The sequence below is a fragment of the Rhizobium sp. AN6A genome (genome assembly GCF_900215635.1).
Classification (GTDB): Bacteria; Pseudomonadota; Alphaproteobacteria; order Rhizobiales; family Rhizobiaceae; genus Agrobacterium; species Agrobacterium tumefaciens.
On sequence record NZ_OCNC01000004.1, the window covers coordinates 2080900 to 2136365 of the forward strand.

The following is a 55466-nucleotide window of genomic DNA, read 5'->3' on the forward strand; positions in this document are numbered from 1 at the left end:
CGCCTCTGCTGGGCAAGCCTTTCGGTGAAAACGAAATCGCCGATTTCGTAACGACGCTCGTTGCTGCGGCGCGCGACACCGTAAAAGAATAACGTTTCGCCGTCAGATCGGTTATGATCAGGCTTGAATCGGAATTCGGACAGATTTCATGCAGTGGCAGGACGAGGCAATCATTCTCGGCGTAAAGCGTCATGGCGAGACCAGCGTCATCGCCGAGGTGATGACCCGTTTGCGCGGCCGCCATCTGGGGATGGTGCGCGCCGGGCGCTCCCGCAGCATGCAGCCGGTGCTGCAGGCGGGAAACCGGGTGGATGTGATCTGGCGGGCGCGGCTTGACGACCATCTCGGCGAATTCCGCATTGAGCCTTTGCAATTGCGGGCGGCGCAACTGATGGAAACGGCAACCGCCGTGTATGGCGTGCAGGCCATGGGCGCGTTGCTGCGGCTTTTGCCGGAGCGTGACCCGCATCCGCATCTCTATCAGGCGCTCGACGTCATTCTCGACAATCTCCATGATCCGGTCGATGCTGGCGAATTGTTCGTTCGTTTCGAGCTGGCGGTGCTGAACGATCTCGGTTTCGGTCTCGATCTCACGGAATGCGCGGCAACGGGCCTGCGCACCGATCTCATCTATGTATCGCCCAAAACGGGCAGGGCGGTCTGTAGTACGGCGGGGGCGCCCTATGCGGCGCGTATGCTTTCGCTTCCCGCTTTCCTGAGCGAAGGTCAGTCGAAGGCCGCCGATCGCGACAGCCTCGCGGCTGCCTTCCGTCTCACCGCCCATTTCCTCAACCGCCATGTCTATGATCCACGCGGCCTCAATGAAAACGCCGCCCGCGACGGTTTCGTGCAGGCGGCGTTGAAGGCACTGGAGCGCAAGGCGGTGCTGCCTGCGCTCGATAAGGCGGTATAGCCTCAGGCCATTGCTGGCCGAGGTGCCGGTCGTTCCTGGATAGGCCAATGCACGATGGCCGCAAAAATACCCATGCCGACGCCGAGCCACCAGACGAGATCGTAGGAGCCGAGCTTGTCGTAAAGGAAGCCGCCCAGCCAGACACCGAGGAACGAGCCGATCTGATGCGACAGGAATACGACGCCACCCAGCATGCCGAGATGGCGCGTGCCGAACATGATCGCCACCAGCGCATTGGTCGGCGGCACGGTGGAAAGCCACAGGATGCCCATCACGGCCGCGAAGATGATGACCGAAAGCGGCGTTTGCGGCAGAAGCAGGAAAGCCGTGACGGCGATTGAGCGGGCGATATAGATATAGGCCAGCAGATAGGGTTTCGAGTAACGCTGGGCAATGACGCCGGCGGCCAGCGATCCGATGATGTTAAAGAAGCCGATCAGCGCCATGGCGATGACCGCATAGCGGGGTTCGATGCCGATATCGCCGAGATAGGCCGGAAAATGCGCGGTGATGAAGGCCACCTGGAAACCGCAGACGAAAAAGCCGGTGGTCAAAAGCAGATAGCTCTTGTGGCCGAGCGCTTCTCTCAGCGCCTCGCCTGCCGTCTGCTTGAATTGCGTCTGCGACTGGCTGCCGGACGAGGAATTGCCGCGCATCGGATAGGCCAGCAGCGGCACCAGCATCATCATCACGGCAAGCCAGACGAGACTGTCCGACCAGCCATAGGTGGAAATCAGGCCCTGGCTGATTGGCGCAAACAGGAACATGCCCGCCGATCCCGCCGCGGTGCCGATGCCGAAGGCAAGCGAGCGTTGCTGCGGCGTAACATGCCGCGCGAAGGCCGAAAGAATGACGCTGAATGAACCAGCGGCAATGCCAAGCCCGACAAGCACGCCACCACCGAAATGCAGCCAGAAGGGCGAAGTGCCGAAGGACATGCAGATGAGGCCAGCCGCATAGAGAAAGCCTGACAGCACGAGTACGCGCCCCGTACCGAATTTATCGGCGATGGCGCCGAAGAAGGGTTGGCCGAGACCCCAGAACAGATTCTGCAACGCCATGGCAAGTCCGAAGGTGGAGCGGTCCCAGCCGGTATCGGCCAGCATGGGTAGCTGGAAAAAGCCCATCGCCGAGCGTGGCCCGAAGGTCATGACCGCGATCAGCGACCCGGCGACGATGATCGCCCAGGGCATGGTTTGGCGTGTGGCTTGCGACATGAAAACTCTCCCGATGCAGCGCCTCGCCCCGTGGGACGCTGTGCCGCAAAATTCCCCTTTGATGAGAGGAATATTATCTTTTGCAAGGCTGGCCCACTAGCAACTTTTCTTGACGGCACTATTCGTGCGATTGATGAGACACTCAGGTGAAATGCCATCGGGCAAGGTGAGGCAACGATGAAGCAGAATATTTACGACGACCCGCAGTTTTTCGAGCGCTACAGCGCCATGCCACGCTCTCTGGAGGGACTGCGTCAGGCGGGCGAATGGCATGAGCTGCGCGCCATGTTGCCAACGCTCAAAGACAAGACCGTTCTTGATCTCGGTTGCGGTTTTGGCTGGCATTGCCGCCATGCCGTAGAGCAGGGCGCGGCGCATGTCATCGGGGTCGATCTGTCGGAAAATATGCTGCGCCGCGCCGCAGAGATAAACGGCGGCCCCGGCATCGAATATCGCCGCGCCGCGATCGAGGACATCGATTTTGCGCCGGAAAGCTTCGATCTGGTACTGAGCTCACTCGCTTTGCACTACGTTCGCGACCTGGATGCGGCATTCGCGAGAGTTTTCTCCGTGTTGAAATCCGGCGGCGACTTCATCTTTTCCATCGAGCATCCCGTGTTCACGGCGCTGGATAAACAGGACTGGTTCTACGGCGAAGATGGCGAAATACTGCACTGGCCGCTCGATAATTATCAGAACGAGGGCGTGCGCCATTCCAACTGGATGGCGGATGATGTCGTCAAATATCACCGCACGGTGTCAGGCATTCTCAACGCCCTGCTGACTTCCGGCTTTGCGATCACGCGGCTCGCGGAACCGAGGCCCGATCCCGCCCTGCTGGCGGAGCGGCCGGAGATGAAACACGAAGACCGCCGCCCGATTTTCCTGATCGTCGGTGCGAAGAAGCCTTGATAGGAGAGCGTGAGATGCATCGCCCAGCGGGTTAGCGCCTTTTGATCGCCCAGCCGTCGGCGCGTTCCTCAACCACCTTTGCCACATCGCCAACAGCTAGCCTGCCTTCGCCGCGCGGCGTGACATTCCAGCCGAAGAGCGGGCCGGGCACCCGCCGGTCGCCGGACATGCGGATGCGGCCCATGGCCTTCATGGGGGAGGGTACATCGCGGGAGCCGGTTATCTGGTCCTGCGTCGTCATGATGCAGCGGGCGCAGGGCTTGACGAGATCGAAACGGATGCCGCCGATCTCGATCGCCGCCCAGCGATCCTCCGCCCACGGCTCGTCCGTTTCCAGCACGATATTGGGCCGGAACCGTTCCATGCCAACGGCGTCCTCTCCATTCGCACGCATATTGTCGTTAAGGGCTGCAAGTGAAGCGGTGGTGGTGACGAGGATCTGGTAACCGTCGGCAAAAGTGACGGGCGTTTCGTTGCCGGTCCATTCAAGGCTCGCGATGCGTTTTGCGATGTCGTCGAAGAACACCAGCTTCACTTCGCGCCCAAGCCACTCAGACAGTGTGTCGTTGGTTTCGCTATCGGCGATATTGGCGCTGACGACCGATTTCCACACCGCCACATCCATGCGCTCGCCGGATGGTCGTGCGAAAATTTCGCCATTCGTTTCCCGCGAAAGCACCATGCCGCCATCCGCGTGCTGTGCCAGAACCGTGGCGATTGCAGGCAATTCGCGCTGGGTGATGAAGTGGCCCGAAGGGTCGGTCAGCATGGCGCGCCGGTCGCCAGGCAGGCCTTCCGCCGAAACATCGCTTTTAGAGAGGACAATGCCGCGCGCGCTTTTCAGCGGGTAGATGTTGAGTTCGGTAACACGCACTGTTTTCTCCTCAGATTTCGTCGAGAAACAGGTCCAGCACCTGTTTCAGCCGCTCATGGCGGGCCTTTGCCAGTTCTCGCCCGGTTTCGGTGCGGAAACCATCAGCAAGCTTGAACAGCTTGGTTTCGAAATGGTCGATGGCAAAGGCGCGATCATCAAGCGGACGGTCCTTTGCCAGCGGATCGGCCGGGTCGTAAAGCGCCGAACCCATGCGCCCGGCAATATAAAAGCAGCGCGCTGCCCCCACCATGCCGATGGCGTCCAGCCGGTCGGCATCCTGAAGGATCTTTGCCTCCAGCGTCTGCGGCTCGATATTGGCGGAAAAACTGTGGGTGGTGATGGCATGCGCGGCAGCGTCAATATCGGCCTGACGCCAGCCAAGCCCGGCCAGAATGCCGGAGGCTTTTTCCGCCGCAAGACGTGAGGCCTGCGCGCGAAGCGGCGAATTCTTCTCCACCGCCACGCAATCATGCAAAAGCACGCTGGCCGCCAGCACCGTGCCATCGCCGCCTTCGCCCGCATGGATGCGCATGGCGTTGCGGAAGACGCGGTGAATATGGGCAAGATCGTGCGAGCCGTCGCCCGCATCGGCGGCATGCGGGATAAGGTCCTGCGCAAGCGCCGCATAGGGCGCAAAAGCCTCAGCCGGGATCATGTCTTCGGCTGCCGGGTGAGGATTTTCTGATAGAACAGACCGATGCCGATCAACACGGCGCCAAGCCCGATGAAGGACAGCGCCCGCAGCACGCCCTCAAGATTGCTCATGTCGATCAGGAATGCCTTGGCGACGGAGATCAGCACGAAGGCGGCGGATGCCAGACGCAGGCTGCGCGCATTGAAGCGCGAACCGACGATGAGCAGCAATACGCCTATCAACAGCCAGACCACCGAGTAGCTATAGGTCTCGCCCTGCAGGAAGCCTTTCCAGTTGGCAATGTTTTCACCCTGCCAGAAGCGGCGGACCGAAAGCGTGGCCCAGGCAAAGCCGAGTGCGGCACCCGCCACGGCCAGCAGGCTGACATAGGCCGCAGGCCGCTTGCCGCGTGCGTAATAGGCAAGGCCCCCATAGGCGAGCGCCGGCAGCAGGTAACCGATCAGCAGCAGGTTGAGGAACGGGATGCGGCCGGTATTTTCGCCGGTGAAATAGGGGTTCAGCGTGAAGAAATGCATCACCAGCACGTTGATGACGGCGATAACGCCTGCAATCATCGAGCCGTAACGGAAGACGGGGCTGGGGCTCTTCAAATCGAGCGTCATCAGAACGCCTGAAAAACCGATGGTCAGCAGCGTGTAGATCGACTGTTCGCCAAGCGTCGGCACGCTTTCGTCCAGTGTGCCGCCATTCATCGCATGGCGGATGAGGATTGCGACCGCCAGCAGGCCCATCAGGCTGGCGATGGCCTGCAGGAAGTTCTTTGCCCGGAAGCCCGGCCAGTCGCGCAGCATCCAGGCGGAGACGATGGCGAGCAGCGCCGGAATGCCGTAACCCGGCAGAAGCGCGTTGAAGACCGGCGTGAGCCCAAGATTTTGCGGCCCGACGATGGTCGGCTCCCAGGCGATGCGGCCAAGAACAGCAACACTTGCCACCGCCATGACCCAGGGCAGCACATCCCAGTTGCGCTGGCGGGTTGCCAGCACATAACCGAAACCGATGACGGAAAGCAGTATGGTTGTCGTAAGCCCCTCAGTCAGCGTGTGTAGGCTAAGCGCGAATGCGGCAAACGAGCCGAGCACGAGGATGTTGAGCGGCTTGCGATAGGCCTCGTTGTTTTGTCGGTGCAGCCATTCGGCAGCGGCGATCAGTACGAAACCGAGGCCGAGGCCATAGGCCGCGTGCAGCCAGTCACGACCGAGATTTCCATATTCGACGAAGCTCGCGGTTCCGAGCCAGACCGGGAAGAGAGCTGCAATCCCCGCCCAGAGCTGGGCGAAATCCGGATCGTCCGCGCCCTTGCGTTTCAGGAAGGAAAAACCGCAGAGCAAAAGAATGGCGCCAAGACCAAGCGCCATGGCGATTTCAGCCATGTAGCCGGTTCGCACCGGCGGCAGCGCAATTGAGGTATCGTTGATGATGCCGATGAAATCGAGCCCGGAGCGAGACATCATCGAGACCGCAGCCTGCGCGCCAAGTGCTGCGATAATGGCGGGCCAGACCGCGTTGCGGCGGGAAGCACCAAGGGCCGCCAACCCTGCGATGAGCGCTGAGACAATCACGGCCGGATGAAGGTCGATGCCGGCGCCGATGACGAGAAAGCTGAATGCCGGCAGGATCACGGCCATTGAGACGGTGAGATTGATGGCAAGCGACGGGCGCAGCAAAAGCCGCATGGCGCGAACGGCGCGCCGCCCGGAAGTTACGGTTTCTCCCGTTTCGGCAGGTGCTGTGTCGAAATAGCGTCCGGGCCAGAGGAAGATCGTACCCGCCAGCATGACGAGCAGCGCAAGGACCGGAGGTGCGGCACTGATCGTGTCGGCGATGGCGACATAGCCGAGCGCCCAAAGGCCGAGACCGGCATTGGCAAGCGAGGGAGCCACGGTCCAGCGCTGCCTGCGCGCAGCAGCTGCTGTCGCCAGCCAGGAGATCGTCAGGAAGATGAACAGCGCCCAGACATCAGGCGTTTCGGTGGCGATCAGCGCAGGCGTCAGCATTGAGCCCAAAAGGCCAAGACCGGCGAGCGCCTGCCCGTGCAGAAGTGAAAGGCCAATGGTGCCGAAGGCGACAAGCCCGAGCAGGATGAAAGCGGTGGTGGGGCTTATGTAGTCGTAAATGCCGTAGGCGGCATAGATAACGCCGAACAGTGTCAGTGCACCCGCTGCCGTCAGCACGCCAGGTATCATGGCGTTGGAATAGGTGGTGGCGATACCAGGTACGGCCCTGCGGCGGATTGCTTCGCCGGCAAGACCGAGACCGAGGCCGAAAATGGCGGCGAGCGAAAGCCGCACGGCCGGGCTCAGGAGCCCAGACTCGATCGAATATTTGATGAGGAAAATGCCGCCGAGCGCCAGCGCCAGCCCACCTGCCCACACTGCCCAGCGTGCACCGAGCAGGCTTTCGAAGCTTTCCTTCGGGGCTGACGCGGATGCGGCCTCAGTGGAAAGCGCACGTGTCTCTTCCGCGCTGGCAAGGTTCTCCGCCGGCGCCATGGCAGCGGCCACTTCGGTTTCGGACGGATATTCCGTTTCGACGAACTCGTCTTCCGGCAAAGCCCGATCTTCTTCTTCCGCCCTGAAATCCGGGTTTTCCGCGGCTGCATCCGCCTCCGCCTGTGCGGCAAGAGGAGAGGCCGCCCCCGTGGCCATCAGCCGCTTCAGGCCGTGAACCTCACGCTCCAGCGACTTGATGCGGCTTGAATTGCGGATGCTTGCGACCAGCGTATAGATGAAGGCTGCGATGACGGCGAGGATGAGAAACGGGATTTCCAAACAGACTCTCCAATTACTAAGCTGTTTTTAAAGCCGTTTTGGCGAATTTATGCAAGGCTTGGTTGAGGGATGCGGGAGGTTGCCGTTTGTTTCTTCTCCCCGCCGGGGAGACGGTGGCCCGAAGGGTCGGATGAGGAGAAAACGTTGCCCAATCTCACGGCCTTTGCCCCTTATCCCGCTGCCGTGGCTTTCTGCCCGGCGGGGGAGAACAAACCACGAGGCAACGCAGTATCGTCAGATGTCACGCCGCAAGCCAGTGCCGTGCCGCTTCGATATCGGCAAACCCAAGATCGTGACCGTCATCAATCATTTGCACTTCTGCCCGCGCGCCGCCGGCCACAAGCCTGCCTTGCACATCTGCCGCTCTGTCGCGATATTTGTCGCGTTCTCCGGCTACGAGCAGGAAGTTGCGTCCGGTAAGATCACTTTCCGGCCATCTATCGAGAATCGGCAACGGGCGGTAAAGCAGCGCATCCCCGGCAAGCTCCGGGTAGAGTGCCGCAAAGGCCGCATAGAAATTTGCGCCGTTGGAATGGCCGATGAAGCGCAGCTTCGAACGATCCAGACCATAGGACCGAATGGCGCCGTCAATGAAGGCGGCAAAGGCTTCCGCTTCCGAGACGATATCCTTCTGGTCGAAGCTGAAATCGGGCAGACGCCGGAACCAGCGGGCGATGTCTTCTTCGGTGCTGCGGCCGCGAACGCCGAGAAGCGTGGCGCCCGGAGCAGCCCGGTGCGCCAGCGGCATCAGGCTGGTTTCACTGCCGCCGGAACCGTGCAGCAGGATGATGGTGCTGCCATCCGGCTTTTCGGGCGTATAGAAGCGGTGCACGAAGGGCAGGTCGCGATAGACGATACGTTCTTCGCCCGGCATCGAAAATTGCGGCAGCGCAACGCGCACATCCGCTTCGTCCTTCATGAAGAGTGGCGGGATGAACAAATTTTCGCCGAGTGCCTCAAGCGGTTCGTCCACGGTCATGCCGGGAGCGTCGGTCGCCATTTCAATCAGCACGCCGCCCGGTTCGCGGACATAAAGCGAGTGGAAATATTTCCGGTCGTGGGCATTCGTGGTGCTGGAATTAAGCGATTTCAGCTCGGCCAGAACCGCGTTCAACTCTTCCAGATCCTTCGCGCGGAAAGCGATGTGGTCAACAGTGCCGGTGCCAGGGGCGCTGGACCAGAAGCCGGTCGCGTCGCGCACGTCGATGATGTCGCCGCTTTGCGCTACGAGCCGGCGGATCGCGCCTGTCTGGCTTTCCTGCCGGTAGCCGAAATATCTTGTGAGGAACGCCACGGTTTCTTCCGGCACCTCGCTCAGCATCGTCGCGCCATAAATCCGGCGAATGGCGTCTTCTGCGGGGATGTCGTTTGTCACATGCGGCGTGGCATCGGCGAAGGCGTTCGTGCCGACCAGCTTGACGATCAGGCCGTCAGGGTCTTTCAACCGGATGACAGGGGTACCGAATTCGTCGGAGGGGCCCTCGGCGCGGATGCCGAATTTCAGCGCGCGCGTCAGCCAGAAACCAATGCTGGCAGGGTCGATCGCCAGTGAAACTTCCAGCGTCTGGCCATAACCCACGCGGCCCTGCCCACCGTCTTCCCAGACGAGGAAGGTCAAAAGCGAGCCGGGCGAGGCGTTTCCGTCGCCGTAAAGCAAGTGAAGCTGCATGGCATCTTCAAAACCGGCAGTGCGTTTGACGAGCCTTAAGCCCAGAAAGCCGGCGTAAAAATCGACATTCGCCTGCACCTTCCGGGTGATCATCGTGATGTGGTGTATGCCCAGTGCAGAATTCATCTTGCCGTCCCCGCCGTTTTGCCTGCTGTTTGTGGCCCTATTTGTCCCACGCTGCGCCTGATCCGCAACCCCGGCAAGTGAGAACGCTGTGTTCGCTGCGTGAACGATATTGTTGTCGCTTCGTTGCATGCGGGATGGGCAAAAATCGGGCTTTTTGCCTGCCGGTTGACCATGGCTGCCTTTAAAATAAGCATACAAAATAACGGCTATTTTGTATGCAATTTTATCTTGCCTTGATGGCTGGAATTGGGTCTTATGCAACCAATCCAACCATAACCATCAGGGGGAACAGATGATATTAACGCGTAGGTTGTTGTCGAGAGCTCTGGCCATTGCTGCAGTCGGTGCCGCTGCCGGGCTGTCGCTGCCGGTAACGAGCGCCCATGCCGAAACGCCGGTAAAATTCACGCTCGACTGGAAATTCGAGGGACCTGCCGCAGGTTTCCTGCTGGCGTTGGACAAGGGATACTTCAAGGCCGAAGGCCTCGACGTGACGATCGACAGCGGCAACGGCTCGGTGGAGGCCATTCCGCGCGTGGCGACCGGCGCTTACCAGATGGGTTTCGGCGACATCAATTCGGTGATTAAGTTCCTCGATGAGGATCCGAGCCAGAAGGTCAAGGCCGTTTACATGGTCTATGAACGCCCGACATTTGCCGTCGTCGGCCGCAAGTCGCTTGGTGTCACTGGCGACCCGAAGTCGCTGGAAGGCAAGAAACTCGGCGCGCCGCCGCCGGATGGCGCTTTTGCGCAATGGCCAGCCTTCAAGCAGGTCGCGGGGCTGGACGACAGCAAGATCAAGATCGAATCGATCGGCTTTCCGGTGCGTGAGCCGATGCTCGCCAAGGGCGATGTCGACGGCGTCTTCGGCTTTGCATTTTCGGTGATCCTCAACCTGAAAAAACAGGGCATTGCCGATGACGATATCTCGACCATCCTGATGGCCGAGCATGGCTTGAATCTTTATGGCAATGCCGTGCTTGTAAACACTGATTTTGCTGAGAAAAACCCTGATGCCGTCAAGGGTTTCCTCAAGGCGCTGGCCAAGGGCTTCGCCGATTCCGTCAAGACCCCTGAAGAGGGTGTGGCGGCCGTGCTCAAGCGTAACGAGACGCTCGACAGCGCGATTGAGCTGGAACGCCTCAACATGGCCAACAGCATGAACATCAAGACACCCTATGTGGTGGAAAATGGCATGGGTGGTGTCGATCCGGCCCGGCTTGCTGCCTCCCTCGAGACCCTGAAAGTTTCCATGGGTCTGAAGGGCAACGTCAAGGCAGAGCAGGTCTTCGACGCGGCTTACCTGCCGCCCAAGGAAGAGCGCATGCTCCCCTGATTGAGGTCACGGCGACCGCCCGGATCGCTTGCCGGTCCGGGCGGTTTGCAATTTTTAAATAGCTTGGGGGGCTGAAAAGGGGACTGCGATGTCACATCTCGTGGAAATAGACAATGTCGACATGCGTTACGGCGGGGCGGCCGGAACGCTGGCTGTATCCGGCCTCAACCTGACGGTCGACAAGGGGGAGTTCGCTGCTGTCGTCGGCCCGTCGGGCTGCGGCAAGTCGACCCTGATGAAGCTGGTAACGGGGCTGCATATCCCGCAAAAGGGCAATGTCATCGTTGCCGGGCGGCAGGTCACGGAACCGGTTTCGATTGTCGGCATGGCGTTTCAGAACCCGACGATGCTGCCCTGGCGCACGACGCTCGAAAATATCCTGCTGCCGCTGGAAATCGTCGAGAAGCACCGCCGGCGTCTGCGCGCGCATAAGGCCGAATATGTCGCCAAAGCCGAACGCCTGCTGGAAATCGTCGGCCTCAAAGGCTTCGGCTCGAAATTCCCCTGGCAGCTTTCCGGTGGCATGCAGCAGCGCGCCAATCTCTGCCGCGCACTGATCCACGAGCCGGATCTTCTGATGCTGGATGAGCCCTTCGGCGCGCTCGACGCCTTCACCCGTGAGGAACTGTGGTGCGTCATTCGTGATCTGCATACGGCGCAGCGGGTTACCATCATTCTGGTGACACACGATCTGCGCGAAGCGACCTTTCTCGCCGACAAGATTTTCGTGATGAGCGCAAGGCCGGGCCGCGTGCTGGCGGAACACCGCGTGCCTTTCGCGCGGCCGCGCCAGCTTGATATCATGTATGACAAGGGTTTCAACGACATGGTGCAGGAACTGCATGGCGAGATAGCGCAGGCGAGGGTGGCGGCATGAGTGCGTTTGTGGAAAGCAGCATGGCAACCGCGCCGTCGAAACCGCTGATCGCCCGGGTCAACTGGGTGAAGGCCGCTCCCTGGCTCTATACGCTGGCGCTGTTTGCAATGTGGGAATTGCTGGTCTACGCGCTGAAAATGCCGCCAACCATTCTGCCGTCGCCGGTGCGTGTGGGGCAGGCCATCGTGCAATATTGGTCGCCTATCTGGAAGAACTCGCTGCAGACGCTCTATACCACCACGCTCGGTTTTGCGATTGCCGTCGCGGCGGGTCTCGCCATCGGCCTCTTTATCGGCTGGTCGAAAACCATCTATGCCGGGCTTTATCCGCTGATGATCGGTTTTAACGCCATCCCCAAAGTGGCGCTGGTGCCGATCCTCGTCATCTGGTTCGGCATCGGCACTGTTCCTGCGGTTCTGACTGCGTTCCTGATTTCCTTCTTCCCCATCGTCGTCAATGTCGCGACCGGCCTGGCCACCATCGAGCCGGAAACGGAGGACGTGCTGCGCGCACTTGGCGCCAGGAAGATGGATATCATGCTGAAGGTCGGCATTCCGCGCTCCATGCCTTACTTCTTCGGCTCGCTGAAAATCGCCATCACGCTCGCCTTCGTCGGCTCGGTCGTATCGGAAACCGTCGCCTCCAATTATGGCCTCGGTAATATGATGAGTTCGGCGCAAAGCCAGTTCAACGTTCCACTGGTCTTTGCCGGTCTGTTGATGCTCGCCGTGGAAGGTATCGTCATGTATGCGATCATGGCCTGGCTCGAAAAGCGCATGACCGGCTGGGCGCATCGCTCGACAATGGGGCAGTGAGCTGGGAAAGGGCCGTATCAACTCGCATTGGTTGCCTTCTCCCCACTGGGGGGAAGGCGAAATCGTGACAAGTCAAGGTTTGACCACAGGCTGCGGAAAACCAGGAAGAGTGCGGTCTTAATGCGCCGCCATTTCCTCGACGATCTCAGGGCCATCCATCTGGAACGGGTAATAGGTTGGCCAATTGGTCACCTCGTCCAGAAGCGCCTTGCGGTCATTGCCCCAGTAGAGGTGGTAATGGCCGGCTTTTTTAGGCTCGATGGTGTGATCGCTGAACTGAATGAATTGCGGTGCATCCGCATCGCCGTCGGTCTTTTTGAAGATGTACCGCACGCCGCGATTACCCTTCTTGTAGGTCAGGATTTCCTGGCCGTCGCTGACATAAGTGCCTTGCGCTGGTTTGCCTTCTTTATAAAAGGCCACGTTGTCGCCCTTGATGGTGATGCGATTGACATCCGTTTTGTAGCCAATTTCGTAATAGGCACGATATTCGGCTGCTGTCTTGTCGCCGTGGGCTGCCTTTTCCGCCATGATCCCATCGAGAGAACCATTCAGCAGATAGGGATAGACTGACTGCCAGTCACCTTCCCAGTCTGAAAGCGTGCGTGGCTTCACCTGCGCATCCTCGAAGTAACCCTTGTAGATCTGTTTCTCGGCTTCGGTCTGACCATGGCTGTGGTCGTGGCTGTGACTATGCGCGGTGGACGTCTTGTCCTTTCCGGCCGCCAGTGCCGGGGCTGTCATCAGCAGCATGGAACCGATTGCAAGCGCGCCGGTGACGCGGGTGATGGTTTTTTGCATTCTTCTGGCCCTTATGTGGTTATAAATCGAAGGGTAAGTTATGTAATAACATTACGAATAGGTCGTATAAACACGTCCTTCGCCAGACGCAAGAGCGCCTGCCGCCACCCTTGCGCGAAAAATGGCGAAAGCCGGCTCAGGGCCGGCTTTCATATGGGAAAAAGTTGTATGGAGAAGGGAGCGGCTGGGACGCTCTCAATTCACGCGGTTTGTGCGGTTAATTCCGCCTTGCGCTCATCGAAAGCGAGCTTCATTGCCTTCGTCACGTCACGCGTGGTTGCGAAGTAATTGTCGCTGCGCGCCCAGTAGCGCAATTTCACCGTGGCGCTGTCGGCGCTGACCGAATCGACGAAGGTAACGGGGGCGGGGTCCAACAGCACCCGGCTTTCCGAGCGCACCACACGCATCAGCATGTCCTGCGCCGCAGCCAGATCCTCGTCGCTCTTAACCGTCAGGCTCAATTCGTGGCGGCGCGATGGGAAGCGGCTGTAATTGGTGATCGGCACGTTCCACAGGGTGGAATTTGGCGCAAGGCGGTAAAGCCCATCGCTGGTTTTAAGCTCGGTAGCAAACAGGCCGATTTCGATCACCGTGCCGCTCACGGCGCCAGTCTCGATATATTCGCCAACCCGGAAGGGACGCAGCACCAGAAGCATGATGCCGGCGGCGATGTTCTGCAATGTGCCCTGAAGCGCCAGACCGATGGCGAGGCCGGCAGCGCCAAGTGCCGCAAGAATGGAGGCCGTCTGAACGCCGAACTGACCAAGCACCATGACCAGCACCAGAATAAGCACTACGTAACGGATGGCACCCGCGAAGAAACCGGCAAGCGTCGCATCGAAGCCGCGGATGCGCGACAAGCCCTGAAAAGCCCAGCGCTGCAGGAAAGTCGCGGCCAGCCAGCCGATGATCAGAAGCAGGAGCGCACCGATGATCGAAAAGGAATATTGCACCGCCAGCGTGCTCGCCTGTCGTACCGCTGCCTGCGATGCGACGATGATATCCGTTGCCTGTTGTTCCATGAATTATCCCGTGATTCTTATTGCTGTTCTACTTTGGTAACGACTGGATGCCGCAGGGGTTCCGCCAAAAACGGAGGCGTCAGTTAGAGAGAGGCAGCACGAAGGGTACGTTGCCGTCCGTATCCGCACCCCTGCCGATCGTCTTGATTGCCGCCACCAGCCTGCCATCCCGCCCAAGCAAGCGGTCACCGATTGCGATGATGCGGGCATTGGGGGTGGCGTAAGGTGAGGCGGTGCGCAGGCTGAGCGCAAGCGCCATCTCGTCCTGATCCGGATAAAGGCTAAGTGCTGCAATGACAGCTGCGGCGGGGGAGCGCGACACGCCCATCCAGCAATGGATGAGAAGCGGTGCGGACTGGTCCCATTCGCGGGCGAAATCGATCAGCCGCAGCACATGCGCATCGTCAGGCGCGATGAGATCGCCGGTGCCCTTGAAGCTGATGTCGTTCATCGCAAGGGTCAAGTGCCTTTCGGCTGAGATCACCGCCGGGCGGTGAAAGGTCTGCTCCTTTGCTATCAGCGTCACCATTTCGCGGGCTTTGTGCTTCACGGCCATTTCCGCGATCCTCGACAACGGCGATACGACGATAGAAGTCATTTCACCCCTCCAGCCGCGTTGCCGGTTTTGACCACGCGCATTGCCTCGATCGCCTCGAAGCGTTCAACGAACCGCTTCTGCGCCTCGGTCGAGGGAAGTGGGATAATGTCGAACATATCGCGGGTGATGCCGCGCGGCAGGCCGAAGAATTTCTGTGCCTCGGCAATGGAAAAACCGGCAAGCTCCGTCGCCTCGAAAAAAGCGGCAACCGTATCGGCTTTCTTGATGCGGTCCTTCAGCTCGCGCGAGGCATGCGGCGGCAGGCCAAAGCGCAGATGCACGGCCGCTTCCAGCCTTTTCTCCACGGTTTTATAACCGCCGCCGACCACGGATTTGAACGGCGAGATCATGTCGCCGATGACATATTCCGGGGCGTCGTGCAAAAGCGCCATCTGCATATCGTCGGGCGTCGCATTCGCGCACATGCGGCAGAAAATGTTTTCGACGATGAGGCTATGCTGGGCGACGGAGAAGGCGTGATCGCCGCGCGTCTGGCCGTTCCAGCGGGCGACGCGGGCAAGACCATGGGCGATATCGGCGATTTCTACGTCGAGCGGTGAGGGGTCGAGCAGGTCGAGCCGCCGTCCAGAAAGCATGCGCTGCCAGGCGCGCGGACTTTTAGCGGGCGCCACGCCTATTCCTCCGCCTGTACCGCAGGATCGACGACGGGGAAGGAGATGCCGCTCCAGGCCGGCAAGGCCATAGTCACGGGAACATTCTCGGCAATGAGCGGCGTGGCGGAGGCGAGCGCATCGGCAACGCGGTCTATCCGCACGATGGCAAGTCCCGTGTTGCCGCAAACGGTTCCAAGCGCCCCGACCGGTTTTCCGTTGGCGGTGATGTCTGTTCCGGTTGCGGGAAGCGCGCTTTCAGCCGAAACGGTGACGACCCGCCGTCTTGCCGTGCCGCGATGTTTCATGCGCGAGACGACTTCCTGGCCGACGAAGCAACCCTTTTTGAACGAGACGCCGTCATTCACATCCATCAGCACATCATGCGGAAAAGCATCCTGCAACGCATAATCGCGGCCGGATTCGGCAATTCCGTGCTCAATGCGCAGGGCATCATATGCCGTTATGTCGCCCGAGGCCGAAGCACCCGGAACGCGGAACAGATTGATGCCGGCCTTGGCGAAACGGCCGTCCTTCGCGCCCGCCTCGGGCACGCTTTCGCTCCAGAAAACGCTGACGCCTTCTATCGGTTCGGCCTTGAGATCGACGGGCGCGCGCAGCTTGTACATGGTCAGGCGGCGCAGCAGCGCATCCTGTTCGGCAGCACCCGATTCGATCAGATAATCCGGGCCATCGCGCGCGATCAGGAAATCGAACAGGATCTTGCCTTGCGGCGTCAGAAGTGCAGAGGCGCGCGCCTCGCCTTGCGGCAGGTTTTCAACAGCGGCCGTGATCAGATTGTTCAGAAACTCTTCGGCACCCGTGCCGGAAACTCTGATCAGGCGGCGGTCGGCAATAAAGGCGGAAGGCATGGCATCACCGTTCGGTTCATCGAAAGCATTTCCGGCCAGGGTCGCTGAGGGCTGCCCGAGGCAATCTGCAAAAATGCTCTCTTTTTGTTTTCGCGCAGTTTCCTTTGCAGAACCGCGACGCGCTTCTGCTGAATTGCTCATGCCGCACAGTTAGGATTTTTGCAAAAGAACGGCAAGCACCGCCGCGCGATCAATCGCCGGCGGTGAAGAACTTCCACTTGCCGTCAGGCGAAATGCCGATGCGGTAAAAGCTGTAATTACCGTATTCCTGCATATCAGCCAGATCGCCCGCCGTGATGATACGCAGCAGCTCGACCTTTTCCGGCGCGGTCAGCGTATTGAGCGGCTTTCCGGCGAAATAGGGGAAAACATAGGCTTCATCCGGGGTGCCGGCGTCGACATGGGCATAACCCGTCGAAAGCAGATCGATGATGATCGCCAGCACTTCCAGACCGTCGGGATCGCCGGAATAGCTTTTCAGCGCTGCGATCGGGTCGTCGCTGTCATTGCCGTCGATACGGAACTGCTTGTCGCTGGCGGCGATGAAAGGCCGCAGTTTTTCGATATCGCCCGAAGAGGCGGCGTCGATGATCTGCTGGCGAAGCTTGCGCACGGCTTCCGGCGCCTTTGAAATATCATGCTCGATAACGACCGACATTTCCGGCGTGTTGCCCGGCTTGGCGGGTTGCTGGGTCGATTGACCGGCGGAACGGTCGACCAGAGGGTCGGGCAGGGGAATGCCGTCCGAATCACCTTCGATCTCGTCGGGCTCGGGAGCCTGGGGCCGTTGCGGCTGTTCGCCACTTTGGGCTTGCGGCTCGCTTTCGGTATTTTGTGCGGGTTTCAGCTCGGAAAGCGCAAAGGCGCGGCTGGGCAAGCCAATGGACCCGGCGGTCAAGGCAGCCAAGATGGACAGCATGGCGGAAGAGCGCAAAAGCCCCTTGCTCAGGCAAGACATGACAGACCCCGACTTTACTGTATCACACGCTGCGGGGAAAATTCGCCTTCAAGCATGCGCTGGCGCAGCGATTCCAGCATTGCTTCAGCACCGGCTTCGCCGTGCATACGGATGGTTTCGCGCATGGCCAGAGCGATTGCGGCATCGGCGATGATCTCCGGCTCGATGCCGTCGGCCATGCCGTCAGCCCATGCCTCGTTCTGGTGTTCCAGAGCGACCTGCATCTTTTCATGCACGATCATGTCGTCGATTTCGTTACGGCTCGTCTGCATTTTTCATCCTCGACAGGGCGGGCAAGTCCTTACCACCCTGTTAACAACACTAGCAGCCTTTTATCAAAACGGCACGGGCTGCGGCGAAAAGAGGTTAACAATCCGCTAATTTCCGAACCTGGACGCAATTTCCTGGGCGAGTGTTGCCCCTTCGTTACGGTAGCCCTCTTCTGCCATGACGGCGGCGCGTGTGCAACTGGTGTGGATGGCCGCAAAGGAACGATATCCACGGTTGAATGCAGCCGTCATGCGCTGGCGCCTTTCCGGTTCGTTGGCCGTATCGGCCGCCAGAAGATCGCTCATCGATTTGCGCCAGTCCTCCGGACCGGAGGAAGGGCACAGGGTTCTCAGATATTGCACCGCCCCCAATATCTCCGACAGCCGTGCCAGCCTGTCGTCATAGGGAGCGGGTTTGGGCGGTTGTGCTTCCGGCGGGCGAACCTCACTGGAAGCAGCCTTCGAAGGCTGCGCATGAGCGACGCCGTCTTGCCCGGCGGGTGCAAGCATGGTCAGGAAAAAAGACAGGAAAATGGTTGGCCGTATCAAAATTTTATTCTGCCCCACACATACTCGTGAACACCCGGCGGGCGGATTGGTCCTAAGGCCATCGCGGTCTTTCAGACCGCTCGGTCAGCTTTAGGTCTATAGCATGTCGTTATCGCAAAACCGCTGCACAGTGTTGCGCGACATCCTCTAGATAATAGCGATTCTGGCTGGCTGGCAATCATGCAAGCAGCCGCTCGGCGCATTCGACGACGCTTTCCGGTGCCGGCAACCGGCGGATTTCCGCCAATGTGAACCAGCCCGCATCCGCCGCGTCGTCGGCCGCCGTCACCGCCGGGTCCGCATCCGTTTCCACGGTAAAGACGGAGAGGAAATAGTGGCTCGTCAGCGCACCCTCGGGGTCGCGCGACGGCAGGTCATAGGTCGCAAACAGCTGCGGTTTACGCGCGACGATGCCGGTTTCCTCCTGAAGTTCGCGCAGCGCCGTCTCGGCTGGCGTTTCACCCTCTTCGCCGCGCCCGCCCGGAAAGGCGAACATGTCCTTCGACGGCGGATTTATACGGCGCACGAGCAGCAGCCGATCTCCATTCCGGACGATGGCGGAGGAGGCGGGGCGGGGCTTGATACGAAGGGTCATGAATGGTTTCGCTTGTTTCAGCCGTCTTGGGCCTGTCTATATTGGTCCGGGAATACCGATGGTATATTTGGGAATCGGATCGATTGTGCACGCAGAAGACGGTGGAATGAAGGTCTATCTTATTTATGCCCTGGCGGCTGTTGCGGAAATCGCCGGTTGCTTTTCCTTCTGGGCCTGGCTGAAGCTTGGCAAGACGGGCTGGATATTGCTGTCAGGCATGCTGGCGCTCGCCGCTTTCGCCTGGGCTTTGACGCTTGTGCCGACCGAGACCGCGGGCAGGGCCTATGCCGCCTATGGCGGGATTTACATTGCCGCATCGCTTCTCTGGCTCTGGGGTGTGGAGGGGCATGTGCCGGATAGATGGGATATCGCTGGCGGTGCCGTCTGCCTCGCGGGCACGGCTATCATTTTATTCGGTCCCCGGGCCTGAGGAGCAGACAATGTGCGGACGTTTCGTGCTCAAAGCGACACCGGAAGAGATTGCCGATTATCTCGACCTGATCGGCCTTGAGGATTTTCCCGCCCGTTTCAACATCGCGCCCACACAGCCGATCCTGATCGTGCTGGAGGGTGAACGGCAGGAGCGCGGCAGTAACCTGCCCAACCGTCGGGCCATGCTGGTGCGCTGGGGTTTTCTGCCCGGCTGGGTCAAGGACCCGAAGGATTTCCCCCTGCTCATCAATGCGCGTTCGGAAACGGCCATCGGCAAGGCATCTTTTCGCGCCGCCATGCGCCATCGCCGCGTGCTGGTGCCTGCCACCGGCTTTTACGAATGGCGGCGCCCGCCGAAGGAGGAGGGCGGCAAGCCGCAGCCCTATTTCATCCGCCCGAAGAACGGCGGCATCGTCGCCTTTGCCGGCCTCATGGAAACCTGGTCCTCTGCCGATGGGTCCGAGGTCGATACCGGCGCCATCCTCACCACCGCTGCCAACGCCGCGATCGGCCGCATTCACGACCGTATGCCAGTGGTAATCGCGCCGGAGGATTTCAGCCGCTGGCTGGATTGCAAGACGCAGGAACCACGCGAGGTGGCCGACCTGATGCGGCCGGTTCAGGATGATTTTTTCGAGATGATCCCGGTGTCGGACAAGGTCAACAAGGTCGCCAATGTCGGCGCTGACCTTATCGAGCCGGTGCCGGAAATCGCGCCGCTCGCGAAAATCAGGCCACCTAAGGATGATGGCCAGATGTCATTGTTCTGATGTGCTTGCTTGCTGGCATTCGAGGCTGGTCATCGCGGATCGACATCCGGTCACTCCACAGTTGCCCATCCTGCGCCCGTCCTACCCGTTCCGACCGATTTTCTGCAGGCCTTCCTGGATCATGATGTCGGAATAGACGCGGTTGCGGCCGTTCGCCTTGGCGAGGTATAGCAGCTGGTCTGCGGCATTGAGCTGATTGTCGAAGGGTTCGCCCTTTTCGATTTCCACAACGCCGAGCGAAATCGTCAGCGCCAGGCTGCTGCCGCTCAGCTGGCGGCCGTTCTTTTCGACGGCGCCGCGCAGCTCCTCGCAGAATTGATAGGCGGCATGCGCATTGAGCCCACGCAGGAACACGGCGAATTCCTCGCCGCCAAGACGCGCGGGAATGTGGCGCTGCTCATGGCACATGTCGTGCAGCAGTTCGGCAAGCTTCTTCAGCGCCCTGTCGCCGGCATCATGCCCCAGCGTGTCGTTGATCTTCTTGAAATGGTCGATGTCGAGAATGGCGACTGCGCCGTTCTCGTCATTGTCGTTGATGACGTCCATCAGCGCCCGCGTACGCTCGAAGAAGGAGCGGCGATTCGGCAGACCGGTCAGATGATCCCGCTCTGCCAGTTCGCGCAGCCGTTTGAGCTGTTTCAGCGTTTCGATATTGTTGTCGATGCGGCACTGCAATTCTTCCGGCACGAACGGGCGGTAGACGAAATCCGATGCCCCGGCCTTGAGGAAGCTTGCCGAAAGCAGCCGGTCCGTGGATGACGAGATGCCGATGACCCGCAGGTCTTCCGAGGAACGGCTGTCGCGGATGCGGCGCGTCAGCTCGTAGCCGTCCATGTCAGGCATATGGTAATCGGTGATGACGAGCTGAATCGATGGATCCTGCGACAGGATTTCCAGCGCCTGCTTGCCCGAATGGGCTTCGCTGACCCTGAAATTCTGCCGTCCGAGGATTTCTACGAGGCCGGAACGCGCCGTCCGCACGTCATCCACCACCAGCACGGAAAACAGTCTGTTGGTCAAAATCCGGTCGACCGTTTTCACCACGGCATCAACGGTGCGATGGCCATCCTTGACGATGTAGTCGATGATCTTCTTTTCGGCGTAGCGCTTGCGCGCCTCTTCATCCACCGTGGCGGTGAAGACGATCGCCGGCACTTTGTGGTCGGCAAGAAGTGCGAGAATTTCACCCTTCGGCGCATCCGGCAGATTGAGACCGGTGAGTGCCAGCGTGAAATCATGGGCGCGCAGCAGAATATCGGCCTGCGCCATGCTGTCACAATGGATCACTTCGGCTGCCGTTTCCTCCGAAAGCCGCGACTTCAGCAGCATGGAAAGAGCAACGGAATCTTCAATCAGAAGGATTTTATCCTGCATACCGTATGAAGCCCCCCATGGCCCGTCTTCGTTGGTTTTCCCGCAACATCCGAATTTGTCCGATACCGCCTGTCAACGGCATCGAAAATCGGCCTTGTTCGCTGTAGCAGGAAGAATCGCTAAAGTAGAAATTTTTTTGATGCTCAGTAGTCGATGCGAGACTATCCGTACAGTCGTCCCGTGGAAGTCGAATACTTTACTTCGTTTTGGTTGCAGCTTCGTTACGGATTGGGAAGTTTTATAAAACAGGCCGGTTATGCGGTTCTCGATGGGGCCGCACAAATGGAGACGGCGCTAATATTAGCGCCGCACATTTATCCGGATGTTTTTTTGGATTGACCGTTGCCATCGCAAAGTATGCCAGGCTCTGGATGGTGTGCTTTAAAGAAAATCTAGTGTTTTCAAGCGGTTTTGGCGGCGGGCTTGCGCTTCAGCATCAGGGCTGCGGCCGCAACGGCCTTCAGTCCGAGCGGTCGGTAGTGGCTATTGAGGTCGGGCTTCGCCTGCGGCTGTGCCTTCGTCTCGTTCGTCATTTCTCTTTCTCCACAATTCACGTCAATCGCCGTTTCGATACGTGTGAGCTACTTCTTTCGTGGGTAATCTTGACGGATTCGAGGCGAAAGAACGCGAAGCCCGCTTTTCGGGCTGCGACATTTTGCGTCATGTCAAACGCCGGTTTGTGGGAGAAAAATAATACCTGCGGTTTCAAATACCGCGATCGAGGCCGTTGCCGCCATTGGCGTCGTCATGCGCGTCTTCCTCAATCGTCAGCGTGCCGTAACGGCGGTGCCACAGGCGGGCGCTGATGGGGATGAAGACGAGATAGGCGGCCACCGTCAGAACCAGTACTTCCCAGGTGAAGCTCATCAGCATCGCGACGTAAAGCACGACGACGAGGATCATCGGCAGCACGAGATCGCGGCGAATGCGGCTGGTACCTGACTTTCCCGACCAGACCGGCAGGCGGCTGATGAGAAGATAACCGATCAACACGGTGTAGGCGGCGGCGATATAGGCGAAGGGCTTGCCCGGCTCGACACCAAGGAAGCCGAGATAAACAGGCAGAAGCACCAGCATGGCGCCCATCGGCGCCGGAACGCCCACGAAAAATTCGTTCTGCCACGGCGCCTTCACCGGGCGCTCGATCATGACGTTAAAGCGCGCCAGACGAAGGCCTGCGGCAATCACGTAGATGAGGGCGGCGATCCAGCCGATCGAACGCGCCTGATCGAGCAGATAGATATAGACGACGAGGGCAGGAGCGACACCGAAATTGACGATATCGGCCAGACTATCCATCTGTTCGCCGAATTTGGATGTCGCCTTCATCATCCGGGCGATGCGCCCGTCGATGCCGTCGAGGAAGGCGGCAAGCAGCACCATGCCCACGGCCAGCTCGAAGCGGCCTTCTATGGCAAGGCGCACGCCGCTCAGGCCCGCGCAGATGGCCAGAACGGTGATGAGGTTGGGTATCACGAGGCGAAAGGGAATTTCCCTCAGGCGCGGCCCACGACCGCTGTCGTTGCGGCCCTCATGTTTTCCGTTCTGTTGCGGCTCCGAGATCGGCGTTTCCATGGCGCATGCCCTTCCTGTTTTCGTCAGCCGCGACGGCTAAGGACCGGACCCTTGGCGGAGCCGAACTCGGCCAGAACCGTTTCGCCGGCAATTGCCGTCTGGCCCACCGAAACGCGCGGCTGAAAACCTTCGGGAAGGAAGATATCGAGGCGCGAACCGAAACGAATAAGACCGAAACGCTCGCCGGCATCAACTGGTTCATTCGGCTTGACCCAGCAGACGATACGGCGGGCGACCATGCCGGCAATCTGCACCACGCCAACCTTGCCATGCGCTGTCTCGATGACGAGGCCGTTGCGCTCATTGTCTTCGGAGGCCTTGTCCACTTCCGCATTGAGGAAGAGGCCGGGGCGGTAGGCGACATTGACGATGCGGCCGCGCACGGGCGCGCGGTTCACATGGCAGTTGAACACGTTCATGAACACCGAAATGCGCACCATCGGCTCCTTGCCGAGTTCCAGCTCCAGCGGCGGAACGACGGTCTGGATGGCGGACACCTTGCCATCGGCAGGGCTGATGATCAGGTCGTCATCCTGCGGCGTCACGCGCTCGGGGTCGCGGAAGAAGTAGGCGCACCAGGCCGTCAGCACCAGACCGACCCAGAACAGCGGTTCCGATATCCAGCCGAGCACCAGCGATGCGACGAAGAAGGCGGCCACGAAGACGTAGCCTTCCTTGTGGATCGGTACGATGGTGTTGCGAATGGTGTCGAACAGATTCATAAGTTTCCTTGCTCCGGTTTCCGCCTGCCGCGTCTGTATATGGTCGTGATACGACATCATCCATACGGGCATGCGACAAAGTTCGCTTAGCTGGTTACAGCCAAACTCCCCGCCCGGCAATGGTCCGGTTGGTGTGCCGCCCTGTTGTCAGGGGTTTATGCCCGTCAATGCGCGGGTTCGCCGCGGTCCACAACGCCAAGATCGTCGGTTTCTCGAACATGGCGCAGCATTTCCTCTGCGCGGATCGCTTCGCGCTGGCGGCTCCACATCGAGGCATAAAGCCCGTTCTGCGCCATCAGCGAGGCGTGGGTTCCACGCTCGGCGATAAGCCCTTCCTTCAGCACGATGATTTCATCGGCACTGATGACGGTGGAGAGCCGGTGGGCGATGACCAGCGTCGTGCGGTTTTTCGAAACGATATCAAGCGCGCTCTGGATTTCCTGTTCCGTATGGGTGTCCAGCGCAGAGGTCGCTTCATCGAGAATGAGGATCGGCGGCGCTTTCAGAATGGTTCGGGCAATCGCCACGCGCTGCTTTTCGCCGCCGGAAAGTTTCAAGCCCCGTTCGCCGACCATGGTGGCGTAACCCTCCGGCAGCTTGCCGATGAAGGCGCTGATCTGGGCCGCATCCGCCGCTGCCGTGACCTCCTCGGTCGTTGCCGAAGGGCGTCCGTAACGGATGTTGTAGGCGAGCGTATCGTTGAACAGCACGGTATCCTGCGGCACCATGCCGATCATCGAGCGCAGGCTCTTTTGCGTCACGTCGCGAATGTCCTGTCCGTCGATGGTGACGGCGCCTTCCTGAATATCGTAGAAACGATAAAGCAACCGCGAGATCGTCGATTTTCCGGCACCCGAAGGACCGACGATCGCCACCGTCTTGCCCGCCGGCACATTGAAGGAAACGCCCTTCAGGATCGGCCTTTCCGGATCGTAGGCGAAATGCACGTCGCGGAAGGAGATGGCACCCGGTCCGGCCACAAGCGGCTTTGCATCCGCCCTGTCGGTAACCTCGGCCTCGACCTCGAGAAGTTCGAACATCTGTTCGATGTCGGTCAATCCCTGGCGAATTTCACGATAGACGAAGCCGATGAAGTTCAGCGGTACCGAAAGCTGTAGCAGAAGCGCGTTGATGAACACGAAATCGCCAATGGTCTGCTCGCCGCGCTGCACCGCAAGCGCCGACATCACCATCATGACCGTGGAGCCGATGCCGAAGATCACGCCCTGGCCGAAGTTCAGCCAGCCGAGCGACGTCCAGATCGAGATCGCCGATTTTTCGTAACGCTCCATGGCGACGTCAAAGCGCTTCGCCTCCATCTCCTCATTGCCGAAATATTTGACGGTTTCGAAGTTCAACAGTGAGTCGATCGCCTTGGTGTTGGCATCGGTGTCGCTGTCGTTCATGGCGCGGCGAATGGAGATGCGCCAGTTGCTGGCCCGCACGGTGAACCAGATATAGGCCCAGACGGTGACAACCGTGACCAGCACATAGGAAAAGCCGTAGGAGGTCCAGAAAATGATCGCCGTCAGCAGGAATTCGATGAAGGTCGGTGCGGTGTTGAGAATGGTGAAACGGACAATGGTTTCGATGCCCTTGGTCCCACGCTCGATAACCCGCGAAAGCCCGCCGGTCTTGCGCTCCAGATGGAAGCGCAGGGAAAGCCTGTGCATGTGCACAAAGGTTCTGTAGGCGAGCTGGCGCACGGCATGCTGGCCGACGCTGGCAAACAGCGAATCGCGCAGCTGGTTGAGCCCGACCTGTATCAGCCGCGTCAGATTATAGGCGATGACAAGCGCGACAGCACCGAGCAGAAAGGCCGGAACCAGCCCGACCATGTCCAGCTTGCCGTTCAGCGCATCCGTTGCCCATTTGAAGAAATAGGGAACGAGGATCAGCACCAGCTTGGCGACAACGAGGAACGCCGTCGCCCAGATCACCCGCATTTTCAGGTCAAGGCGGCCTTCCGGCCACATGTAGGGCCAGAGGTTGATGAGGGTCTGCGTGGGATTGCTGGAATCCGCCGAAATGGTTTTTTTCTTCGTGGCCATCATTTGCTCCGGGCACTGCCGGAAGCCGACAGCAGGGCGGCGGCTTTGGAAAGCCGCCGCGCTTGTCACAGGTAGGGTTGTTGCGGGGTCACCGCAATGTCTTGAACGATCAGGAGCCGCTCTTCAGACGCTTGCGATGAAGTTCTTCCGCATTCGGCAGGGCCTTCTCCGGCACACCGAAAATCTGGCCGGGCTCGATCAGGTCAGGATTTTTGATCTGATCCTCGTTGGCGAGGTAGATCGTGGTGTAACGCACGCCCTGTCCGTAAACGCGGCGGGAAATCTGCCACAGCGTATCGCCGCGGCGGATGATGACGCTGTTCTGGCTTTCGGCAAGCGGCGGCTGCTCGAAGGTCTGCGGACCGGCGGGCGCCTGCGGTGCAGGTGCGGGCGGCGCGATGATGTGGATGTCGGCAAGACGGCTTGCCAGCGTGGCGATGCCCTTGCCGATCCCGGCAACGTCGTTCGGCCACGCCTCTACCGATGTCAGCAACTGACGTGCCTTGGCGGCGATATCGCCGGCAAAGGCGGTAAAGGACGGCTCGGTGCCGGCGGCAGTGCGGAACTCGGAGAGCGACTTGAGGCCGATCACCACGGCGGAGCGGCCCGCAATGGCCTGGTCGAGCGCCGGTGTGGCCTGATCCTTGTAAAGATTGGACAGAATGCCGAAGGCCTTGGCGACATCCGTGCGCAGCTTTTCGAATGCAGCGCGGTCGCTTGCTGTGCTCTGATTTTCAGCGGGTGCGGTCGTCGTGGCGACGGAGGGCGTTGCGGACGGTGCCTGCATGGCGACGGTTGCCTGGTCGGTCTGCGGGCGCTCGAAAGGAACGCGCACGCGCACCTTCACCGTGCCGTCGGCATTCAACTCCTCGACAGTGATGATATGGCTGCCGACGGAAAGATCGACATTGCCCTCGATGACGAAATGGCCGGAGGCCTCCGTGGTGCTTTTGCCGATTTCCTTGTCGTCGACCAGCGCGCGTACGCTCGAAGCGGCAGGCGCGGAACCCGCAACGAAAATCTTCGAGCCTTCGAATTCGACGGCGGTCACCTGAACGGTCGAAGTCAACGGAGCGGCGGCAGCGGACGGAGCCGGGGTACCAGCGGCAGGCGCGGGCGTCGTGGTGGCGGCAGCTGTTGCCGACTGGCCTGGTTGCGCGGCTTGCGGGGGCTGGAGTGCTGAAGGTGCCGCCTCCGGCATTGCCAGCACGCGGCTTGCTTCACCGGGCTTGGACACCATTGCCAAGAGTTCGCCCGCCTTGCCGTTGGGCACGGAAACGGTTGCGACTTCTTCGGATTGCGTTGCCTTGCCGCTGGCGTCGGTCGAGCGCAGCACCAGCTCATGGTCGCCCGGTGGCAGGGGATTATCGAAAACGGCGGCGAAATCGCCCGATCCGTCGATGGTCGTCTGCGCGATCACCTTGCCGTTGCTGAGAATTTCAAGCTTGGAGCCGGGCTGTGCCTTGCCCGCGACCACAGCCGAACCATCAGGTTCTACGCGAAGCACGTCAAAGGTCGGTGCGCCCGATGTGGCCTGCGCTGCATCGGCGGCAGGAGCGGCGGGTTGGGGCTGCTGTGCAGCGCCATCGTCGGTGCCGGTGAAGACACCCGCCAGACGGCGAACCTGTGCTGCCGCCGCCGCTGCACTATCGGGCAGACCGCGCAGGAAAGCGGTGGTGCGTTCGGCCGCAGTGCGCGCCGTGGTGATGAGGCGCGACGTCGTTTCATCCAGCGTCTCGGGAATTTCGATATTGGTCAGTTCCTTGAGCGATGCCTCGACCTTCTTGCGTGCTGCCGCAAAGTCGGCGTCGGACGGAACCTTGCTGTCGGCGAAAAGCGTGGTCAGATCCTTGATCGACTGGGTTGCGGAAGCCGCAAGGCGTCCGACCTTGTCGGCGATATTGGCAGTCTCCTGAGCGGCGTCGGACAGGATGTCGCCCGCCTTGTCGCTGCCCATTTCAACGCTGTTCTTCACCGCGTTGCCCGCTTCGTTGATGGCATCGCCGATCGGTTTGCCGTCATTGGAAATTCTAGGCAGGACGAAAAAGATCATGAGCAGGGACGCGATGCCCAGCACGATCAGTGCCAGCAAACCGGCTTTATTGTTTTTCATCCTGGAATCTCCGGGTATTGTAAGCTTTTTACACGAGTTGAGATTGCTAGCGTCTTACCTTGCCCCAGACAAGCGGCGTGGCCGTAAAAGGCCATATTTGCAAGGGATTTCCCAAATTTTCTTGACGTGTCGCATCCGGCATAGTTCCTTCCCCTCATGACGGACAAAAATACAGCGATTCGATCCATCTGCGTTTATTGCGGCTCCCAGCCCGGACGTGATCCGGCTCACATGGAAGCAGGCCGCGCGCTTGGGAAATCCATTGCCGAAAACGGCATTCGCCTGGTCTATGGCGGTGGCACCAAGGGCATCATGGGCGCGGTCGCCAGCGGCGTTCTTTCCAACGGCGGCGAAGTAACGGGTATCATACCTGAATTTCTGGTCGATATGGAGGCTACACGCCATTCTCTCGGACAATTGAACGAGCTTATCGTCACCAAGGACATGCATGAGCGCAAACATATGATGTTTGAGCGCTCGGATGCTTTCGTAACGCTGCCGGGCGGTGTCGGCACGCTGGAAGAGATCGTCGAAATCATGACCTGGGCGCAGCTCGGTCGTCACGCCAAGCCGATTGTCTTCGCCAATATCAACGGCTTCTGGAACCCGATGCTGGAACTCGTGCAGCATATGCGCGATCAGGGTTTCATCCATCGCGCCCATCTTCTGAACCCGCTGGTCATCGATGAGGTGAAGGACATCGTGCCCGCCATCATCGACCGGGCGCTTGCGCAGCAGAACCCGGAAGGCGACCCCTCGGTAATCTCCCGTCTCTAGGCATCGGATAAATGTTAACGGGCCGCCACGCGGTTCGTTACAATTTTAAGTGTATATTAATAGAGATTTGACTGCGGCATCGCCCCGCCCGCTGTTTTCATGGCTCCGCGCCCGATCCTGTGCCAGCGTCTACAAGGCGTAGGCTGAGCGCGGAATTTGATTTTCGCCGCCATGATAGCGGGGCTCATTGGGGAATGATTGCTTTTTTGGTGCGGCTGAAAAGCCGGACGCATTTTATTATTCAGAGAAGTCCGTTTCAGGGCAGGGATGCGATCCTCGGTTCCGCTGCCCGCCGCCGGGTGGACGCGAAAAAGCGGCTCGGAATATTGATCGCCGTCTTTGCCGTTATCTATGGCGTCGTTGCGGCGCGACTGGTCCAATACGGCCTTGCTGAACCCATTGCGACCGCATGGATCAATACCGGCGCTACCGCAGTCGCGTCCCGTCCCGATATCCTCGACCGCAACGGCACGCTGCTCGCGACTGATCTCAACATGGTGTCGCTTTATGCGGATCCGCGCCGGATCGTGGACGCGGATGAGGTTGTCGAGAAGCTCGCAACCGTCATCCCCAATCTCGACTGGCGCGAGACGCACCGCAGATTGCGCTCGGACACCGGCTTTCAATGGCTGCGGCGCCAGCTGACGCCGCGCCAGCAGGCCGATATTCTCAACCTCGGCATCCCCGGCATCGGTTTCCGTCCGGAGAAACGGCGCTTCTATCCGGGTGGTCCCGCAGCCTCGCATATCATCGGCCACGTCAATGTCGACAATCAGGGCCTTGCGGGGATGGAACGTTATCTCGACCAGCAGGGCCTGGCCGACCTGCGCGCGACCGGCCTTGCCAGCGGTGCACCGCTGGAGCCGGTGAAGTTGTCGATCGATCTGCGGGTGCAGAACATCGTGCGTGAGGTCGTGCTCAAGGCGAAAACCGCCTATCAGGCGGAGGCTGCCGGTTCAGTGATACTGGATGTGGAGACAGGAGAGGTGCTGGCCATGGCGTCGGTGCCGGATTACGACCCGAACGAGCCTTCCCGCACCCTTGCCGATGGTAGCATCGACAGGGAGTATGAAAAGGGCTGGTTCAACCGCATGAGCAATGCGACCTTCGAGATGGGATCCACCTTCAAGAGCTTCACACTTGCCATGGGACTGGATGCAGGGGCCATAACGCTCAACTCGGTGGTTGACGCGTCGCGGCCCATCCGCATGGGAGGCTTCACCATCAAGGATTTCAAGGGCAGGAACCGCCCGCTGTCGATCCCGGAAGTGTTTCAATATTCATCGAATATCGGCACGGCGGCTGTTGCCGACAAGGTCGGGGTCGAAGGCCACCAGCAGTTCCTGACGAAACTGGGGCTTCTCTCCAGAATGGACACGGAAATGCCCGGCGTTGCCACGCCAACCCAGCCGAGGACATGGAAGAAGATCAATTCCGTCACCATTTCCTTCGGCCATGGCGTTGCCACTACGCCTTTGCAGACGGCGGTGGCGGCAGCTGCGCTCATCAATGGCGGCAGCCTTATTTCGCCGACCTTCCTGCCGCGTTCCCGAGAGGATGCGGCTGTGCTTTCCCGCACCGTCATCAACGGAAAGACAAGCGCCGATATGCGTTACCTTTTCAACTGGAACGGTATCAAGGGTTCGGGCAGGGGTGCGCAGGTGGAGGGATTTCACGTTGGCGGCAAGACCGGAACCGCCGATAAGGTCATCAATGGCCGTTATGCCAAGGACATCAACTTCAACGCCTTCGTTGCCGGTTTTCCGATGCACAAGCCGAAATATGTCGTGCTGACGATGATCGACGCCCCCAGGACCGGCGTAAACGGAGGACGCACGGCTGCCTCGACGGCCGCACCCATGACCCGCGAAATCATCACGCAGACGGCTGGACTTCTCGGCGTCAAACCGCGCTTCGGTTATGACGCGACACCGCAATTGCTGGTCGATTATTGAAGACCCACATTTCCGTGACAGATACGGGAATGTGGAGAGGTGGCATGACGCGAAAGGTTATCGCTTCAGCCGCATCAGGCTCGATGCGGTATAGATCGCCAGCGCCACCCAGATCATTGCAAAGGCCGCCATCCGCACCATGTCGAACGGTTCCTTGAAGATGAAGATGGCGATGAGGAAGATCATCGTCGGCGCGATATATTGCATGATGCCGATGGTCGACAGCCGCAGAAGCTTTGCACCATTGCCGTAAAGAATAAGCGGAACGGCGGTGACGATGCCGCTGGCCGCAAGCAGCCAGGTATCGGTCGCATTGCCGGCCATGAAATGCGCCTGTCCGCTAATGGCAAGCCAGGCCAGCACCAGCACGGCCGGAACGGAAAGAAGCATGACTTCAAGCAGGAAGCCCTGTGTGGCGCCGATTGGCAGCGTCTTGCGGAAGAAGGCGTAAAAACCCCAGGACACTGTAAGCGCGATGGAAACCCATGGCAGGCTGCCCGCATGCCAGGTGAGGATCGCAACGGCCAGCCCCACGAGGCCGATGGCGGCGATCTGCGCCGGATAAAGCTTTTCCTTGAGCAGTACGGCGCCAAGGAAGATGCTGAACAGCGGATTGATAAAATAGCCGAGCGCGGCATCGAGTGCGCGGCCCGCGCCGATCGCCCAGATATAGATGCCCCAGTTGATGCTGATGAGCGCGGCTGTGAGGCTTGCCATGGCGAGCATTTTAGGGGTTTTCAGCGCAGTGCGGATTTCCGCCGTGCGACCGAGAGCGATGAGGACGGCGGCGCCGATCGGCACCGACCAGATGACGCGGTGCACGATGACCTCTATCGGCGATATATGCGCAACCGCCTTCATGTAGATGGGAAGGAATCCCCACAGCAGATATGCGGAGAGCGCGAAAGCAAAACCGCGTGCGCTATCGCCGCCCTCTTGGGCCGGAAGCGTTTTATCGAGTGCCATGGGAGTACCGCCAATTATTAGGGATGGCCCTTCATAACGGATCGGCGTAGCGCGGGCCAATTCATTTCCGTGAAGCGTTCATGAGAAAAACTGCATGAATAAAAGGCGATTTGCCCTTGAAACAGGCGACTTTGCGACAGGAGGGATGATCCACGCACGAAAATCTGCGTGAATCGTTATCTCATCAGGTCGCTTCAAGCATCTGAAAGGCCGGCCTATTTCCCCCCGAAACGATCGGTTGCGCGGATCAGCTGGTCAAGAATACCCGGTTCGCTCAGCGCATGCCCGGCTGCCTCGACAATATGGAAATCCGCCTTCGGCCAGGCCTTGGCAAGCTGCCAGGCATATTTCAGCGGGCAGGGCATATCGTAACGCCCGTGCACGATGACGCCCGGAATATCGCGAAGCTTGTTGGTATCGCGCAGCAATTGCCCTTCCTCCAGCCAGCCGCCATTGACGAAGAAGTGGTTCTCGATGCGTGCGAAGGCGATGGCGTATTTATCCTCGCCGAAATCCTCGACGCGCGCCGGATCGGTAACAAGGGCGATGGTTGCGCCTTCCCATTGGCTCCATGCTCGCGCGCATTCGAGTTTCTTGGCTTCGTCCGTACCGGTGAGATAGCGGTTATAGGCCTGCATCATCTCGCCGCGCTCGGTTTCAGGAATTGGCGCGATGAAGTTTTCCCAGCGATCGGGATACATTTCAGAAACGCCGAACTGGTAATACCAGTCCAGTTCCGGCCTGGTAACCGTGTAGATGCCGCGCAGCACCAGGTCGCTCACGCGTTCGGGATGAGTCTCGGCATAGGCAAGCGCCAGCGTCGAGCCCCAGGAGCCGCCGAAAACCAGCCATTTTTCAAAGCCGCACAGCGCACGGAGCCTTTCAATGTCGGCAACCAGATGCCAGGTGGTGTTGGCTTCCAGTTCCGCATGCGGCGTGGAGCGACCGCAGCCGCGCTGATCGAACAGGATGACGTCGTAAAGTGCCGGGTCAAAAACGCGGCGATGCGTGGGGTTTACTCCGCCGCCCGGACCGCCATGCAGGAAAACCGCCGGTTTCGCACCGCGTGTACCAACCCGTTCCCAATAGATGGTGTGCCCATCGCCAACATCGAGCATGCCGCTCTCGAAGGGTTCGATCTCGGGGTAAAAGCTGCGCAATTCTTCGGTCATGTCTTACTTTCCTTCGGGTGGCCATTCGGCCGTGTCACGATCCGGGTGTTGCCGGTTGTTGACCGGTAGCCGGTTTTCATCCGGCGCAGCTTCCGGCTCGACCGGCAAGCCGTCAAGGTCCCCGAACCAATGCATTTTGCTGTCGAGATTTGATTGCGCCTCGGGCTTTATCAGCTCCGGCTCGTCCAGCGAACCAAGCGTGATGTTGATGAAATCGGCGTCCGGCATGTCATAGAAAAGCGGTGTGCCGCACCGTCCGCAAAAACCGCGCCGCACGTGATCGGACGACTGGAACCACGAAGGCTCGCCACGGGTCATTTCAAACTTCGCGCGGGTACTTGCGGCAAGCGGCATGAAATAGTTGCCCGATGCCTTCTGGCACATGCGGCAATGACACAGATGCGGATAACGCAACCCGCCATCGATCCGGTAACGCACGGCGCCACACTGGCATCCGCCGCTGAAGCTTTCTGAACCGTTCATGCGCGGTCGTCTTCCGGCGGCCAGACCTTGGTGTCGTGGTCCGGGTGCTGGAAGGAGGTGATATCAGCCTCATCGACGCTCTGCTCGATTGCAGGTTTGGAAAACAGCTGCTCGATCCAGGGCATGCGCTTGTGGATATTGACCTGCACCTGCGGTTCGATCCGCTCCGGCTGATCGAAAGCGCCGATCGCAATCTCTACGCCGCCAGGATAATGGTAGGTCAGCGGCGTGCCGCATTTGTTGCAGAAGCCGCGATGGATTTTCGCAGATGAACGGAAGAGGGAAGGCTGGCCGCGCGTCCATGTCAGATGCGCCTGATCGGCGGTGACGAGCGCACCGAAGAAATTGCCGAAATGCTTCTGGCACATGCGGCAATGGCAAATGGAGGGGCGACCGATCTTGCCCGCATGAAACCGCACGGCGCCGCACTGGCAGCCGCCGGAAAAGCCTGTTTCGCTCATCGTTTATTCTCCGGGGGCCAGCTCTCGGTGTCGTGGTCGGGGTGCTGGTAGGAAACGAGGTTGGTCAGGTAGTCGACCGAGGTCAGATCGTCTTCCGTTGGGACGGCGGGTAGCGTGTGGATGCTGTCGACGAAATCGATCTTGCGTTCCACACCCCACTGAATGGTGGGCGGCAAGGCGGCGGGATCGTCGAAAGCACCGGCCGCAACCGCCATGCCATCCGGCGCCTCATAGGTCAGCGGCGTGCCGCATTCGGGGCAGAAGCCGCGCTTGACGACGCTGGAGGACTGGAAACGCTTGGGTTCGCCGCGCGTCCATTCGAATTCGACCTCACGCACCGAAACCAGCGGCGCGTAATAGGCCCCGAAAGCCTTCTGGCACATGCGGCAGTGGCAGACGGAACTGTCTTTCAACTCCCCGCTGGCGCGAAAACGGATCGCACCGCACTGGCATCCGCCGGTGTAGGTGGTCATGGTTGGCTCTCCTTCACCGTTCGGATAATGTGGAGACAGACATTGTCGATGTCTCTGAGGATATCCTCGTTCCAGAAACGGAGGACTGTCCAGCCGTCTTCCTGAAGCCGCGCAGTTCTTGCCTGATCATAGCGCAGTGCCGCTTCAGATGTGTGTTGAGAACCGTCGACCTCAACAATCAGACGATGATCCGAACAGGCGAAATCAACGATAAAGCCGGCAATCGGCATTTGTCTGCGAAAACTTATTTGTTCAAGGCGATGAGCGCGAATGGCATTCCAGAGCTTCAGCTCGGCATCCGTCATGACTTTACGCATCTGTTTCGCATATTGGCGATGCATCGGATCTACGTCTGCATGCGGCATGATATGGCTCGCTGTTTAGTGCCTCAACTTAGATTGGTTGAGGTAACTCAAAACCGCAAGCGGATTGTGGTGACCGTCGGCCCCCCTCTGCCCTGCCGGGCATCTCCCCCACAGGTGGGGAGATCAATCGCGGCGACCGCTCGCCCAACTCTGACGCTGCGGATGGAGCGGGGAGTGTGCTTCTAGCCGATCTCCCCACCTATGGGGGAGATGCCCGGCAGGGCAGAGGGGGGTAAGCCCCAAGCCGCAGCAGCAAATTACCGCTTCAACTCCCAGGTCGTCGTCCGTTCCCCGGTTTCCTTGTCCTTGCCATCCTTCAACTGAATGCCCTTTTCAGAAAGCTCGTCGCGCAAACGATCAGCCTCCGCAAAGTTCTTCGCCTTCAGCATTTCAAGGCGCAGCTGCACCAGAGCATCGACGGCTGAAACGATGGCCTCGTCCACTTCCGCCTTCTTCGGCAATACGCCGAGCAGGGCGGCGCTGGCCGCGAAGGCGGGCAGGCGGGCAGGATCGGTGTTGGCGGCATGTGCCAGCGCGTGAAGCGCCTGCACGGCGGCAACCGTGTTCAGGTCGTCGGCAAGCGCATCTAGCACGGTTTCGTCCGGTGCGGCGTCGGAGGCTTCGGCCGCCGGCCACTTGGCGAGCAGACGTTCGGCCTCTTCGAGACGCTTCACCGAAAAATCGATTGGCTCGCGGTAATGCGTCATCAGCATGGCAAGGCGAAGAACCTCGCCCGGCCACTGGCGGCCGCCGAATTTTTCGGTGTGCAGCAATTCATAGATGGTCACGAAGTTGCCCTCGGACTTCGACATCTTGCGGCCTTCCACCTGCACGAAGCCGTTATGCATCCACACATTGGCCATCACCTGCGTGCCATGGGCGCAGCGGGATTGCGCGATTTCGTTCTCGTGATGCGGGAAGATGAGATCGAGCCCGCCGCCGTGAATGTCGAACACTTCGCCGAGGTAGCGACCGGCCATGGCCGAGCATTCGATGTGCCAGCCCGGACGGCCGCGGCCCCAGGGGCTTTCCCAGCCCGGCTCATTATGAGAGGAAAGTTTCCACAGCACGAAATCGCCGGGGGTCTTCTTGTGGGCTTCCACCGCCACGCGCGCGCCGGCCTGCTGTTCGTCCAGCGGACGTTTGGACAGCTGGCCGTAATCGGCCATCGAGCGGGTGTCGAACAGCACTTCGCCGCCCGCCGCATAGGCATGGCCGCGTGCGATCAGCTTCTCGATGATGTCGATCATCTCGGCGATGTAGTCGGTGGCGCGCGGTTCAACGGTCGGCTGCAGGCAGCCGAGTGCTGCCACATCCTCATGGAACTGGTCGGCGGTCTTTTTCGTCACCGCGTGGATGGCGTCGTTCAGCGGCAGATGCGGATAGTCGCGCAGCGCCCTTGCGTTGATCTTGTCGTCGAGATCGGTGATGTTGCGAGCGTAGGTCACATGGCTTTCGCCATAGACGTGGCGCAGCAGCCGGTAAAGAACATCGAAAACGATGACCGGGCGCGCATTGCCGATATGGGCGAAATCGTAAACCGTTGGTCCGCAGACATACATGCGCACATTGTCGGCGTCGATCGGCGCAAATTCCGTCTTTTCGCGTGTCAGGGTGTTGTGGAGTTTCAGGCGCAAGGACATGCGGGCGTTCCCTAAAGGCAGTCAATTGTCCTGGCCGGACCGTTTGTCTGTTGGACCTTGCGGGGAGACGAAAACGATCTGGCCGGTGGTGAACCAGCAAAAATTATTCAGCAGCAGGTGCAGATCGTTGTTTTCATGCCTTGCCTTATGGCGTGCCGGTGTTTCGCGGTCAAGCGTTTCTCGCAGGCGCCAGAACCACCTTAAGAGACCGCCTTGACCAAAAGCCTATTCAGGCTGGCGATAATCCAGGAATTTGCCCTCGCGTACCACGAAGAGCTTGCCGGTTTCGGTAAGCTCAGGCGAAGCGAGTTGAACAATGGCGGCGGCAACTTCAGAAGGGTGCGGCACGTCTGCGGGGTCTTCGCCGGGCATGGCCTGCGCGCGCATGGCGGTACGTGTCGCGCCGGGATTGATGCTGTTGATGCGCAGCGCGGTTTTATCGGTTTCCGCAGCCCAGGTGCGGGCAAGTGCCTCAACGGCGGCCTTGGAGGTGGAATAAACGCCCCAGAAGGGACGACAGCTATGGGCAGCACCCGAAGACAGGATCAACGCGCGCCCGGCATCCGATCGCAGGAGCAACGGTTCGACCGAGCGGATGAGCCGCCATGTAGCGGTGACATTGATGGTCATGACCCTTTCGAAGACTTTCGCCTCGATATGGCCGACCGGCGAGATGACGCCGAGAACACCGGCATTCGCGACCAGAATATCGAGCTTGCCCCAGCGCTCAAAGATATTGGCGCCCAGCGCATCGATAGCGTTCATATCGGCGAGATCGAAGGGAACCAGCGTCGCGGTGCCGCCGACGGCCTTGATGGCGTCGTCCAGATCCTCGAGGCCGCCGACCGTGCGGGCGCAGGCAATGACATGCGCACCGGCCTTGGCAAGTTCCAGCGCCGTGAAATAGCCGATACCGCGCGACGCGCCGGTGACGAGCGCGATCCTGCCCTTGAGATTGATGGTCATTTTGCCCCCTCCGAAATTCATTCCGCTTGTTTTATGAAGCGCCTGACGCCAACCGCAAGCGATCAAAACGCCGCAGCGGGCACGGTTCCAATGGCCCGCCACAAAAAAGCGGCCACCGGAAGCCGGTGGCCGCTTGTTATTTCAAGACTATCAGCCGTTGCTGGCCAGCACGGAAATCTTGCTGCCCATCGCCTCGCCGTTCTGGTCGAGAAGGCGGGTAGGGTAGTCGCCGGTAAAATAATGGTCCGTGAATTGCGGACGCGCATTGTTGCGGTTCTCGCCACCGACGGCGCGGTAAAGCCCGTCGATCGACAGGAAGGCAAGCGAATCGGCGCCAATGAATTTCGCCATGGCGTCCACATCGGCATATTGGTTGGCGAGCAGCTTGTCTGCATCAGGCGTGTCGATGCCGTAGAAATCCGGATGGAAGATCATCGGGCTGGCAACGCGGATATGCACTTCTTTTGCGCCCGCTTCGCGGATCATCTGCACGATCTTCAATGATGTCGTGCCGCGCACGATCGAATCATCCACCAGCACCACGCGCTTGCCTTCAATCATCGCCCGGTTGGCGGAATGCTTGAGCTTGACGCCAAAAGCGCGGATCTGCTGCGTCGGCTCGATGAAGGTACGGCCGACATAATGGTTGCGGATGATGCCGTATTCGAACGGAATACCGCTTTCCTGCGCAAAACCAAGTGCTGCCGGCGTGCCGCCATCGGGCACCGGAACGACAACGTCAGCTTCCAGCGGCGCTTCCTTGGCAAGGTTCATGCCCATGTTCTTGCGCGTCGTATAGACGTTGCGGCCGCCGACGACGGAATCGGGGCGGGCGAAATAGACATATTCGAACAGGCAGAGACGTTCCGGCTGCGGCTTCGAAGGCTTGCGCGCATCGATGGTGATCGAACCATCAGGCTGAATTTCGCAGATGATGACTTCGCCGTTTTCGACGTCACGCACGAATTTCGCGCCGATGATATCGAGAGCGCAGGTCTCCGAGCAGAAGATCGGCTTGCCGTCCAGCTCACCCATGACGAGCGGGCGGATGCCGATCGGGTCGCGGGCTGCGATCAGCTTGGTGCGGGTCATCGCCAGCATCGAATAGCCGCCTTCCATCTGGCGGATGGCGTCGATGAAACGGTCGGCAGTGGAGCTGTGACGCGAACGGGCGATGAGGTGCAGCACGACTTCGGTATCCGATGTCGACTGACAGATGGCGCCGGTGGCGATGATCTGGCGGCGAAGCGTCAGGCCATTGGTGAAATTGCCGTTATGGGCAATCGAAATGCCGCCTTCTTCCAGCTCGGCAAACAGTGGCTGCACGTTGCGCATCGCCACTTCGCCTGTCGTGGAGTAGCGGGTATGGCCAATCGCGATGGAGCCGGGCAGGCGGGCAAGGGTTGCCGGATCGGTATAATGATCGCCGACGAGGCCCATATGGCGTTCCTGATGGAAGCGCTTGCCATCGAAGGAGACGATGCCTGCTGCCTCCTGGCCGCGATGCTGAAGCGCATGCAGGCCGAGTGCAGTCAGAGCGGAGGCATCGGCGTGGCCAAGAATGCCGAACACGCCGCACTCTTCGTGCAGCGTGTCGCCGTCGATCTCTTCATTGAAAGTGGAATGCGAAAGCGGCTCAATCATCCGGCTTGCCCTTGCTCTCTACCGAGAAAAACGAAAGACCTCTCCGGTGAGCTTGTCTCCCGGTCGGCCTGTCTGTGTCGTGCTTGATATTTAGCACAAATAGCGCGCCTTGCATGCATTGCAAGGCGCGACACTGTGTCAATTATTCGTTGCCGGCGCATTTGTCGCCGGTGCATCTTCCGCAGGCGTCTGCGCGGCTGCCGGTTCCTGCGGTTTTCCGAGGATACGGGCGCGGATCTGCGGCTCGATATCGTCAGGCAGGACCGCCTCCAGCTTGCCCACCAGCCCGTCGAGGAAAGGCTTGGACTTGGCCTGTGTTACCCATTGCGGCTGCGTCTTCACATCCACCAGCCAGTTCCAGAAGGCAACCGCGACGACCAGCAGCAGAATGCCGCGCGCTGCGCCGAACAGGAAACCCAGCGTGCGATCCAGCGCACCGATGCGGCTGTCGATGATGAAATCGGCAATGCGCGAGGTGATGAAGGAAATGACGACGAGGGAGATGAGGAAGACGACGCCTGCCGAACCGGCGATGGCGATCTTGTCGTCATCGGTATAGTTGCGTGCATAGGGCAGCAGGATCGGGAAAAGATAATAGGCGGCGGCGACCGAACCGGCCCAGCTCGCGATGGACAGAATCTCGCGGGAAAAACCGCGCACCATCGCGAGAATGGCGGAGAAAAGAACAACGGCGATGACGATGCCGTCGAAAATTGTAATGGGCATATACCAACTCCGGAGGTGCGACGCCCTGTCAGGCGCTGCCTTGCCAATTGTGCGATCCTCTTACACCACTGTTTCCCTTGGCGAAAGGATCAATCTTAGTCGTCCTCAACCTGTTTGAACCGGTTGCCGGAACCGGCGATGCGCGCCACGAGGTCCGGCAGGCTTTCTATTTCCGTCCAGCGCCCCTTGCCCGCTTTCGGCAATTCAGCCGAAGCAGACGGCAGAAGTGCGGCGGAGAAACCGAGTTTTTCAGCTTCTTTCAAACGCTGGCCCGTATGCGAGACGGGCCGTACCGCGCCCGACAGGCTGATCTCGCCGAAATAGACGCAATCGGCGGGCAGGGCAAGACCGGCAAGCGAGGAAACCAGCGCAGAGGCTATCGCCATATCCGCAGCCGGTTCGGAAATGCGGTATCCGCCGGCGACGTTCAGATAAACGTCGTGCTGACCGAGCTTCACGCCGCAATGGGCTTCCAGCACGGCAAGGATCATGGCGAGCCGCGAACTGTCCCAGCCGACCACGGCGCGGCGCGGCGTGCCGAGCGAGGTGGCCGCGACCAGCGCCTGCACCTCGACCAGAATGGGACGGGTGCCCTCCATGCCGGCAAAGACCGCGGCGCCGGGAGATTTCTCATTGCGCTCGCCAAGGAACAGTTCGGACGGGTTTGAGACCTCGCGCAATCCGCGGTCGGACATTTCAAACACGCCGATCTCGTCCGTCGGCCCGAAGCGGTTCTTGACGGTGCGCAGAATGCGGTAATGGTGGCCGCGGTCGCCTTCGAAATAAAGCACGGCGTCGACCATGTGCTCCACCACGCGCGGACCGGCGATCTGGCCTTCCTTGGTCACATGGCCCACCAGCACCATGGTTGCGCCCGTCTGCTTGGCGTAACGGATCATTGCCTGCACGCCGGTGCGCACCTGCGTTACCGTGCCGGGAGCAGAATCGGCCGTGTCGCTCCATAGCGTCTGGATGGAATCGATGATGACGAGATCGGGGCGTTTGCCCTCGGAAATCGTCGCCAGAATATCCTCGACATTGGTTTCTGCCGCCAGCAGCACGTCGGTTTCAGCCGCACCCAGCCGCTGGGCGCGCAGACGCACCTGCGCTACCGCTTCTTCGCCAGAAACATAGATGACGCGATGTCCGCGCCGCGAAAGGGCCGCCGCCGCCTGCATCAGCAGGGTCGATTTGCCGATGCCGGGATCGCCGCCGATCAACACCGCCGAACCGCGCACGAAACCGCCACCGGTTGCCCGGTCCAGTTCGCTGATGCCGGTCGGAATGCGCGGTGCCTCCTCGATCTCGCCCGAAAGCGCCGTGAGCGCGACCGCCCGGCCCTTTTTCGGCGTCTTGCCGGGGCCGGAGCCGATGCCGCCCATCGGGTCTTCTTCGACGATGGTATTCCACTCGCCGCAGCCTTCGCATTTTCCCGCCCAGCGGGTATGAACCGTGCCGCAGTTCTGGCACACGAATTGGGTCTTGGCTTTGGCCATCTATGTCAGTTTTCTTCTTGTTTGAAATCTTTGGCGGAATTGTCCTGGTGGCCGTGCAGCAAGCGCAGAACGGTTAGATCGGCCTCGTCAACACGAAAGAAGATGACGCGCTCGCGAAAGGTAATGCTGCGGAGCCCGGCTCCATACCCGCTTCTTGAGACGCCGGACGAGCCGAGCGTCGCTATCGATTCGATTTTGTTGAAGATATCGAGAACGAGGCGATCCGCTGCAACGGGATTTTCGGTTTCAATATAGGCATGGTCTTCGGTAAGATCGCGCCTTGCCCGCGTGGTCCAGATTGGGGTCCGGATTTTAATGACCGGTCCCCGTTTTTTGCTGCGCGGAAACGCGTTTGATATCGCTCAGGAAGTCGTCTTGTGAGGCATAGCGGTGAACCCGGCCGGCTTCAGCGTCGCTAATGCCCTCCTGTATCAGCAATTTAAGCGCGGCTCTTTTTCCTTCATCGCTGCTCAGCAATTGCAGGCTCGCATGAATAACGGCGTCCGCATCGCTATAGACACCCGCAGCCACCTGCTCTTCGATGAACTTTTTGTCCTGCTCGCTCAAATGGATTTCGGGCATTTCGATCTCCTTTTGTTCTCTTTTAGCACAGGTCGCTTCCGCTTTCCAAGAGCTAAAGACGTGGTTCAGTCGTCAGCCATCAGATATTGCCGCTCGTAGCGCAAACCAAGCCCCGTCAGCATTTCGTAACCGATGGTGCCGGCGGCGCGCGCCACCTCATCGAGCGGCACTTTCGGGCCGAAAAGCTCGATATAATCGCCGGTGCGGACGGCGTTTGCCGGTATGTCCGTGATGTCGAAAATGGTGAGATCCATGGTTACACGACCGGCGACCGGCGCCTCGTGGCCGTTGACTATGCCGTAAGCGCCGCCATGCCCCATTTCGCGCAAGGGAATGCCGGAACCGGAAAGCGACCGCTGGTATCCGTCCGCATAACCAACGGAAGCGATGGCAAGGCGGCTTGCCCGTTTCAGCAAATAGGTGCCGCCATAGCTGACGGTCTGGCCTTCGCCGGCCTCGCGAATCTGGATGATCCGCGCTTCGGCCTTTGCGACGGGCCGCATCGGGTTTGCCACATCGTTGATTGCCTCGCCGCCGTAAAGGGCGATGCCGGGGCGGGTGAGATCGAAATTGTAATCCGGTCCCAGAAAGATTCCGGCAGAGGCGGAAAGGCTTGATTCGATACCTTCGAAAGCGGCGCTAACCTTGTGGAATGATTCGAGCTGAATCCTGTTCATCGGCGAAGACGGCGTGTCGGCGCAGGCGAGGTGGGAGAGCACCAGAACCGGATCGAAACTCGCCGGCCGGGTCACGTCGTCGGCCAGAAACAGCGCGTCGTCCAGCGGCAGGCCAAGCCGGTTGAAGCCGGTATCCACATGCAGCGCGCAGGGGTGTTCGCCGCGTTCGGCAACCGTCGCCATCCAGAAGGAGAGCTGTTCCTCCGAGGCCAGAACCGGCACGAGATCATTGTCGAAGACCTGACGCTCCTGGCCCTGCCAGATGCCTGACAGCACGAAGATGCGCGCTTCCGGTGCATAGGATCGCAAGGTCGCACCTTCGGACATCGTGGCCACGAAGAAGTCGCGTGCGCCGGCATGGTAGAGCGTCGCGCCGCAATCCTCGATACCGAGCCCGTAGGCATCCGCTTTCACGACGGCCGCCGTCCGCGCCTTGCCGGACCGCTTTTTCATGTCGCGCCAATTGTCGGCAAGCGCGCCGAGATCGACGGTCACCCTCAGCGGCGCATGTTCGAAAGCGTCGGTTTCGTGTTCGGGAAATGTGTCTTCGAAGTCGTCTGTCATGCCATGCGTCCGGTTGATTTGGAACCGGTTCGGACCCTAGCACTTTTGTTCAAGACGGTAATGACCGATTGGTTTAAAGTCGTTCTATGCACAATGTTTCGCAGGAACAGGCCATAGACGTCATGCCGGTTGCAGCGACGGAAACGACGCGTTTCTGGCGCGACCCACGTTTTGGCGGCATGGAATGTCTGAGCGCGACGTTTCTGACACATGAATATTCGCCGCACGCGCATGATACCTTCTCGATCGGCGCGATCGAAAGCGGCTCGCAGATTTCCACCATTCAGGGCACCAGGGAACAGACCGGGCCGGGGCATCTCTATCTCATCAATCCGGACGAGATTCACGATGGTGCGCCGGGTGGCGGCGGTTATCGTTATCGGATGATCTATCCCGACGCAGCGCTACTGCGTGATATTATCGAGGATGTGACGGGCAGGGCTTTCCATGGCATGCCGTCCTTTCCACGGTTTCTGCCGCGTGATCCGCAGATGGCGGCCGCTTTTCAGATGGCGCATCGGAGGCTGGAGGCCAAGTCCGGCGCTCTTGAGGCAGATGAGGGCATGTTCTCGGTTCTGGCGGCACTGTTCGGCAGGCATGGCAGCGCCGTTATCCTGGCCGTTGAAACCCGCGAGAAGACGGCGGTCTATACCGCTCGCGACTATCTCTCCGATAATTACGAGACCGATATCGGCCTTGAGGAACTGGCGTCCATCGCCGGTCTCAGCCGCGCGCATCTCATCCGGGCCTTCCGCAAGGAGTTTCATATCACCCCGCACGCCTATCTGACGGATGTGCGCATAAGGCGCGCGCGCCGTCTTCTGCGTTCCGGCGAAACGCCGGCCGAGGTGGCGGCGCTGTGCGGTTTTGCCGATCAGGCGCATTTTACGCGGCATTTCAAGGCACGTACCGGCGTCACACCGGGACAATTCCGGACGGCGTGATTTTGGTGGCCATTCCGAAGCGCAACGTCACTTTCATTCAAGACTGGAAAAACTTGCGGGCGTAATCGCATGTCTCTGAAAAGGAGAATGCAATGTCCGTACTGGAAAAACGTGCAGAGCTTGGCGCAGGACTGAGAGCTGCGGCACCCCTGGTGGTCGCCATGGTGCCGATCGGCGCCGTGTTCGGTGCAGTCGCGGTCGGCAAGGGATTGTCACCGCTGGAAGCCTCGCTGATGTCGATTCTCGTCTTTGCAGGTGGCTCGCAATTCGTCGCCATGGATCTGTGGACGCATCCGGCAAGCTGGAGCGCGCTCGGTTTTGCCGCGCTGCTGGTCAATCTTCGCCATGTGCTGATGAGCGCTTCCATCGCCGGCAAGCTCGATGACTTTACCGGCTGGCGAAAATATGCGGCCATGCTGGTGCTGACGGACGAGTCCTGGGCGCTATCGGAATTCAGGGCAGTTGCCGGCAGGCTGACGGCCGCATTTTTCACCGGTGCTGCGCTTTCGATTTACCTCGTCTGGAACCTCGCCACGCTCACGGGCGCACTTTTAGGCTCGGTGATGGGGGACATGACGGTCATCGGTCTGGACTTCGCTTTTCCGGCCGTCTTCATCGTGCTGCTGATGGGGTTCTGGAAGGGCAGGGAAACGGGCCTGGTGCTGCTGGCAAGCGCTGCCGCCGCGTTTGTCACGCACGCGCTGGTCCCAGGCGCCTGGTACATAGCCGCCGGTGCGCTTGCGGGGCTTTCCGTCGCAGCCTTCGGTCGCGAGGACGAGGTGGAGCAGCCGGCATGACGCTTGATACCAACACCCTGCTGGCGATCCTCGCCATGATGGCGGCCACCGTCGCTACGCGTCTTGGGGGTCTGCTGCTGGTCAATCATTTCACCCTGACGCCGCGTCTGAAAAAAGCGCTCGGCGTGGTTCCGCCTGCCGTCTTGATGGCTGTGGTGACGCCAACGGCATTCTCAAGCGGAATGGCAGAAACAATCGCCTGCGCGGTGACGGCAGTCGCGGCATTCCGCCTCAGCCTGCTCCCAGCCGCAACGCTCGGCGTCGTCACCGTTGCGCTTTTGCGCGGAATCGGATTGTGAGGCAATCCCGCCAAAGTTCTGAAAAGATTCCCCAGTTTCGATTTAGAGCATGCAGGGCGAAACGCTGACCCGGTTTCGCCCTCGGTTCAGATCAATGCTCTTCGTACTGGCTGAAGCTCGGGTCGGCCAGATCCGCAAAGCGGGTGAATTCGGACTGGAAGGCGAGTTTCACCGTGCCGGTCGGTCCGTGACGCTGCTTGGCGATGATGACGTCGGCGGTGCCTTTCACCTTGTCAAACAGGGCTTCCCACTCGGCATATTTCGGATCGGAAATATCGCGCGGCTCCATGTTCTTGACGTAATACTCCTCACGGAACACGAACAGCACCACGTCGGCGTCCTGCTCGATCGAGCCCGATTCACGCAGGTCGGAAAGCTGCGGGCGCTTGTCTTCACGGCTTTCCACAGCACGGGAGAGCTGTGAAAGCGCGATGATGGGAACGTTGAGTTCCTTGCCGAGCGCCTTCAGGCCCGTGGTAATCTGGGTGATTTCCTGCACGCGGTTCTCACCGCTCTTGCCGGCGCCGGTCATCAGCTGAATATAGTCGACCACCAGAACGTCAAGACCACGCTGGCGCTTCAGTCGACGGGCACGGGCGGAAAGCTGGGCGATGGAGATACCACCGGTCTGGTCGATGTAAAGCGGCACCTTCTGCATCATCTGGGAGCAGGCGACGAGCTTCTCGAAATCGGCCTCGGTAATGTCACCGCGGCGGATTTTCGAGGAAGACACTTCCGTCTGCTCTGAAATGATACGGGTTGCCAGCTGTTCGGACGACATTTCGAGCGAATAGAAGCCGACGACGCCGCCGTTTTTCGCCTTGAACGAACCATCAGGCTGAACTTCCTGATCGTAGGTCGCAGCGATGTTATAGGCGATGTTGGTGGCAAGCGAGGTCTTGCCCATACCCGGACGACCGGCAAGTACGATAAGGTCGGAACGCTGCAGGCCGCCCATGCGGGCGTCGAGCGAATGGATGCCGGTGGAAATGCCGGAAAGATTGCCGTCACGCTCGAAGGCGGCGCCCGCCATGTCGATCGCCAGCGCCACAGCGTCGTTGAACGACTGGAAGCCGCCATCGTAGCGACCGGTTTCCGCCAGTTCGAACAGGCGGCGCTCGGTGTCTTCGATCTGCGCCTGCGGCGGCATGTCCAGCGGCGCATCATAGGCGATGTTGACGACATCCTCGCCGATCTGGATCAGCGCGCGGCGCAGCGCCAGATCGTAGATCGCCCGGCCGTAATCTTCCGCATTGATGATCGAAACGGCTTCTGCCGCCAGACGCGCCAGATATTGCGCCACCGTCAGGTCGCCGACCTTGTCGTCTGCGGGCAGGAAGGTCTTGATGGTCACCGGATTGGCGGTCTTGCCCATGCGGATGATGTCGCCCGCCACTTCGAAAATCTTGCGGTGCAGCGGTTCGTAAAGATGCACGGGCTTCAAGAAGTCTGACACGCGGTAATAGGCGTCGTTGTTGACGAGGATGGCGCCCAGCAGCGCCTGTTCGGCCTCGATATTGTTCGGCGCCTCGCGGTAATGCGGTTCCGCCGGTTGCGCGGGGGTGATCTTTCTCACAGCGTCGTTCATGGTTTGCACGATCTCCCTTTGCCTTGCCACTACACTTCGGGTTTGGCTTCCTTGGCCATGGCAGTCAATGATATTGTTGCAACACTCTATGGCAGCCTGACGTCCTGTCTGCGAAGCTGGATCACATCTTCAGTTGTCCCCAGCAATCCACAGGCGGGTGGGGACAAGGGGCGGGAAATTCCCGGCAACGTGATTCGCTGCCATGAGTTTATCGCATGGCAGACCCGACGTGAAAGAAACTTGAAAATCGGCAGGCTTCCAAATAAATAGGCAGAAAATAAGTAGTGTGCTAATTATAAGGCTTGCTGACATGTCCCGCGAAACCGACAAGGAACAGCTTCTGGACGAGGTGTCCGCCTTCACCCGCAAGCTGCGCGCATTTTTTGACGCGCGGGTAGGGGAAAGCGGCCTGACTTTGGCGCGTGCGCGTGCGCTTTTCGCGCTGTCGCGACGCGGGCCGCTGACCCAGACGGAGCTTGCCGAGGAAATGGAAATCGAAACGCCGACGCTGGTGCGCGTGCTTGACGGCATGGAGAAACAGAACCTCATCGAGCGCCGCTCCGACGAAACCGACCGCCGCGCCAAACGCATCCACATGACGGAGGAGGGCGAGAAAACCTCCGAAACGGTGCAGGCGGTGGCAAAATCGCTCCGTTCTGAAATCGCCGCCGATGTTTCCTCGCAGGATCTGGCGATGGCGCTGGATGTCATGCGCAGGCTTTCGGCCAATCTGCAAAATCTGGCAAGCGGGAGGGCGCAATCGTGAGTACCGTGGTGCCGCAAACGGCAGATGAGACCGCCTCTGAAAATGCCGACGTGACGGTAAAGCCGGCGAGCGCGCCGGAATCTGCTGCTGCCGCCGCCGCGCCGCAACCGGTGGAGCGGCCAGTGTGGCTGCGGCTGTGTTTCATCTTTGCGGGCCTGGCGTTCTTCATCACCCAAGGGTTGGGCATGAACCTCGTCATGGCCAATCTCTACCAGTTGCAGGGCGAGTTTTCCGCCACGGTGGCCGAGGTCGCCTGGCTTTCCGCCGCCTATATGGCCCCCTACGCCACGTTTTCCATCGCGCTGTTCAAGGTGCGAACGCAATATGGCCTGCGGCCCTTTGCCGAACTTTCGATCATCGTCTTCGTCGTCGCCTCATGCCTCAACCTGTTCGTGACAGACCTGCATTCGGCGATCGTCATCCGCTTCCTCAGCGGCATGGCGGCGGCACCGCTTTCTTCGCTCGGCTTTCTCTACATTCTGGAAGCCTTTCCGCCAGCGCGGAAATTCTCGCTGGGCTTCAGCATCGCGCTCACCGGAACCTTGCTGTCTGCACCGCTCGCGCGCATCGTCTCGCCTTCCTTGCTGCAAATAGGCGGCTGGAATGCCCTCTACACCATGGAAATGGGCTTCGCGCTGATCTCGCTCGCCTTGATCTACCTGTTGAAAGTCACGCCGCCGCCGCGCGCGAAAGTCATCGAGCGCACGGATATTCTGAGCTACCTTCTGTTCGCGGGTGGCCTTGGCTGTCTTGCGGTCATGCTCACACTTGGCCGGTTTTACTGGTGGTTCGAAACATGGTGGCTGGGCGTGCTTCTGGCCACGTCTATCACGCTTCTCACGCTGATGGTCGTCATCGAGTTGCCTCGCAAGAACCCGCTGCTTGATCTGCGCTGGATTTTTTCGAAAACCAACCTGCATGTCATAGCGGTCCTGCTCATCTACCGTGCGGTTTCCTCCGAGCAATCCTCTACGGCGGTGAGTTTCTACCAGCAGCTTGGCCTTTTGAACGACCAGACGATCACGCTTTATGCTCTGGTGCTTTTGGCGACGGTTCTCGGCGGTGCGGCCTGTGCCTGGCTGATGCTGACGAAATATGTCGATACCGCTCATGTGATTGCGCTTACCCTGATTGCGGCCGGCGCTTTTCTGGACAGCCAGTCCAACAATCTGACGCGGCCAGCGCAGATGTATCTGAGCCAGATGATGATCGCCTTCGGTGCGGCCATGTTCCTGCCGCCCGTGATGGCCAAGGGGTTTGCTGCCGCACTTGCGCGCGGTGCCCCCTATCTGGTGAATTTCATCACCATCTTCCTGTTCACCCAGATTACCGGATCGATGTTGATGACCGGGCTGCTCGGCAGTTTTGTGACGCTGCGCGAAAAATTCCATTCCAATATTCTGGTAGAAAATATCCTGCTCACCAACCCTTTGGTCGCCCAGCGCGTGTCGCAGCTTTCCGGCGCCTACAGCCACGTCATCACCGATCCGGCGCTACTGAAGGCCGAGGGGCTTTCGCTCCTTGGTCAGCAGGTTACCAAGGAAGCCTATGTGCTCGCCTATAACGATACGTTCCTGTTGATTTCCACCGTTGCGGCGCTGGCGCTCATGGCGCTTTTGCTCCACCTTGCATGGCTGCGCATCCGTCCCCGCTTTTTCCGGGACAATGTCGATGCCGCGCCGGCGCCACAGTCTTGAACCTCCAAGAGTGATAATATGCTGAAGAAGATTTTTACCCCCGTTTCCATTCTCGTTCTGCTGGGCGGCCTCGCCGGCGTCGCGCTCGTGCTTTATGCATGGCGCCTGCCGCCATTCCTCTCAACCGTCGAAATGACCGACAACGCCTTCGTGCGTGGTTACGTGACGACGATGAGCCCGCAGGTGAGCGGTTATGTCGTGGATGTGCCGGTGAAGGACTATCAGGAGGTCAAACAGGGCACATTGCTGGCGAAGATCGACGACCGAATCTACCGCCAGAAGCAGGCGCAGGCGGGAGCCGCGCTGGATACGCAAAAGGCGGCACTGGACAATTCCCGCCAGCAGGAAAACGCCGCCAATGCCAATATCCGTTCCAGCGAGGCGGCTGTCGATAGCGCGCAGGCATCTCTGAAACAGGCGCAGCTGGCATCAGACCGTCAGGACAACCTCATCAAAAGCGGTGTCGGCACCTCCAGCCTGCAGGAAGAGGCGCATGCCGCGCTTGAAAAGGCGAGGGCATCGCTCTCGCAGGCGAAAGCGGCACTTGAGGTCTCGCGGCAAGATTTGCAGACGATCATCGTTAACCGCAGTTCCCTGCAGGCCGCTGTAGCCAATGCCGAGGCTGCGGTCGAACTCGCCAGGATCGATCTCGACAATACCGAAATTCACGCGCCGGTGGACGGCAGGCTCGGCGAAATCGGCGTGCGCACCGGTCAGTATGTGACGGCCGGAACGCAGTTGATGGCGGTTGTGCCGCATGATGTCTGGGTCATCGCCAATTTCAAGGAAACCCAGCTCGCGGGCATGCAGGTCGGCCAGCCGGTTACGATCTCGGTGGATGCCCTGCATCGCCGCAAGCTCAACGGCCGTGTCGAGCGGTTCTCGCCCGCCACGGGTTCGGAATTCGCCGTCATCAAGCCCGACAATGCCACCGGCAATTTCGTGAAGATCGCCCAGCGTCTCGGCGTGCGCATCGCAATCGACGCCGATCAGCCGCTGGCAGCGGATCTGTCGCCGGGCATGTCGGTGGTTGTGCATGTGGACAAGAGTACGTCGCCTGAGGGGGCGGAGACGGCGGCGAGGTAGTCTGGCTATTGAGTATGCCGAGAGGCACCCCCCTCTGTCCTGCCGGACATCTCCCCCACAAGGGGGGAGATCGAATTGTGGCTTGCGCTCGACAACCTCAACGTTGCGGCTATCAGCGATGTGGGATCGCCCTGCTGATCTCCCTCCTTGTGGGGGAGATGCCCGGCAGGGCAGAGGGGGGTAACCTCTCCGCACACTCCACGCCACCGTCAAAAACCAAAAAAACCCCGGATGTCGCCATCCGGGCTTTTCTTATGGCCGCTAAGCCAAATCTTATTCGTCGTCGTCGTCGTCGTTGCCGTCAGCTTCCGGATCGAAGAAGTCTTCCGGACGCAGGGCGTCTTCGTCAACGCCGTAGATGGCGTCGGCGGAGGTGAGGCTTTCGCCCTTGGACTGACGCTCGGCTTCTTCGGCAGAACGGGCAACGTTCAGCTCGACCTGAAGCTCGACTTCGGCGTGCAGGTGCAGGGTAACGTTGTGCAGGCCGATGGTCTTGATCGGCGTGTTCAGTTCAACCTGGTTGCGGCCGATGTTGAAGCCTTCAGCGCCGAGGATTTCAACGACGTCGCGCGCAGCAACAGAACCGTAAAGCTGACCGGTTTCGCCAGCCGAGCGAACGACGATGAAGGACTTGCCTTCGAGTGCTTCGGCAACCTTCTGGGCTTCCGACTTGCGCTCGAGGTTACGGGCTTCAAGCGTTGCGCGCTCGGTTTCGAAACGGGTCTTGTTGGCGGCGTTGGCGCGCAGCGCCTTGCCCTGCGGCAGCAGGAAGTTACGTGCGTAACCGTCGCGAACCTTTACGGTTTCGCCCATCTGGCCGAGCTTGTTGATGCGTTCGAGAAGAATGACGTCCATCTTCTTGATCCTTTCTATGTGTTGGTTTCGTTCGTATTGTCAGTTTTCCGCGTCGGGGTGAGGGAGATCGTGCTGCGCACGTCGCTCAATCCCAACACGAGAATGATAAGCAGCGGGAAGACAAAGACCGCCGAGAGATAGGCGAGGATGAGAACCGGCAGTCGCCAGTCCTTTCCACGCGCGCGCTTGTGCAGCGAGGCGTAACCCGCCATCAGGAAGCCCGCGCAGAAGGTGCCGCAGACGACTGCGCCGACCATGGCGGCGACGCCCCCGAAGAACATGGCGACGATGCCGCAGAGAAAAACGAAGATGGCGTTGCGGTGCATGCGAAGTGCGGAAGGAATGTCCTCGCGCGGGCGAAGACCCTTGCCGAAGGAACCGACCAGCCGGGCCGCGAAATAATAGGCCGCAAACAAAAGGATGACCCACAGGCCGCCCTGAACGATCGGCAGCATCAGAACCAGCAGCGACTTCGTCTGCGCCAGTGCCTCGACATTGGGTTCGAACAGCGGTTCGCGGCTCTGCACGGAGGTCATCATCAGATCGACCATGCGCGCGACGAGATCGGGACCGTAACCGATCATCCAGCCGAGAATGACGACGGCGACCGAAACCAGAAGGCAGAGATGCAGGACGATGCCTGACAGCGGATACCAGGCAAGCAGGTCATCCGGGCCGCCGAGTTCCGAGGCCGGGCGAGCCAGATTGGCAAGATGCGAAAGCCAGCCCGCCGGGATCAGCGTGAAGATCGCGATGGTCAGCGAGAAAAGCGGCGATATGACGAGTGCGCCGATGATAGCCGTGGTGATGATCGCAACGACGGCTGCGCGGTTGCCCCAGCCCATGCCGGCGATGAAGATGGGCATGGCGGAACCGGCGTAAAGCAGGAAGGAAAAGGACGACTGTGCCGTTGCGCCAAGCGTTAGAAACGCGGCGCATATGCCGGCGAGAACGCCGGTGATCAGCACTGTCTGGTTCAACTTTTGCACTTCGCTGTCCTGCTGGAAACTTGAGCAGTTAGAGGACCGGTCCAATCAGGATCGTCGTCCCCAACATGGGTTTTATGGTATCGATCCGCGCCCAACGCGGAAGGATTTGAACTCGCAACCTACTGATTAAAAGTCAGTTGCATCGTGGAAGACGAGGCCGCGCCAAAGCGCGGCCTCGTTTCAAATCATTATGCTACGACGTAAGGCAGCAGGCCGAGGAAACGGGCGCGCTTGATCGCCTGGGCGAGTTCGCGCTGCTTCTTCTGGGAAACGGCCGTGATGCGGGAAGGAACGATCTTGCCGCGCTCGGAAATGTAGCGCTGCAGGAGACGAACGTCCTTGTAGTCGATCTTCGGAGCGTTTGCGCCGGAGAAGGGGCACGTCTTGCGACGGCGGTGGAACGGGCGGCGTGCCTGGGAAGAGGATGTATCAGCCATTGGTCAATTCTCCTTATGCACGGTCTTCGCGCGGACGGCGCGGACGGTCTTCGCGGTCGCCGAAGCCACCTTCGCGCGGTGCGCGGGGACCACGATCTTCACGCGGGCCACGATCCGGACGGTCGCCATCGCGGCGCGGACGGTCGTCACGGTCGCGCTTCTGCATCATCGCGGACGGGCCTTCTTCGTGGGCTTCGACGGCGATGGTCATGTAGCGAAGAACGTCTTCGTTGATGCGCATCTGGCGCTCGATTTCGTGGATCGCAGGCGCTGGAGCGTCGATGTCCATGAGAGCGTAGTGAGCCTTGCGGTTCTTCTTGATGCGGTAGGTGAGGGACTTCAGACCCCAGTTCTCGACGCGTCCGACTTTACCGCCGAACGATTCGATAACGCCCTTGTACTGCTCGACAAGTGCGTCGACCTGCTGGGCAGAAATATCCTGCCGGGCAAGGAAGATGTGTTCGTAAAGAGCCATTTAAGCTTTGCCTTTCTTGCGTTTCGTCCTTCACCCGGCAACGGCGCTAAGCCTCAACGACTGCTCCTGGTTAGGCTGCGAAGCCTTAAAGCAAGAAAAGCGTTGTTCGAGACGGTCGAGAGCGGAGACACGGGAGGCCGGAAAAACCTTATGGTTCCTGCTGTTTCGTTACCGAAACCAGCCCTCCGTTCAGCCACCAGCCAATTGGACCGGGTGTTGTGAACAGCGCGCTTATACCCATTTTTGCCCGGAATGCAAGGACCGGAGGCGAAAAAGCGCGCTGCGCTGTCGTCAGATCGGCATCGGATATTGCCGATGGATCGCCGCGATGCCTTTCAGGACGTCGTGGGACAAGGTGACATCGGCTGCTGCGATATCCACCTTCAGCTGATCCATAGTCGTTGCGCCGATGATGGCGGAGGCCATGAAGGGGCGTGTCATGCAGAACGCGATGGCGAGCTGGGCCGGATCGAGGCCGTGTTGTGCGGCAAGCTCCAGATAGGCCTTGACCGGTGCTTCCTGATGCGGCTGCAGGCGACCGCCGAGGTCCTTGTTGATGGTGCCGCGCGAGCCCGCAGGGCGTGCGCCGTTCTGATACTTGCCGGTGAGCAGCCCCGCCGCCAGCGGCGAGTAGGCCAGCAGGCCGACATCTTCGTGATGGGCGACTTCCGCCATGTCGAGATCGAAGCTGCGATAGAGCAGGTTATATTCGTTCTGGATGGTTGCGACGCGCGGCAGGCCACGGGCCTCGGCAATATCGATATATTTCTGCGTACCCCAGGCGCTTTCGTTGGAAAGGCCGATAGCGCGGATCTTGCCGGCCTTTACGAGCTCGCCGAGCGTGTCGAGCTTTTCGGTGATCTCGGAAAGCGTGCGCTCCTTTTCCTGACCAGAAGCATCAAAGCTCCAGGCGCCGCGGAAGTGATAGGTGCCGCGGTTCGGCCAGTGGATCTGATAGAGGTCGATGTAATCCGTCTTCAGGCGCGTGAGGCTGGTATCTACCGCCTCGCGGATGGCGCTCGCATCGATATCGCGCCCGCCGCGAATATAGTCACGCCCGGAACCGGCGACCTTGGTGGCGAGCACAACCTGGTCACGCTTGCCGGTCTTTTCGAACCATGTGCCGATATAGTCTTCCGTCCGTCCCTGCGTTTCGGCGGAAACGGGGGTGGTGGGGTAAAGCTCGGCCGTATCGAAGAAATTGACGCCGTTCTCCAGCGCGTAATCCATCTGCGCATGCGCTTCGGCTTCAGTGTTCTGCGTGCCCCACGTCATTGTGCCAAGGCAAATTTCGGACACGGAAATGCCCGTGCGGCCCAATAGTCTCTTTTTCATGGAAATGTCCCGGTGCTTGGCCAGATATTTTGAAAGGTGGCATGAAAGTAATCGGGAATTGCCGCAGTGCAAGAAAAAATATGATGAAAAGAAAGGGGAAAATAGATCGGCAAAACCGCGTCGATGGGGTGCCGAAGGGCTTCAAGCCTTGACTCCGCAGGCCGGAATGTGAATGGAAGTCGAAAAGAATAAAGGCAAGGCCAGACAAGAAGGACCACATCCCATGGGTATTGCATTCACATTTCCCGGTCAGGGAAGCCAGGCCGTCGGCATGGGCAAGGAACTCGCCGACACCTATCCGGAAGCACGGGCTGTGTTCCAGGAGGTCGATGACGCGCTCGGCCAGAAGCTCTCCGACATCATGTGGAATGGCCCGGAAGAAACGCTGACGCTGACGGCCAACGCTCAGCCGGCGCTCATGGCGGTGTCCATGGCAGTCATGCGGGTTCTGGAAGCGCGCGGTCTGAAGCTCTCCGATGCCGTTTCTTATGTCGCTGGCCATTCGCTCGGTGAATATTCGGCGCTCTGTGCTGCCGGCACCTTCTCGATTGCCGATACCGCACGGCTTCTCCGCATTCGCGGCAACGCCATGCAGGCTGCCGTGCCGGTGGGCGAGGGCGCGATGGCCGCGATCATCGGGCTGGAGCACGATGCTGTTTCGGCAATCTGTGAAGAGGCTTCCATTCTCGGCGTCTGCCAGATCGCCAACGACAATGGCGGCGGCCAGCTGGTCATCTCCGGCGGCAAGGCGGCTGTCGAGAAGGCGGCTGCGATCGCTTCCGAAAAGGGCGCCAAGCGCGCCATCATGCTGCCGGTTTCCGCGCCCTTCCACTCCGCGCTGATGGCGCCGGCGGCGGAAGCCATGCGCGAGGCGCTGGCGGCTGTCGAAAAGAATAACCCGGTCGTGCCTGTTATCGCCAATGTGCGTGCCGCCCCCGTTTCCGACGCCAATGAGATCGCCGCTTTGCTGGTCGAGCAGGTGACGGGCCAGGTGCGCTGGCGCGAGACGGTGGAATGGTTCGCCGCCAACAATGTGATGCAGCTTTACGAGATCGGCTCCGGCAAGGTGCTGACCGGTCTTGCCCGTCGCATCGACAAGACGGTGAACGGCGTTGCCGTCAACGGCGCTGCCGATATCGACCAGCTTCTCGCCACTCTTATCGGCTGAGACGGGCTTCGCCCCGCATCGGCTTTTTGTTTTACGGTAATTCCCGATGCAATTCCGCTAAAAGGCTTTTTGCGGAATTGCTCTAAAGAAGGAACGGAACATGTTTGATCTGACAGGCCGCAAGGCTCTCGTAACCGGCGCGACCGGCGGCATTGGCGAGGAAATCGCCCGCCTTCTGCACAGCCAGGGCGCAACCGTCGGCCTGCACGGCACGCGCGTTGAAAAGCTCGAAGCCCTGGCTGCGGAACTTGGCGACCGCATCAAGATTTTCCCGGCCAACCTTGCCGATCGCGCCGAGGTCAAGGCGCTGGGCGAAAAGGCCGAGGCCGAGCTGGAAGGCGTCGACATTCTCGTCAACAATGCCGGCATCACCAAGGACGGCCTGTTCGTGCGCATGAGCGACGAGGACTGGGACAACGTCATCGAGGTGAACCTGACCGCGATGTTCCGCCTGACGCGTGAACTGACGCATCCGATGATGCGCCGCCGTTTCGGCCGCATCATCAACATCACCTCCATCGTCGGCGTCACCGGCAATCCCGGTCAGGCGAACTACTGTGCCTCCAAGGCCGGCATGATCGGTTTTTCGAAGTCGCTGGCACAGGA

58 protein-coding genes (2 of these 58 only partly in view) are annotated in these 55466 nt (G+C 60.0%); 18 read left to right on the plus strand and 40 right to left on the minus strand.

Annotated features, from left to right (window positions below; all coding sequences use genetic code 11):
• Together CRO62_RS22805 and recO are read left to right on the plus strand one after the other, a co-directional pair.
• A protein-coding gene (locus CRO62_RS22805; RefSeq protein WP_025592901.1) for a response regulator crosses the window boundary here: on the plus strand, positions 1 to 92 show its 3' end. Its footprint begins 286 nt before the window's first position; the window shows 92 of its 378 coding nt (coding positions 287–378); its start codon lies beyond the left edge, outside the window; its stop codon occupies positions 90 to 92.
• A 56-nt stretch (positions 93 to 148) separates the two neighbouring features.
• A complete protein-coding gene (gene recO / locus CRO62_RS22810; protein ID WP_097102061.1) occupies positions 149 to 913 on the plus strand; it encodes a DNA repair protein RecO in 765 nt (254 codons plus the stop codon).
• Positions 914 to 915: 2 nt separating this feature from the next.
• Here the strand turns inward: recO and CRO62_RS22815 are convergent, their stop codons facing one another.
• Positions 916 to 2130 carry an MFS transporter gene (locus CRO62_RS22815; RefSeq protein WP_065704828.1) on the minus strand — a complete coding sequence of 405 codons (1215 nt, stop codon included), beginning with the start codon at positions 2128 to 2130 and terminating at the stop codon, positions 916 to 918.
• A 177-nt stretch (positions 2131 to 2307) separates the two neighbouring features.
• Here CRO62_RS22815 and CRO62_RS22820 point away from each other — a divergent pair, with 177 nt between their 5' ends.
• Entirely contained in the window at positions 2308 to 3042 is a 735-nt protein-coding gene (locus CRO62_RS22820) for a class I SAM-dependent methyltransferase (protein ID WP_097102063.1), read from the plus strand.
• Positions 3043 to 3073: 31 nt separating this feature from the next.
• Here the strand turns inward: CRO62_RS22820 and CRO62_RS22825 are convergent, their stop codons facing one another.
• From CRO62_RS22825 to CRO62_RS22840, 4 genes are all read right to left on the minus strand, one after another.
• Positions 3074 to 3916, minus strand: a complete 843-nt coding sequence (locus CRO62_RS22825) for an MOSC domain-containing protein (protein WP_097102066.1) — start codon at positions 3914 to 3916, stop codon at positions 3074 to 3076.
• A 10-nt stretch (positions 3917 to 3926) separates the two neighbouring features.
• Entirely contained in the window at positions 3927 to 4571 is a 645-nt protein-coding gene (locus tag CRO62_RS22830) for an HD domain-containing protein (protein WP_097102068.1), read from the minus strand.
• A complete protein-coding gene (locus CRO62_RS22835) occupies positions 4568 to 7339 on the minus strand; it encodes a DUF2339 domain-containing protein (protein WP_179784603.1) in 2772 nt (923 codons plus the stop codon). Before CRO62_RS22835 ends, CRO62_RS22830 begins: the two co-directional genes overlap by 4 nt.
• A 241-nt stretch (positions 7340 to 7580) precedes the next feature.
• Entirely contained in the window at positions 7581 to 9134 is a 1554-nt protein-coding gene (locus tag CRO62_RS22840; protein WP_097103238.1) for a VOC family protein, read from the minus strand.
• 292 nt (positions 9135 to 9426) lie between these two features.
• Between CRO62_RS22840 and CRO62_RS22845 the strand changes: the two genes are divergently transcribed.
• The 3 genes from CRO62_RS22845 (at position 9427) to CRO62_RS22855 (ending at position 12162) form a co-directional block, all read left to right on the plus strand.
• Positions 9427 to 10470: an ABC transporter substrate-binding protein gene (locus tag CRO62_RS22845; protein ID WP_065704825.1), complete on the plus strand. Its 1044-nt coding sequence runs from the start codon at positions 9427 to 9429 to the stop codon at positions 10468 to 10470.
• Between the two features lie 88 nt (positions 10471 to 10558).
• Positions 10559 to 11347, plus strand: coding sequence for an ABC transporter ATP-binding protein (locus tag CRO62_RS22850; RefSeq protein ID WP_003512279.1), 789 nt, complete (start codon positions 10559 to 10561; stop codon positions 11345 to 11347).
• On the plus strand, positions 11344 to 12162 hold the full coding sequence (locus CRO62_RS22855; RefSeq protein WP_003512280.1) for an ABC transporter permease: 819 nt from the start codon (positions 11344 to 11346) through the stop codon (positions 12160 to 12162). Before CRO62_RS22850 ends, CRO62_RS22855 begins: the two co-directional genes overlap by 4 nt.
• A 117-nt stretch (positions 12163 to 12279) precedes the next feature.
• Here CRO62_RS22855 and CRO62_RS22860 read toward each other — a convergent pair whose 3' ends face one another.
• The 9 genes from CRO62_RS22860 to CRO62_RS22900 form a co-directional block, all read right to left on the minus strand.
• Positions 12280 to 12963 carry a metal-binding protein ZinT gene (locus tag CRO62_RS22860; protein WP_097102070.1) on the minus strand — a complete coding sequence of 228 codons (684 nt, stop codon included), beginning with the start codon at positions 12961 to 12963 and terminating at the stop codon, positions 12280 to 12282.
• 200 nt (positions 12964 to 13163) lie between these two features.
• Positions 13164 to 13985 carry a mechanosensitive ion channel family protein gene (locus CRO62_RS22865; protein ID WP_019565366.1) on the minus strand — a complete coding sequence of 274 codons (822 nt, stop codon included), beginning with the start codon at positions 13983 to 13985 and terminating at the stop codon, positions 13164 to 13166.
• Between the two features lie 79 nt (positions 13986 to 14064).
• Positions 14065 to 14583, minus strand: coding sequence for a tyrosine phosphatase family protein (locus tag CRO62_RS22870; protein ID WP_019565367.1), 519 nt, complete (start codon positions 14581 to 14583; stop codon positions 14065 to 14067).
• Positions 14580 to 15215: a YfbR-like 5'-deoxynucleotidase gene (locus CRO62_RS22875; RefSeq protein ID WP_179784604.1), complete on the minus strand. Its 636-nt coding sequence runs from the start codon at positions 15213 to 15215 to the stop codon at positions 14580 to 14582. The genes CRO62_RS22870 and CRO62_RS22875 overlap by 4 nt, the downstream gene beginning before the upstream one ends.
• A gap of 2 nt (positions 15216 to 15217) precedes the next feature.
• On the minus strand, positions 15218 to 16066 hold the full coding sequence (locus tag CRO62_RS22880; RefSeq protein ID WP_097103243.1) for a YgfZ/GcvT domain-containing protein: 849 nt from the start codon (positions 16064 to 16066) through the stop codon (positions 15218 to 15220).
• A 190-nt stretch (positions 16067 to 16256) separates the two neighbouring features.
• The gene (locus CRO62_RS22885; RefSeq protein WP_097102073.1) at positions 16257 to 17024 is read right to left on the minus strand and encodes a hypothetical protein; all 768 of its coding nucleotides are present in this window, start codon (positions 17022 to 17024) and stop codon (positions 16257 to 16259) included.
• Positions 17025 to 17038: 14 nt separating this feature from the next.
• Positions 17039 to 17296 carry a hypothetical protein gene (locus CRO62_RS22890; RefSeq protein ID WP_003496894.1) on the minus strand — a complete coding sequence of 86 codons (258 nt, stop codon included), beginning with the start codon at positions 17294 to 17296 and terminating at the stop codon, positions 17039 to 17041.
• Positions 17297 to 17401: 105 nt separating this feature from the next.
• Complete coding sequence (locus CRO62_RS22895) at positions 17402 to 17842, minus strand: TIGR02301 family protein (RefSeq protein WP_097102076.1); 441 nt, start codon at positions 17840 to 17842, stop codon at positions 17402 to 17404.
• Positions 17843 to 18020: 178 nt separating this feature from the next.
• Positions 18021 to 18437: an NUDIX hydrolase gene (locus CRO62_RS22900; RefSeq protein ID WP_097102078.1), complete on the minus strand. Its 417-nt coding sequence runs from the start codon at positions 18435 to 18437 to the stop codon at positions 18021 to 18023.
• Positions 18438 to 18543: 106 nt separating this feature from the next.
• Between CRO62_RS22900 and CRO62_RS22905 the strand changes: the two genes are divergently transcribed.
• Both CRO62_RS22905 and CRO62_RS22910 read left to right on the plus strand, forming a co-directional pair.
• The gene (locus CRO62_RS22905) at positions 18544 to 18867 is read left to right on the plus strand and encodes a YnfA family protein (RefSeq protein WP_097103245.1); all 324 of its coding nucleotides are present in this window, start codon (positions 18544 to 18546) and stop codon (positions 18865 to 18867) included.
• Between the two features lie 10 nt (positions 18868 to 18877).
• On the plus strand, positions 18878 to 19639 hold the full coding sequence (locus tag CRO62_RS22910) for an SOS response-associated peptidase (RefSeq protein WP_097102080.1): 762 nt from the start codon (positions 18878 to 18880) through the stop codon (positions 19637 to 19639).
• A gap of 81 nt (positions 19640 to 19720) precedes the next feature.
• On the opposite strand, the gene CRO62_RS22915 is transcribed toward CRO62_RS22910, so the two are convergent.
• From CRO62_RS22915 to CRO62_RS22935, 6 genes are all read right to left on the minus strand, one after another.
• Entirely contained in the window at positions 19721 to 21013 is a 1293-nt protein-coding gene (locus CRO62_RS22915) for a response regulator (RefSeq protein ID WP_097102083.1), read from the minus strand.
• Between the two features lie 401 nt (positions 21014 to 21414).
• A complete protein-coding gene (locus CRO62_RS27710; protein ID WP_003496883.1) occupies positions 21415 to 21546 on the minus strand; it encodes a hypothetical protein in 132 nt (43 codons plus the stop codon).
• A 172-nt stretch (positions 21547 to 21718) separates the two neighbouring features.
• Positions 21719 to 22588, minus strand: coding sequence for a CDP-diacylglycerol--serine O-phosphatidyltransferase (gene pssA / locus CRO62_RS22920; protein WP_097102085.1), 870 nt, complete (start codon positions 22586 to 22588; stop codon positions 21719 to 21721).
• Positions 22589 to 22611: 23 nt separating this feature from the next.
• On the minus strand, positions 22612 to 23310 hold the full coding sequence (locus CRO62_RS22925; protein ID WP_003512305.1) for a phosphatidylserine decarboxylase: 699 nt from the start codon (positions 23308 to 23310) through the stop codon (positions 22612 to 22614).
• Between the two features lie 164 nt (positions 23311 to 23474).
• Positions 23475 to 25361 carry an ABCB family ABC transporter ATP-binding protein/permease gene (locus tag CRO62_RS22930; protein WP_097102088.1) on the minus strand — a complete coding sequence of 629 codons (1887 nt, stop codon included), beginning with the start codon at positions 25359 to 25361 and terminating at the stop codon, positions 23475 to 23477.
• 109 nt (positions 25362 to 25470) lie between these two features.
• On the minus strand, positions 25471 to 27474 hold the full coding sequence (locus CRO62_RS22935; protein WP_097102090.1) for a LysM peptidoglycan-binding domain-containing protein: 2004 nt from the start codon (positions 27472 to 27474) through the stop codon (positions 25471 to 25473).
• A 156-nt stretch (positions 27475 to 27630) separates the two neighbouring features.
• On the opposite strand from CRO62_RS22935, the gene CRO62_RS22940 reads away from it, so the two are divergent.
• Positions 27631 to 28251 (plus strand): TIGR00730 family Rossman fold protein, encoded by a 621-nt coding sequence (locus tag CRO62_RS22940; protein WP_003512311.1) that lies wholly within the window; start codon positions 27631 to 27633, stop codon positions 28249 to 28251.
• A gap of 194 nt (positions 28252 to 28445) precedes the next feature.
• Positions 28446 to 30206 (plus strand): peptidoglycan D,D-transpeptidase FtsI family protein, encoded by a 1761-nt coding sequence (locus CRO62_RS22945; RefSeq protein WP_097102092.1) that lies wholly within the window; start codon positions 28446 to 28448, stop codon positions 30204 to 30206.
• Positions 30207 to 30263: 57 nt separating this feature from the next.
• Here the strand turns inward: CRO62_RS22945 and rarD are convergent, their stop codons facing one another.
• The 14 genes from rarD to alr form a co-directional block, all read right to left on the minus strand.
• Positions 30264 to 31172: an EamA family transporter RarD gene (gene rarD, locus CRO62_RS22950; protein ID WP_003512314.1), complete on the minus strand. Its 909-nt coding sequence runs from the start codon at positions 31170 to 31172 to the stop codon at positions 30264 to 30266.
• Between the two features lie 215 nt (positions 31173 to 31387).
• Entirely contained in the window at positions 31388 to 32344 is a 957-nt protein-coding gene (gene pip / locus CRO62_RS22955; protein WP_097102094.1) for a prolyl aminopeptidase, read from the minus strand.
• A gap of 3 nt (positions 32345 to 32347) precedes the next feature.
• Complete coding sequence (locus CRO62_RS22960) at positions 32348 to 32827, minus strand: GFA family protein (RefSeq protein WP_097102097.1); 480 nt, start codon at positions 32825 to 32827, stop codon at positions 32348 to 32350.
• Positions 32824 to 33288, minus strand: a complete 465-nt coding sequence (locus CRO62_RS22965) for a GFA family protein (RefSeq protein WP_097102099.1) — start codon at positions 33286 to 33288, stop codon at positions 32824 to 32826. Before CRO62_RS22965 ends, CRO62_RS22960 begins: the two co-directional genes overlap by 4 nt.
• Positions 33285 to 33761, minus strand: a complete 477-nt coding sequence (locus CRO62_RS22970) for a GFA family protein (RefSeq protein WP_097102102.1) — start codon at positions 33759 to 33761, stop codon at positions 33285 to 33287. Before CRO62_RS22970 ends, CRO62_RS22965 begins: the two co-directional genes overlap by 4 nt.
• Positions 33758 to 34126: an endonuclease domain-containing protein gene (locus tag CRO62_RS22975; RefSeq protein WP_097102104.1), complete on the minus strand. Its 369-nt coding sequence runs from the start codon at positions 34124 to 34126 to the stop codon at positions 33758 to 33760. The genes CRO62_RS22970 and CRO62_RS22975 overlap by 4 nt, the downstream gene beginning before the upstream one ends.
• A gap of 257 nt (positions 34127 to 34383) precedes the next feature.
• Positions 34384 to 35769, minus strand: a complete 1386-nt coding sequence (gene cysS / locus CRO62_RS22980) for a cysteine--tRNA ligase (RefSeq protein ID WP_097102106.1) — start codon at positions 35767 to 35769, stop codon at positions 34384 to 34386.
• Between the two features lie 225 nt (positions 35770 to 35994).
• Positions 35995 to 36735 (minus strand): SDR family NAD(P)-dependent oxidoreductase, encoded by a 741-nt coding sequence (locus CRO62_RS22985; protein WP_019565381.1) that lies wholly within the window; start codon positions 36733 to 36735, stop codon positions 35995 to 35997.
• A 150-nt stretch (positions 36736 to 36885) separates the two neighbouring features.
• Positions 36886 to 38379 (minus strand): amidophosphoribosyltransferase, encoded by a 1494-nt coding sequence (gene purF / locus CRO62_RS22990; RefSeq protein WP_003512343.1) that lies wholly within the window; start codon positions 38377 to 38379, stop codon positions 36886 to 36888.
• 138 nt (positions 38380 to 38517) lie between these two features.
• Complete coding sequence (locus tag CRO62_RS22995; RefSeq protein ID WP_097102108.1) at positions 38518 to 39105, minus strand: CvpA family protein; 588 nt, start codon at positions 39103 to 39105, stop codon at positions 38518 to 38520.
• A 95-nt stretch (positions 39106 to 39200) separates the two neighbouring features.
• Positions 39201 to 40601, minus strand: coding sequence for a DNA repair protein RadA (gene radA / locus CRO62_RS23000; RefSeq protein WP_003512347.1), 1401 nt, complete (start codon positions 40599 to 40601; stop codon positions 39201 to 39203).
• Positions 40602 to 40606: 5 nt separating this feature from the next.
• Positions 40607 to 40960, minus strand: coding sequence for a type II toxin-antitoxin system RelE/ParE family toxin (locus CRO62_RS23005; RefSeq protein WP_323455523.1), 354 nt, complete (start codon positions 40958 to 40960; stop codon positions 40607 to 40609).
• The gene (locus tag CRO62_RS23010) at positions 40914 to 41183 is read right to left on the minus strand and encodes a type II toxin-antitoxin system ParD family antitoxin (protein WP_097102110.1); all 270 of its coding nucleotides are present in this window, start codon (positions 41181 to 41183) and stop codon (positions 40914 to 40916) included. Before CRO62_RS23010 ends, CRO62_RS23005 begins: the two co-directional genes overlap by 47 nt.
• Positions 41184 to 41248: 65 nt before the next feature.
• Positions 41249 to 42424, minus strand: coding sequence for an alanine racemase (gene alr, locus CRO62_RS23015; protein ID WP_097102112.1), 1176 nt, complete (start codon positions 42422 to 42424; stop codon positions 41249 to 41251).
• An 86-nt stretch (positions 42425 to 42510) separates the two neighbouring features.
• Between alr and CRO62_RS23020 the strand changes: the two genes are divergently transcribed.
• From CRO62_RS23020 to CRO62_RS23030, 3 genes are all read left to right on the plus strand, one after another.
• Positions 42511 to 43368, plus strand: coding sequence for an AraC family transcriptional regulator (locus tag CRO62_RS23020; RefSeq protein ID WP_179784605.1), 858 nt, complete (start codon positions 42511 to 42513; stop codon positions 43366 to 43368).
• A 92-nt stretch (positions 43369 to 43460) separates the two neighbouring features.
• Positions 43461 to 44165 carry an AzlC family ABC transporter permease gene (locus CRO62_RS23025; RefSeq protein WP_097102114.1) on the plus strand — a complete coding sequence of 235 codons (705 nt, stop codon included), beginning with the start codon at positions 43461 to 43463 and terminating at the stop codon, positions 44163 to 44165.
• Positions 44162 to 44464 (plus strand): AzlD family protein, encoded by a 303-nt coding sequence (locus CRO62_RS23030; protein ID WP_097102116.1) that lies wholly within the window; start codon positions 44162 to 44164, stop codon positions 44462 to 44464. The genes CRO62_RS23025 and CRO62_RS23030 overlap by 4 nt, the downstream gene beginning before the upstream one ends.
• Positions 44465 to 44555: 91 nt before the next feature.
• On the opposite strand, the gene CRO62_RS23035 is transcribed toward CRO62_RS23030, so the two are convergent.
• Entirely contained in the window at positions 44556 to 46052 is a 1497-nt protein-coding gene (locus tag CRO62_RS23035) for a replicative DNA helicase (RefSeq protein WP_003512358.1), read from the minus strand.
• Positions 46053 to 46362: 310 nt separating this feature from the next.
• Between CRO62_RS23035 and CRO62_RS23040 the strand changes: the two genes are divergently transcribed.
• From CRO62_RS23040 to CRO62_RS23050, 3 genes are read left to right on the plus strand one after another with little or no spacing between them, the layout of a single operon-like run.
• On the plus strand, positions 46363 to 46818 hold the full coding sequence (locus CRO62_RS23040; RefSeq protein WP_003512359.1) for a MarR family winged helix-turn-helix transcriptional regulator: 456 nt from the start codon (positions 46363 to 46365) through the stop codon (positions 46816 to 46818).
• Positions 46815 to 48515, plus strand: coding sequence for an MFS transporter (locus tag CRO62_RS23045; protein WP_013635833.1), 1701 nt, complete (start codon positions 46815 to 46817; stop codon positions 48513 to 48515). Before CRO62_RS23040 ends, CRO62_RS23045 begins: the two co-directional genes overlap by 4 nt.
• 18 nt (positions 48516 to 48533) lie before the next feature.
• A complete protein-coding gene (locus CRO62_RS23050; RefSeq protein ID WP_097102118.1) occupies positions 48534 to 49601 on the plus strand; it encodes an HlyD family secretion protein in 1068 nt (355 codons plus the stop codon).
• A 273-nt stretch (positions 49602 to 49874) separates the two neighbouring features.
• Here the strand turns inward: CRO62_RS23050 and rplI are convergent, their stop codons facing one another.
• The 5 genes from rplI to CRO62_RS23085 all read right to left on the minus strand — a co-directional run bounded on the left by rplI (position 49875) and on the right by CRO62_RS23085 (position 53692).
• A complete protein-coding gene (gene rplI, locus CRO62_RS23060; protein WP_097102120.1) occupies positions 49875 to 50456 on the minus strand; it encodes a 50S ribosomal protein L9 in 582 nt (193 codons plus the stop codon).
• A gap of 14 nt (positions 50457 to 50470) precedes the next feature.
• Positions 50471 to 51445, minus strand: coding sequence for a DUF2232 domain-containing protein (locus CRO62_RS23065; RefSeq protein ID WP_097102122.1), 975 nt, complete (start codon positions 51443 to 51445; stop codon positions 50471 to 50473).
• Positions 51446 to 51633: 188 nt separating this feature from the next.
• Complete coding sequence (gene rpsR, locus CRO62_RS23070; protein ID WP_003496832.1) at positions 51634 to 51882, minus strand: 30S ribosomal protein S18; 249 nt, start codon at positions 51880 to 51882, stop codon at positions 51634 to 51636.
• Between the two features lie 13 nt (positions 51883 to 51895).
• A complete protein-coding gene (gene rpsF / locus CRO62_RS23075) occupies positions 51896 to 52357 on the minus strand; it encodes a 30S ribosomal protein S6 (RefSeq protein WP_003512373.1) in 462 nt (153 codons plus the stop codon).
• Between the two features lie 291 nt (positions 52358 to 52648).
• Positions 52649 to 53692, minus strand: a complete 1044-nt coding sequence (locus CRO62_RS23085; protein ID WP_097102125.1) for an aldo/keto reductase — start codon at positions 53690 to 53692, stop codon at positions 52649 to 52651.
• A gap of 223 nt (positions 53693 to 53915) precedes the next feature.
• Between CRO62_RS23085 and fabD the strand changes: the two genes are divergently transcribed.
• Positions 53916 to 54860: an ACP S-malonyltransferase gene (gene fabD / locus CRO62_RS23090; protein WP_097103251.1), complete on the plus strand. Its 945-nt coding sequence runs from the start codon at positions 53916 to 53918 to the stop codon at positions 54858 to 54860.
• Positions 54861 to 54960: 100 nt separating this feature from the next.
• Positions 54961 to 55466 carry the 5' portion of a 3-oxoacyl-[acyl-carrier-protein] reductase gene (gene fabG, locus CRO62_RS23095; RefSeq protein ID WP_097102127.1) on the plus strand. It continues 232 nt past the right edge of the window, so 506 of the gene's 738 nt are visible here — the first part of the coding sequence; it begins with the start codon at positions 54961 to 54963; the stop codon falls past the right edge of the window.

Bases quoted from the DNA above. Each gene is read 5' to 3' on its own strand.
- rarD (WP_003512314.1), bottom strand. From the start codon at position 31,172: ATGGCACTCGATAAAACGCTTCCGGCCCAAGAGGGCGGCGATAGCGCA.
- CRO62_RS22935 (WP_097102090.1), bottom strand. From the start codon at position 27,474: ATGAAAAACAATAAAGCCGGTTTGCTGGCACTGATCGTGCTGGGCATC.
- CRO62_RS22940 (WP_003512311.1), top strand. From the start codon at position 27,631: ATGACGGACAAAAATACAGCGATTCGATCCATCTGCGTTTATTGCGGC.
- CRO62_RS22995 (WP_097102108.1), bottom strand. From the start codon at position 39,105: ATGCCCATTACAATTTTCGACGGCATCGTCATCGCCGTTGTTCTTTTC.
- CRO62_RS22975 (WP_097102104.1), bottom strand. From the start codon at position 34,126: ATGCCGCATGCAGACGTAGATCCGATGCATCGCCAATATGCGAAACAG.
- rpsR (WP_003496832.1), bottom strand. From the start codon at position 51,882: ATGGCTGATACATCCTCTTCCCAGGCACGCCGCCCGTTCCACCGCCGT.
- CRO62_RS22845 (WP_065704825.1), top strand. From the start codon at position 9,427: ATGATATTAACGCGTAGGTTGTTGTCGAGAGCTCTGGCCATTGCTGCA.
- CRO62_RS22855 (WP_003512280.1), top strand. From the start codon at position 11,344: ATGAGTGCGTTTGTGGAAAGCAGCATGGCAACCGCGCCGTCGAAACCG.
- CRO62_RS27710 (WP_003496883.1), bottom strand. From the start codon at position 21,546: ATGACGAACGAGACGAAGGCACAGCCGCAGGCGAAGCCCGACCTCAAT.
- CRO62_RS22945 (WP_097102092.1), top strand. From the start codon at position 28,446: ATGATTGCTTTTTTGGTGCGGCTGAAAAGCCGGACGCATTTTATTATT.
- CRO62_RS22850 (WP_003512279.1), top strand. From the start codon at position 10,559: ATGTCACATCTCGTGGAAATAGACAATGTCGACATGCGTTACGGCGGG.
- CRO62_RS22905 (WP_097103245.1), top strand. From the start codon at position 18,544: ATGAAGGTCTATCTTATTTATGCCCTGGCGGCTGTTGCGGAAATCGCC.
- pip (WP_097102094.1), bottom strand. From the start codon at position 32,344: ATGACCGAAGAATTGCGCAGCTTTTACCCCGAGATCGAACCCTTCGAG.
- fabD (WP_097103251.1), top strand. From the start codon at position 53,916: ATGGGTATTGCATTCACATTTCCCGGTCAGGGAAGCCAGGCCGTCGGC.
- rplI (WP_097102120.1), bottom strand. From the start codon at position 50,456: ATGGACGTCATTCTTCTCGAACGCATCAACAAGCTCGGCCAGATGGGC.
- CRO62_RS22890 (WP_003496894.1), bottom strand. From the start codon at position 17,296: ATGCAGACGAGCCGTAACGAAATCGACGACATGATCGTGCATGAAAAG.
- cysS (WP_097102106.1), bottom strand. From the start codon at position 35,769: ATGTCCTTGCGCCTGAAACTCCACAACACCCTGACACGCGAAAAGACG.
- CRO62_RS22900 (WP_097102078.1), bottom strand. From the start codon at position 18,437: ATGACCCTTCGTATCAAGCCCCGCCCCGCCTCCTCCGCCATCGTCCGG.
- pssA (WP_097102085.1), bottom strand. From the start codon at position 22,588: ATGGAAACGCCGATCTCGGAGCCGCAACAGAACGGAAAACATGAGGGC.
- alr (WP_097102112.1), bottom strand. From the start codon at position 42,424: ATGACAGACGACTTCGAAGACACATTTCCCGAACACGAAACCGACGCT.
- CRO62_RS22885 (WP_097102073.1), bottom strand. From the start codon at position 17,024: ATGTCTTGCCTGAGCAAGGGGCTTTTGCGCTCTTCCGCCATGCTGTCC.
- radA (WP_003512347.1), bottom strand. From the start codon at position 40,601: ATGGCCAAAGCCAAGACCCAATTCGTGTGCCAGAACTGCGGCACGGTT.
- rpsF (WP_003512373.1), bottom strand. From the start codon at position 52,357: ATGGCTCTTTACGAACACATCTTCCTTGCCCGGCAGGATATTTCTGCC.
- CRO62_RS22915 (WP_097102083.1), bottom strand. From the start codon at position 21,013: ATGCAGGATAAAATCCTTCTGATTGAAGATTCCGTTGCTCTTTCCATG.
- CRO62_RS22830 (WP_097102068.1), bottom strand. From the start codon at position 4,571: ATGATCCCGGCTGAGGCTTTTGCGCCCTATGCGGCGCTTGCGCAGGAC.
- CRO62_RS23010 (WP_097102110.1), bottom strand. From the start codon at position 41,183: ATGCCCGAAATCCATTTGAGCGAGCAGGACAAAAAGTTCATCGAAGAG.
- CRO62_RS22840 (WP_097103238.1), bottom strand. From the start codon at position 9,134: ATGAATTCTGCACTGGGCATACACCACATCACGATGATCACCCGGAAG.
- purF (WP_003512343.1), bottom strand. From the start codon at position 38,379: ATGATTGAGCCGCTTTCGCATTCCACTTTCAATGAAGAGATCGACGGC.
- CRO62_RS22965 (WP_097102099.1), bottom strand. From the start codon at position 33,288: ATGAGCGAAACAGGCTTTTCCGGCGGCTGCCAGTGCGGCGCCGTGCGG.
- CRO62_RS22970 (WP_097102102.1), bottom strand. From the start codon at position 33,761: ATGACCACCTACACCGGCGGATGCCAGTGCGGTGCGATCCGTTTTCGC.
- recO (WP_097102061.1), top strand. From the start codon at position 149: ATGCAGTGGCAGGACGAGGCAATCATTCTCGGCGTAAAGCGTCATGGC.
- CRO62_RS22985 (WP_019565381.1), bottom strand. From the start codon at position 36,735: ATGACCATCAATCTCAAGGGCAGGATCGCGCTCGTCACCGGCGCGTCG.
- CRO62_RS23035 (WP_003512358.1), bottom strand. From the start codon at position 46,052: ATGAACGACGCTGTGAGAAAGATCACCCCCGCGCAACCGGCGGAACCG.
- CRO62_RS22860 (WP_097102070.1), bottom strand. From the start codon at position 12,963: ATGCAAAAAACCATCACCCGCGTCACCGGCGCGCTTGCAATCGGTTCC.
- CRO62_RS22820 (WP_097102063.1), top strand. From the start codon at position 2,308: ATGAAGCAGAATATTTACGACGACCCGCAGTTTTTCGAGCGCTACAGC.
- CRO62_RS23085 (WP_097102125.1), bottom strand. From the start codon at position 53,692: ATGAAAAAGAGACTATTGGGCCGCACGGGCATTTCCGTGTCCGAAATT.
- CRO62_RS22925 (WP_003512305.1), bottom strand. From the start codon at position 23,310: ATGAATCTGTTCGACACCATTCGCAACACCATCGTACCGATCCACAAG.
- CRO62_RS22865 (WP_019565366.1), bottom strand. From the start codon at position 13,985: ATGGAACAACAGGCAACGGATATCATCGTCGCATCGCAGGCAGCGGTA.
- CRO62_RS22910 (WP_097102080.1), top strand. From the start codon at position 18,878: ATGTGCGGACGTTTCGTGCTCAAAGCGACACCGGAAGAGATTGCCGAT.
- CRO62_RS22880 (WP_097103243.1), bottom strand. From the start codon at position 16,066: ATGCCTTCCGCCTTTATTGCCGACCGCCGCCTGATCAGAGTTTCCGGC.
- CRO62_RS22815 (WP_065704828.1), bottom strand. From the start codon at position 2,130: ATGTCGCAAGCCACACGCCAAACCATGCCCTGGGCGATCATCGTCGCC.
- CRO62_RS23025 (WP_097102114.1), top strand. From the start codon at position 43,461: ATGTCCGTACTGGAAAAACGTGCAGAGCTTGGCGCAGGACTGAGAGCT.
- CRO62_RS23040 (WP_003512359.1), top strand. From the start codon at position 46,363: ATGTCCCGCGAAACCGACAAGGAACAGCTTCTGGACGAGGTGTCCGCC.
- CRO62_RS23020 (WP_179784605.1), top strand. From the start codon at position 42,511: ATGCACAATGTTTCGCAGGAACAGGCCATAGACGTCATGCCGGTTGCA.
- CRO62_RS23050 (WP_097102118.1), top strand. From the start codon at position 48,534: ATGCTGAAGAAGATTTTTACCCCCGTTTCCATTCTCGTTCTGCTGGGC.
- CRO62_RS22870 (WP_019565367.1), bottom strand. From the start codon at position 14,583: ATGACTTCTATCGTCGTATCGCCGTTGTCGAGGATCGCGGAAATGGCC.
- CRO62_RS22960 (WP_097102097.1), bottom strand. From the start codon at position 32,827: ATGAACGGTTCAGAAAGCTTCAGCGGCGGATGCCAGTGTGGCGCCGTG.
- CRO62_RS22930 (WP_097102088.1), bottom strand. From the start codon at position 25,361: ATGGCCACGAAGAAAAAAACCATTTCGGCGGATTCCAGCAATCCCACG.
- CRO62_RS23030 (WP_097102116.1), top strand. From the start codon at position 44,162: ATGACGCTTGATACCAACACCCTGCTGGCGATCCTCGCCATGATGGCG.